The 57,671-nt window shown below is 72.1% G+C and carries 41 protein-coding genes and 1 pseudogene; 12 read left to right on the top strand and 30 right to left on the bottom strand.

The window, feature by feature from the left end; translation table 11 throughout:
- Nucleotides 1-41: 41 nt before the first annotated feature.
- The 4 genes from AC07AB_RS20095 to AC07AB_RS20080 form a co-directional block, all read right to left on the bottom strand.
- Nucleotides 42-1,262, bottom strand: coding sequence for a S8 family serine peptidase (locus AC07AB_RS20095; protein WP_478568503.1), 1,221 nt, complete (start codon nt 1,260-1,262; stop codon nt 42-44).
- A gap of 1,456 nt (nt 1,263-2,718) precedes the next feature.
- Nucleotides 2,719-3,171, bottom strand: coding sequence for a hypothetical protein (locus tag AC07AB_RS20090; RefSeq protein ID WP_478568500.1), 453 nt, complete (start codon nt 3,169-3,171; stop codon nt 2,719-2,721).
- A 289-nt stretch (nt 3,172-3,460) separates the two neighbouring features.
- Nucleotides 3,461-3,985: a hypothetical protein gene (locus AC07AB_RS20085; RefSeq protein ID WP_478568497.1), complete on the bottom strand. Its 525-nt coding sequence runs from the start codon at nt 3,983-3,985 to the stop codon at nt 3,461-3,463.
- A gap of 326 nt (nt 3,986-4,311) precedes the next feature.
- Nucleotides 4,312-4,737 (bottom strand): hypothetical protein, encoded by a 426-nt coding sequence (locus AC07AB_RS20080; RefSeq protein ID WP_478568494.1) that lies wholly within the window; start codon nt 4,735-4,737, stop codon nt 4,312-4,314.
- A gap of 437 nt (nt 4,738-5,174) precedes the next feature.
- Between AC07AB_RS20080 and AC07AB_RS20075 the strand changes: the two genes are divergently transcribed.
- The gene (locus tag AC07AB_RS20075) at nt 5,175-6,392 is read left to right on the top strand and encodes an IS110 family RNA-guided transposase (protein ID WP_478568491.1); all 1,218 of its coding nucleotides are present in this window, start codon (nt 5,175-5,177) and stop codon (nt 6,390-6,392) included.
- On the opposite strand, the gene AC07AB_RS20070 is transcribed toward AC07AB_RS20075, so the two are convergent.
- The 5 genes from AC07AB_RS20070 to eccB form a co-directional block, all read right to left on the bottom strand.
- Nucleotides 6,376-7,503 carry an outer membrane protein assembly factor BamB family protein gene (locus tag AC07AB_RS20070; RefSeq protein WP_478568488.1) on the bottom strand — a complete coding sequence of 376 codons (1,128 nt, stop codon included), beginning with the start codon at nt 7,501-7,503 and terminating at the stop codon, nt 6,376-6,378. The genes AC07AB_RS20075 and AC07AB_RS20070 overlap by 17 nt on opposite strands.
- Before the next feature lie 537 nt (nt 7,504-8,040).
- Complete coding sequence (locus AC07AB_RS20065) at nt 8,041-9,414, bottom strand: outer membrane protein assembly factor BamB family protein (protein ID WP_478568485.1); 1,374 nt, start codon at nt 9,412-9,414, stop codon at nt 8,041-8,043.
- Nucleotides 9,415-9,458: 44 nt separating this feature from the next.
- Nucleotides 9,459-10,925: an outer membrane protein assembly factor BamB family protein gene (locus tag AC07AB_RS20060; RefSeq protein ID WP_478568482.1), complete on the bottom strand. Its 1,467-nt coding sequence runs from the start codon at nt 10,923-10,925 to the stop codon at nt 9,459-9,461.
- A gap of 26 nt (nt 10,926-10,951) precedes the next feature.
- A complete protein-coding gene (gene mycP / locus AC07AB_RS20055; protein ID WP_478568479.1) occupies nt 10,952-12,226 on the bottom strand; it encodes a type VII secretion-associated serine protease mycosin in 1,275 nt (424 codons plus the stop codon).
- Nucleotides 12,227-12,235: 9 nt separating this feature from the next.
- A complete protein-coding gene (eccB, locus tag AC07AB_RS20050) occupies nt 12,236-13,822 on the bottom strand; it encodes a type VII secretion protein EccB (protein ID WP_478568476.1) in 1,587 nt (528 codons plus the stop codon).
- A 182-nt stretch (nt 13,823-14,004) separates the two neighbouring features.
- On the opposite strand from eccB, the gene eccE reads away from it, so the two are divergent.
- The 3 genes from eccE (at nt 14,005) to AC07AB_RS20035 (ending at nt 19,973) form a co-directional block, all read left to right on the top strand.
- Nucleotides 14,005-15,381, top strand: coding sequence for a type VII secretion protein EccE (eccE, locus tag AC07AB_RS20045; RefSeq protein ID WP_478568473.1), 1,377 nt, complete (start codon nt 14,005-14,007; stop codon nt 15,379-15,381).
- Complete coding sequence (locus AC07AB_RS20040) at nt 15,381-16,205, top strand: hypothetical protein (RefSeq protein ID WP_478568470.1); 825 nt, start codon at nt 15,381-15,383, stop codon at nt 16,203-16,205. The genes eccE and AC07AB_RS20040 overlap by 1 nt, the downstream gene beginning before the upstream one ends.
- Nucleotides 16,206-16,772: 567 nt before the next feature.
- Nucleotides 16,773-19,973, top strand: a complete 3,201-nt coding sequence (locus AC07AB_RS20035) for an SCO5717 family growth-regulating ATPase (protein ID WP_478568467.1) — start codon at nt 16,773-16,775, stop codon at nt 19,971-19,973.
- Between the two features lie 93 nt (nt 19,974-20,066).
- Here the strand turns inward: AC07AB_RS20035 and AC07AB_RS20030 are convergent, their stop codons facing one another.
- From AC07AB_RS20030 to rimP, 9 genes are all read right to left on the bottom strand, one after another.
- The gene (locus AC07AB_RS20030) at nt 20,067-21,038 is read right to left on the bottom strand and encodes a bifunctional riboflavin kinase/FAD synthetase (RefSeq protein ID WP_478568464.1); all 972 of its coding nucleotides are present in this window, start codon (nt 21,036-21,038) and stop codon (nt 20,067-20,069) included.
- A 45-nt stretch (nt 21,039-21,083) separates the two neighbouring features.
- A complete protein-coding gene (locus tag AC07AB_RS20025) occupies nt 21,084-25,178 on the bottom strand; it encodes a serine protease (protein WP_478568461.1) in 4,095 nt (1,364 codons plus the stop codon).
- A 420-nt stretch (nt 25,179-25,598) separates the two neighbouring features.
- The gene (gene truB / locus AC07AB_RS20020) at nt 25,599-26,504 is read right to left on the bottom strand and encodes a tRNA pseudouridine(55) synthase TruB (protein ID WP_478568458.1); all 906 of its coding nucleotides are present in this window, start codon (nt 26,502-26,504) and stop codon (nt 25,599-25,601) included.
- Complete coding sequence (gene rbfA / locus AC07AB_RS20015; protein WP_478568456.1) at nt 26,501-26,992, bottom strand: 30S ribosome-binding factor RbfA; 492 nt, start codon at nt 26,990-26,992, stop codon at nt 26,501-26,503. The genes truB and rbfA overlap by 4 nt, the downstream gene beginning before the upstream one ends.
- A gap of 31 nt (nt 26,993-27,023) precedes the next feature.
- Nucleotides 27,024-27,326, bottom strand: coding sequence for a DUF503 domain-containing protein (locus AC07AB_RS20010; protein ID WP_478568453.1), 303 nt, complete (start codon nt 27,324-27,326; stop codon nt 27,024-27,026).
- A gap of 138 nt (nt 27,327-27,464) precedes the next feature.
- A complete protein-coding gene (gene infB / locus AC07AB_RS20005) occupies nt 27,465-30,650 on the bottom strand; it encodes a translation initiation factor IF-2 (RefSeq protein ID WP_478568450.1) in 3,186 nt (1,061 codons plus the stop codon).
- Nucleotides 30,651-30,798: 148 nt separating this feature from the next.
- A complete protein-coding gene (locus AC07AB_RS20000) occupies nt 30,799-31,086 on the bottom strand; it encodes a YlxR family protein (protein WP_478568447.1) in 288 nt (95 codons plus the stop codon).
- 102 nt (nt 31,087-31,188) lie between these two features.
- Nucleotides 31,189-32,244, bottom strand: a complete 1,056-nt coding sequence (nusA, locus tag AC07AB_RS19995; protein ID WP_478568444.1) for a transcription termination factor NusA — start codon at nt 32,242-32,244, stop codon at nt 31,189-31,191.
- 2 nt (nt 32,245-32,246) lie between these two features.
- Nucleotides 32,247-32,834 carry a ribosome maturation factor RimP gene (gene rimP / locus AC07AB_RS19990; protein ID WP_478568441.1) on the bottom strand — a complete coding sequence of 196 codons (588 nt, stop codon included), beginning with the start codon at nt 32,832-32,834 and terminating at the stop codon, nt 32,247-32,249.
- Between the two features lie 170 nt (nt 32,835-33,004).
- Here rimP and AC07AB_RS19985 point away from each other — a divergent pair, with 170 nt between their 5' ends.
- The 3 genes from AC07AB_RS19985 to AC07AB_RS19975 all read left to right on the top strand — a co-directional run bounded on the left by AC07AB_RS19985 (nt 33,005) and on the right by AC07AB_RS19975 (nt 35,114).
- A complete protein-coding gene (locus AC07AB_RS19985; RefSeq protein WP_478568438.1) occupies nt 33,005-33,568 on the top strand; it encodes a hypothetical protein in 564 nt (187 codons plus the stop codon).
- Between the two features lies 1 nt (nt 33,569).
- The gene (locus tag AC07AB_RS19980; RefSeq protein ID WP_478568435.1) at nt 33,570-34,109 is read left to right on the top strand and encodes a ferritin-like domain-containing protein; all 540 of its coding nucleotides are present in this window, start codon (nt 33,570-33,572) and stop codon (nt 34,107-34,109) included.
- A gap of 72 nt (nt 34,110-34,181) precedes the next feature.
- Nucleotides 34,182-35,114 (top strand): aminoglycoside phosphotransferase family protein, encoded by a 933-nt coding sequence (locus AC07AB_RS19975; protein WP_478568432.1) that lies wholly within the window; start codon nt 34,182-34,184, stop codon nt 35,112-35,114.
- A 270-nt stretch (nt 35,115-35,384) separates the two neighbouring features.
- Here AC07AB_RS19975 and AC07AB_RS19970 read toward each other — a convergent pair whose 3' ends face one another.
- From AC07AB_RS19970 to AC07AB_RS19925, 10 genes are all read right to left on the bottom strand, one after another.
- Nucleotides 35,385-37,085, bottom strand: coding sequence for a proline--tRNA ligase (locus tag AC07AB_RS19970; RefSeq protein ID WP_478568429.1), 1,701 nt, complete (start codon nt 37,083-37,085; stop codon nt 35,385-35,387).
- 99 nt (nt 37,086-37,184) lie between these two features.
- Nucleotides 37,185-37,718: a GNAT family N-acetyltransferase gene (locus AC07AB_RS19965; protein WP_478568426.1), complete on the bottom strand. Its 534-nt coding sequence runs from the start codon at nt 37,716-37,718 to the stop codon at nt 37,185-37,187.
- A 107-nt stretch (nt 37,719-37,825) separates the two neighbouring features.
- Nucleotides 37,826-38,671 (bottom strand): GNAT family N-acetyltransferase, encoded by an 846-nt coding sequence (locus AC07AB_RS19960; protein ID WP_478568423.1) that lies wholly within the window; start codon nt 38,669-38,671, stop codon nt 37,826-37,828.
- 280 nt (nt 38,672-38,951) lie between these two features.
- Nucleotides 38,952-40,106 carry a flavodoxin-dependent (E)-4-hydroxy-3-methylbut-2-enyl-diphosphate synthase gene (gene ispG, locus AC07AB_RS19955; RefSeq protein WP_478568420.1) on the bottom strand — a complete coding sequence of 385 codons (1,155 nt, stop codon included), beginning with the start codon at nt 40,104-40,106 and terminating at the stop codon, nt 38,952-38,954.
- Between the two features lie 216 nt (nt 40,107-40,322).
- Nucleotides 40,323-41,624, bottom strand: coding sequence for a M50 family metallopeptidase (locus AC07AB_RS19950; protein WP_478568417.1), 1,302 nt, complete (start codon nt 41,622-41,624; stop codon nt 40,323-40,325).
- Complete coding sequence (gene dxr / locus AC07AB_RS19945) at nt 41,621-42,901, bottom strand: 1-deoxy-D-xylulose-5-phosphate reductoisomerase (RefSeq protein ID WP_478568414.1); 1,281 nt, start codon at nt 42,899-42,901, stop codon at nt 41,621-41,623. Before dxr ends, AC07AB_RS19950 begins: the two co-directional genes overlap by 4 nt.
- Nucleotides 42,902-43,055: 154 nt before the next feature.
- The gene (locus AC07AB_RS19940) at nt 43,056-44,990 is read right to left on the bottom strand and encodes an acyl-CoA dehydrogenase family protein (protein WP_478568411.1); all 1,935 of its coding nucleotides are present in this window, start codon (nt 44,988-44,990) and stop codon (nt 43,056-43,058) included.
- Nucleotides 44,991-45,357: 367 nt separating this feature from the next.
- Nucleotides 45,358-46,827, bottom strand: coding sequence for an aldehyde dehydrogenase family protein (locus tag AC07AB_RS19935; RefSeq protein WP_478568408.1), 1,470 nt, complete (start codon nt 46,825-46,827; stop codon nt 45,358-45,360).
- Nucleotides 46,828-47,007: 180 nt separating this feature from the next.
- On the bottom strand, nt 47,008-48,708 hold the full coding sequence (locus tag AC07AB_RS19930) for a PucR family transcriptional regulator (RefSeq protein WP_478568405.1): 1,701 nt from the start codon (nt 48,706-48,708) through the stop codon (nt 47,008-47,010).
- Between the two features lie 108 nt (nt 48,709-48,816).
- The gene (locus AC07AB_RS19925) at nt 48,817-51,096 is read right to left on the bottom strand and encodes a type IV secretory system conjugative DNA transfer family protein (RefSeq protein ID WP_478568402.1); all 2,280 of its coding nucleotides are present in this window, start codon (nt 51,094-51,096) and stop codon (nt 48,817-48,819) included.
- A gap of 298 nt (nt 51,097-51,394) precedes the next feature.
- Here AC07AB_RS19925 and gabT point away from each other — a divergent pair, with 298 nt between their 5' ends.
- The gene (gabT, locus tag AC07AB_RS19920) at nt 51,395-52,744 is read left to right on the top strand and encodes a 4-aminobutyrate--2-oxoglutarate transaminase (protein WP_478568399.1); all 1,350 of its coding nucleotides are present in this window, start codon (nt 51,395-51,397) and stop codon (nt 52,742-52,744) included.
- 544 nt (nt 52,745-53,288) lie between these two features.
- Nucleotides 53,289-53,975, top strand: a complete 687-nt coding sequence (locus AC07AB_RS19915) for a phosphatase PAP2 family protein (protein ID WP_478568396.1) — start codon at nt 53,289-53,291, stop codon at nt 53,973-53,975.
- Here the strand turns inward: AC07AB_RS19915 and AC07AB_RS19910 are convergent.
- Nucleotides 53,902-54,363 (bottom strand): hypothetical protein, encoded by a 462-nt coding sequence (locus AC07AB_RS19910; RefSeq protein ID WP_478568394.1) that lies wholly within the window; start codon nt 54,361-54,363, stop codon nt 53,902-53,904. The genes AC07AB_RS19915 and AC07AB_RS19910 overlap by 74 nt on opposite strands.
- Before the next feature lie 241 nt (nt 54,364-54,604).
- Here AC07AB_RS19910 and AC07AB_RS19905 point away from each other — a divergent pair.
- Nucleotides 54,605-54,832, top strand: a pseudogene (locus tag AC07AB_RS19905) (NADAR domain-containing protein); the annotation flags it as partial.
- Here the strand turns inward: AC07AB_RS19905 and AC07AB_RS19900 are convergent.
- The gene (locus AC07AB_RS19900) at nt 54,775-55,629 is read right to left on the bottom strand and encodes a DUF4190 domain-containing protein (RefSeq protein WP_478568392.1); all 855 of its coding nucleotides are present in this window, start codon (nt 55,627-55,629) and stop codon (nt 54,775-54,777) included. The pseudogene AC07AB_RS19905 and the gene AC07AB_RS19900 overlap by 58 nt on opposite strands.
- A gap of 121 nt (nt 55,630-55,750) precedes the next feature.
- On the opposite strand from AC07AB_RS19900, the gene AC07AB_RS19895 reads away from it, so the two are divergent.
- Both AC07AB_RS19895 and AC07AB_RS19890 read left to right on the top strand, forming a co-directional pair.
- Nucleotides 55,751-56,773 (top strand): adenosine deaminase, encoded by a 1,023-nt coding sequence (locus tag AC07AB_RS19895; RefSeq protein WP_478568389.1) that lies wholly within the window; start codon nt 55,751-55,753, stop codon nt 56,771-56,773.
- 21 nt (nt 56,774-56,794) lie between these two features.
- Nucleotides 56,795-57,517: a glycerophosphodiester phosphodiesterase gene (locus AC07AB_RS19890; protein ID WP_478568386.1), complete on the top strand. Its 723-nt coding sequence runs from the start codon at nt 56,795-56,797 to the stop codon at nt 57,515-57,517.
- Nucleotides 57,518-57,671: the final 154 nt, after the last annotated feature.

The raw sequence follows: 57,671 nt of genomic DNA, 5'->3' as shown, positions 1-57,671 counted from the left end.
TGCAGCCGATCGCATCACCCTGCTCATCATTCACAGTTGCTTCACCGTTGTCCACGCCGGCGTACGACGATGAAGCCGGTCGCGACCACGGCGAGGCCGATCACGACCGCCCCCGCAACCAACCACAACGTGGTGCTGTTGCCGTCACTTGAGGTGGAGTCAGCGGTTGAAGCGGATGCATTGCCGGATGCGGACGCGGCCTCCCCGTCTTTCGAAGCCGGGGGAGCCGACTTGGCCGACGCCGATTCATTGGCTGCGAGAAGCGGGTTCACGTCGGCTGGACCTGGGTCGCCCTCGTCGTCGACAAGTACCTTGCGGGGACGGACGCTCCCATACCCCAGGTACTTGCTGGGCATTTTGGTCTTCGCAGGCTTGCCTGCGGTCTCCATCATCACCCGAAGTACCTGATTGTTGGTCCAATCCGGGTGTTTGGACCAGATCAGGGCCGCGGAGGCGGAGGCAATGGCAGTGGCTTGGCTGGTACCCCTCGCCGTACAGATTCCCTCAGTCTTCGTGCAGTGCTCGGGAAGCTCGTCACCGAATGCGACAAGCCCTACTTGGTCGCCGTGGTTCGACCACTTGGCAACCGAACCCTGACGGTCCATGGCCCCGACCCCTATAACGCCTCGGAGTGCCGACGGGTACACAGGAGCGTTGCCCTTATCGCCGTTGTTCCCAACGCCAGCGAAGATCAAACTGCCCCTCTTGAGCGCGTAATCCACGGCTGCCTGAGACTTGGCATACTGCGTCGGAAACCCTCCCGGCCCTAGCGAGACATTGATGACGCGGGCATTGTGGTCGGCCGCATAGCGAATAGCCCTGGCCAGCATCGGATCGACTGCATCCGTTTTCTGATTGACCACCGCTTTTACCGGCAGGATCTTGGCTTCGGGCGCGAGTCCTTGAAGACCCTCGTCGGATCCCGTACCAGCAATGATGCCGGCCATATTGGACCCATGGCCGTCTTGGTCCTTATGAGGATCCGTCGGGGAGTTGGATGAATCGGCCCCCGCGAGCACCTGGCCCCGTAGCTCAGGAAGGGCGGCATTGACCCCCGTGTCGATGACGGCGACCGTAACCCCCTTACCTTTGCTCGCCTTCCACATTTTGTCCGCCTGCATGTCCTGCAAGTACCACTGCTGGGAACGGATGTCCGCTGCCGCAGCCGCAGGGGCGAGGCTCCCCAGAGAGACGAGCCCGGCACTGCACAACGCCGCAGCCGACAAGACGCGTTGCCGCAGCTTCCGAATCTGAAATTGCATGTGTCGGCGCTCTCCTCGGCGTGGCACAGCTGGCAGATGCGTCAGTCGATGACCGGCGGAACAATGTCGCGCCGTCCACTCGTCCATGTCTCTTCGTCTTCTGCCAGATAGTCGGGCCTGGTACCAGCCCGTCGTCTGTCCTTGCCTGGGTGCGTGGTCCCGGAACGGGGGACCGCCCCCGGAGCCTGATTGCCGCGTACGAGTCCTGCCCCTCCCTGGGTGAACTCGGAGCGACCCTCACGCGGGGTACGAGGACTACCCGTGGAGCCGCCCAGTTCCGAGGTCAGCCGACGGCCGGGGGCATTGGCTGCCGCCCCTGACTGCCCGGCTCCCGCACCATAGCCCCCCGCGCCCATGGGCGCACGCCCCATAGGCGGTCGGCTCACAGGGGCCCTCTCCTCACCGGCGACGGTTCCTCGTGGGAGGCGCGGGCCGGTGGACTGGGAGGATCTGCCCGCAGGTGTGCCGCCGACCACGCCGTCGTTCGCTCCGACGCGTGGGACAGCCGCCGCCCGAGGCAGGTTCACGCTTCCCCCAGGGAACTCGCTGACGCGCCCTGGGGGGAACTTTCCGGTCCCCCTGATGTTGGACGGCATGCCAGGAAGAACCGGTCCCGGTACCACGGGGCCAGCGGCCCCTGCGGGGCCGTGCACCTGCCCCGCAGGGTCGGGAACGACGTGCTTCGTGGTGTCCGACGACGGTGCCACGGCCGTGGTGTCGATGATCGTGCCAGTCGCCTCGTCCCCTCGCCGGCCCACCTCGACCAGGTGGCGGACGCCATCCGCTTTCCCGTAGTGCGCGGGGTCCGAGGGTGCGGTGTCGGCTCCCCCGGATCGGCCGACCACGATGGGCAGCGACGTAGCACGCGGAGCACTACCGCCCGCAGCGGCGGCACCCTTCGTGGCCGGGGGTGCTCCTTGTGGGCGTTCGCTGTCGCTGATAGGCGGCATGAGGTCAAGTGGCAGAAGGGGAAACCTTGGCTCCTTCAGCTTCCTCAGGTCTTCGTTCACGGCGTTCGCGTAGGACTCCGCTTTCTTCATTGCTTGCACGGCTTCTCCGTGCTTGCTTTCCGAAGATTTCTTCGACTTCTCTTCCTTCTCTGGATCCACATAGCAGAGTTCAGCTACGGGCGGCATTTCTTTCTTCGCTGACGCCAGTCCCGTACCGACCTGACTCATCCCCCCGCTGACCCCTTGGACATATTCGGCCAGCAAAAGCGTCTGCTTCGCCATTTCGGTGCCCCACACACGGAAGGAGTCGCCTCCCTCTCCCTCCCACTTCACTCGCTCAACATGCGTCTTGAACTCCTCACCGATCGCATTGATATCGGTGTAGGCCTTCTCCAGTGCATCCGAAGCGTGACTGAACCTGTCCGGTTCGGCACCAGAAATCATGTCGTAGAGCTGCTCGTGGGTTCTGGCCGGGAAATCCTCCGTGGCCATCTTCGCCTCCCCCGTCACGCCTTCTCGTCCCCGAGATCCTTGGCGTCGCTGCGATCCTGCGCTTGTTCGCCCGTCGTCTCCGGCGCACGGTGGGCCTTGCTCGTACGCGCCTCGATCTCCCTCAGCCGCGCAGCCTGCTCCGCGTCTATGCCCGCGTAACCCCGCTCGGCCATCAAGGCCGCCAAGCCCATTGCTTCGATCTGGTCCCCGAAGGTCTTGGAAAGCTCGGTGAGACGCGCGTGAACTCCGACGTACGTGGTGAACAAGCGCTTGGCCGCCTTGAAATCACCATAGGCCGCTGCGGGAATCGTCTGACGATCCAGGCTCTCGTGCGATGCGGGAGACTTCTCGAGGTCGGCCAGCACCTTGTCGACGCGGCTCTTGAACTTGGTCAGCGTCTCAGCTTCCTTGACCAAGTTCTTGCCGAACGGAGTGTGCACCGACGCACTCAGTGCTCTCAGCTCCACCTTGTCCCTCCCCCTGTTACCGGCGACGCTGCTGGAACACTCTAGCCATCCGTCCCCCCGGCCCCAACTTCAAAATGGTCAAAGCATGTTGTCAGATCTGTAACAGGTTCCTACACCCACCCCCTCCCCGACATGCATGCTGACCTGCGCTTCGCAGGGGCGAAGACGCGACGGAGTGAATCGTTCCCCGCTTCGTAGGGGCCCGGAGCCCGGAACTTCCCGGTGCGTCATCCGATCCGGTTGCCACCGGGTTCGCTCAGCCGGCGCCTCGCGGCATCTCCACGGACCGTCACTTCTGCACGATGGCCAGGATCACATCGCTGTCTTCGGATCGGAGCAGCCTGTTGATCACCAACAGGAACCGCCCGCCTTGCAGGTAGGCGGCAGCAGATCGAATCGGCTCCATAGCGAACTCGCGTTTGCGGACGCTCATCGCGAGTTCCTGAGTCCGGTCCGTCTCCCCGGTATCGGTTGCTACGTAGGAGAGTCGGCCCGGCCGCTCCGCGGTGGCCTGGACGTACGTCACGAGGTCGTGCCCTTGCACGGCGATCGGTTTGGCTACCCGGTTCGCGTCGTCTTTGTGGACCCATCGCTCCTTGCCTGTCGTCAGCGAGTAGGCCGACGTCATCCCCTTGCCCGCGACGTAGAAGTCATCGCCCGACACGAGTCCCCCAGCACATCCGTCTCCTCCCTGGAGGTATGACTCCAGGGCCCAGTCATTGCCGTAGGGGATACGCCGTACCTCGTGGCCATTGTCGTCTCCCAGAACCGTGAGCACGCGGCTCCCGTCCGTGTCCTCGTCGGTCTGGAGCACGGTTGGGCTGGTGGAGAGGATCCCTCTCACCCAGACGCCCTTCGGGGCGGTCCAGGTCCACTTCGGCCGTCCTGGGGATGCAGGGTTCAATTACCGCACCACGCCTCGCGCGTCGCACGAGGTCGCTGAGAGGAGTTCCTTACCGCCGGCGGCGGCGATCACGTCACACGCCTTTCGCTGCACCGACGCCATCCTCCTGCCGTCGCTGACCTGACGGTCTGCTCGCCCGTCGCCCAGGTGAGGAGCGCGTACCCGTCGCTGACAGCGATGCGGAGCCGCGCCATCGCCGACCACTCTTTCGGCTTGAGATCAGTTCCGGCGTGTTCTCAGCCTGCAAGCAGGTCTTTCGTCCAGGCGCGTTTACCATTGCGGAGGTCGAAGGCAGTGAGCTGCGTGCACACATTATTGAACTCGGTGACGACGACAGCGGTGTTCGCGTCCGCATTACCGGAAGCAGCGCACAGTGGTCCGTTCAGGATGAATGACCACTGCTTCTTGCCGGAGGCCAATTCATAGGCGGTCACCACGTTCGGTTCGGCCTTCACGACGGTGTCAGGGGTGAACCACGTGCCCAACGCCATGTCCGCGCCCTCGGTCGGCACTGTGCGGGGGGGGGCCGCAGCCCAGCTCAGTTCACCGGCGGCCAGGCCCTTCGGTGCCTTGTCGGCGGCGCCCCGGTCCGATCCCCCATCAGCCATGAGGCCATAGGCCACGCCACCGGCTGCCAACAGAGCGACGAGCACAAAGCTCAAGACGGCCGCCTTACCCCACGGCCGTCGCGTTACTGGCGGCAGTGGGGGGCCAGAGGGAGGTTGGGGCCGCCCCTGTCCGGTCGGCGGGACTCCGTAGTGTGGTGGTTCCGACACCTGTTGCGCTCCCCATCACTCTGCCGTCATTAAAATGCGAGCACGTAAGGTTCGCCGCCCCCCGTTATGTTTTTCGCGGTTCCGCAACGGAGCCGCTGGCCTCCGGGCCCGGCATGGCTGTGTCCCCCTGTCGAAGGCATGACCTGGGGGGTGGTGTCACCGGGCCCGGGAGGTGTTCGTCGGAGACGCTGATCAGAGGTCCGGCCACCGTCCGGTCCGGCGCAATGCCGGACAGCTTGCGGGCGGCAGGTCTGCATAACGTGGATGCGCGCGTACGACACCCGAGCCGAGGCCAGCACGCACAACACCCCGGAAAGGGCACGATGTTCGAGATCGAAGACGTGGGCGTGTTCCTGGGCCTGGACGTCGGCAAGTCCGCTCACCACGGCCACGGACTCACCCCGGCGGGGAAGAAGGTCTTCGACAAGCCGCTGCCGAACAGCGAGCCGAAGCTGCGGGCCGTGTTCGACAAGCTGACCGCGAAGTTCACCACCGTCCTGGTGATCGTGGACCAGCCTGCATCCATCGGCGCCCTGCCCCTGACCGTCGCCCGCGACGCCGGCTGCCGCATTGCCTACCTGCCCGGCCTGGCCATGCGCCGCATCGCCGACCTCTACCCGGGCGAGGCGAAGACCGACGCCAAGGACGCGGCCGTCATCGCCGATGCCGCGCGGACGATGCCCCACACCCTGCGCTCCCTGGAACTGACCGACGAGATCACAGCCGAACTGACCGTCCTGACCGGCTTCGACCAGGACCTGGCGGCCGAGGCCACCCGCACCTCCAACCGGATACGCGGCCTGCTCACCCAGTTCCACCCCAGCCTCGAACGCGTCCTCGGGCCACGACTCGACCACCAGGCCGTCACCTGGCTGCTGGAGCGCCACGGCTCCCCGGCCGCCCTGCGCAAGGCCGGCCGCCGCAGGCTCGTCGAGCTGATCCGACCGAAGGCCCCGCGCATGGCCGCCCGGCTGATCGACGACGTCTTCGACGCACTCGACGAGCAGACCGTCGTCGTCCCGGGCACCGGCACCCTGGACATCGTCATCCCCTCCCTGGCAGCGTCCCTGGCCGCCGTCCACACCCAGCGCCGAGCGATGGAAGCCCAGATCAATGCCCTGCTGGAGGCCCACCCTCTTTCCCCGGTCCTGACGTCGATGCCCGGCGTCGGCGTCAGGACCGCCGCCGTTCTGCTGACCACGGTCGGCGACGGCACCAGTTTCCCCACCGCCGCCCACCTGGCCTCCTACGCCGGCCTCGCCCCGACCACGAAGTCGTCGGGCACCTCCATCCACGGCGAACACGCACCCCGCGGCGGAAACCGGCAGCTCAAACGGGCGATGTTCCTCTCCGCCTTCGCCTGCATGAACGCAGATCCGGCCTCCCGCGCCTACTACGACAAGCAACGAGCCCGCGGCAAAACCCACACCCAAGCCCTCCTCCGCCTCGCCCGCCAACGCATCAGCGTCCTGTTCGCCATGCTCCGCGACGGCACCTTCTACGAACCCCGCGAACCGAAAACCATCAGTCTCGCCGCATAACCAAATCACCCCAACCCAACGGGGCACCTTGACGAAGGACATAGAGGCACCCCCCCGCGGGCTGACCGGTGATGATGACCTTGTCGTCCCGGAAATAGACGGCCCCCAGGTTCGCGATCCGCCCCTCCTCAACAGCGCTCTCGTTCGGGAGTCGCATGTACAGCTTCGCGTGCCCCTGTTCCAAGTCGAGGGAGACGAGTTTGCCCGCCTCTCCCTCAATGGCCTCCTGATAGACCAGAAGCCGACCGCCGTGAAGGGCTACGGGGCGGTTCACCCGGCCACCGCCGGCCTTGGTGCTCCACAACTTCTTCCCTGACCGTAAGTCGAACGCCGAGATCTCGTTTTCCCGCACGCCGTCCTTGCGTTCCGCCCTCTTGGTCGGCACGTACAAGATCCCGTTTGCGACGAGCACCCTGTTGCAACTGTCCAACTTCACTGATGTGCAACCTGGATCGTACGGGCCTGCGGTGAGGGAAATCCTGGTCCTCATCCTGCCCTTGTCGTCGATGACCGCGATGTCGCCGAAGCTCTCGCGTGCGGACAGGGCCAGAATGACGGCGGCCGGGTCCGTCGAGATGACCTGCTGAATCTCGGTCCCCTCAGGGGCCTTCCAAATCCACCGCTCCTTGCCGGTCGCCGGGTCGACACGTACCAGGAAGTTCTGCGCCGACTTGCATTCGATACGCGTGAGCATCGCCCGGCCCTTCACGGAGCCCGCTTCGGAGCAGCCATCCGCGACGAGGCTCGTTCGTTCCATCTGCCGCCCATCCTTCGCTGCGTAGCCGACCCGAATGCTCCCGCTCGACATGCTGACGACGCCATTGCTCATCGAGATCGTGGACAGGCCCCAGGAGCCGCTCTCAGGCAGGGGATGTGCCCAGCGCTTCCCGCCTTCCTTGAGGTCGACAGCCATAACCTGATCGCATTGAAAACTCCCTGCTGCGCCGTACAGAACAATCGCCGTGTCGGCGTCGTACTGCTTCAAGGTGCCGCACACAACGCCCGGAACCGGAACGCTCCAACGCTTCTTGCCGCTGTTCACGTCATAGGCGACGACGGTCTCCGCGTCGGCTTGAACCAGATTGCCGTGAGCGAACCACGCCGTCGGCAAGCGCTCAACGCTGCTGACCACAGCCTTCGGAGCGGGGACGAGCCAGTCGAGAATCGCGTTGACGCGGTGGGGCTGCTGCGTCTTCTGAGCCGATGGGTGGTTGTCACCGCTCCTGCTCCACAGCAGCCATCCCCCGTTCCCATACCCGCGATGAGCAGCAGGGCGAGGGCGATCACCAGGCCGGTACGACGCTTGCCCCGCCCACCGTTCGACGGGCCACCGCCCAGCGCCGAAGCCGTGAACGGCGACAGCTGCGGCCGGCCGAAGCCCGGAGCGGTCGGGCGCTGGTCGAAGGGCTGCTCGACAGCGGGCCCGCCGGGCTGGTCGAATCGGGTGTCCCAGATCTGGGGCGGGCGATGAGGGCCGCTCGGCGGCGGGATCGGCGGCGGCTGGGGCATGGGAGAAGGCGGGATTCCTGTTCTGCGATAAGAGGGGCTGGAAGGGGCAGCACGGCTGTTTGCGTAGCAGAGGGCTCAGCGCCTCTCTTCACATCACCCCAACCGCGTTCGAGCAGTTCTGACCGCTCTGCTGCTTCAGCTATTCGGCAAAGGCGAGGATCATGTCCGCCGTCTCGGAAGGGATGTCGTTGGCGTCCGCCAGCAGGAGCCGGCCGTCGGCGAGGTGGAGGACGGCGCCCCCGTGCGTCTGCATGCCCGATTCCCGCTCGCGTGTGGCGGTGGCGTGCGTGATCGTGCGTGCCTCGCCGCCTGTTTTCGTGGATGCATAGGACAGCCGACCGGGACGTTCGCTGGACGGGACGGTGTAGAAGGCGACCTGGCCTCCGGTTGCAGCCACGGGGAGTGTGACGCGGTTCTCGTCGGCCTTGTAGGTCCAGCGGGGCTTCCCGTCGGTCAGGTTGTAGGCCATTCCCATGCCTTTTCCTCCGACGTAGAGGGTGTCCTTGTCGACCAGGGCTCCTGTGCACCCGGTGGATGTCAGGAAACAACTGCCCAGCTGCCAGAAGCGGTTGGCGGGGATATCCGCTTGTTGGTGGCCGTTGGCGGAGTGGAGGGCGGTGAGGGCGGAGATTCCGCCTGTGGCAGGGCCGGTCATCACGACGACTGGGCGGGTGGAGATGATCGAGTAGACGATGGAGCCCTTGGCCGCCTTTTTGGACCACTTGGGCTTGCGGAGGTTCCTGGGGTCGAGAGAGCGGACCGTGGACGTGCTGCCGCAGTAGGTGGTGGAAATGAGTTCGGCGCCGCCGGCGGCGTTGACCATCTCGCATGCCTTGTGATTCCGCTGGGATGTGCGCTTGCCGTCGGCGAGGGCACGGGTCTCCTCACCGGTGGCCCAGGAGAGATAGGCGTAGCCGTCGTGCAGGGCGATCGTGAGCGAGGCCTTGTCCCATTTCGTGGGCGTGAGCGCAGGTCCCGCCTTGTCCTCCGAAGCGATGTACTGCTCCCAGGTCCGATCACCCGTGCGGAGGTCGACGGCGACCACGTCGGTGCAGACCTCGCCGAACTGGACTGCTATGACCGCCAGATTCCCGTCGGCTTCCCGCGAGGCCGCGCAGAGCGTGCCTGACAGGACGAACGACCACTTCTTCTCCCCGGTTTTGACGTCGTACGCCGTCACCATGTCCGGTTCGGCCTTGACGACCAGTGAATCGGTGAACCAGGTGCCAAGTGCTGTGTCCGCGCCTCGCGACGGTTTCACACGGGCTTGCGCGGTCCAGGCGATCGTGCCCGCCTTCGGGGCGTGAGCCTTTCCGGTGTCGTGATCGGCATGAGATCGGTCATCCAGAAACCGGACCGCGCAGCCGACGGCAACGAGGAGAGCGACGAGCGCCACGGTGATGAGGAGTGCCCTGCGTCGTCGGAAGCGCGGCGGAGGGGGCGGAGCCATTGCGGGCGGGGCGCCCCAGGACTGCGCCGCGGGCGTGTTGCCGTACTGCGGCGGGTGCGACACCGGTTCAACTCCTCGGTCGGTCATCAGTAGTCAGCAGGGGGCGGTCAGCGGAAGGACATGAGGAGTGAACTGCCGCTCGTGCCGTCGCGGGCGGCCAGGTAGAGGCGTTCGTCTCGGAAGTACACGAATCCGTTGTGGGCGATGGCCGCCTCGGCCTCCGCCGACTGCGTCGGCAGCTTCGTATAGAGCTTGGAGCGGCCGTTGGACGGGTCCAGGGAAAGCACCTTCCCGCCCTCGTCCTTCGTGGCTTCCTGGTAGACCAGCAGGTGCCCGTCATGCACGGCCACCGGCCTGCTCTCACGTTCGCCCGCGAGCCGGACGGACCAGCGCCTGTCGCCCGTCTTGAGATCGAAGGCGGCGACGGTATCGGCGCGGACACCCTCGTCGTTGCCTGTCGCGACGTAGAGGCTGTCGTCGTCGACGAGCGCCAAGCGACAGGAATCCAGCCTCATATGGTTGCAGCCCAGAGCGTACGGCCCAGACGTGAGAGAGGTCAGCTTCTTGAGGCGGCCCTGGTCGTCGAGGAACGCGACGTCCGAGACGTCACTCTCGCCTTCACGACCGATGGTCACTACGGCCGGATCGACGGACAGGATGTTGTGCACCGTGACACCATCGAGCACCTTCCAAGTCCACTTCTCGACGCCCGTCTTCGGATCCACTCGCATGAGGAACTGTCGCCCGGACGCGTCGCACCGGACCAAGGAAAGCTCCCGGGCCCCGACGGCGACGTCACCCCGCGGAACGCAGCCGTTGTCCCGACGCTTGACCGGCCTTCCCTTGTCGGCCGTGAAGGCGACTGTGCGGGTGTTGCCCGACATGGTGATGACTCCATGGGAAACGGAGACATTGGCGTTCTGATAGAGCTGATCGTCACCACGGGGATCGGCGAGGTTCCGGTTCCAAAGGCTGCGTCCATGCGTCAAGTCCACAGCCATCAAATGGTCACAGTGGTACTTCTGCTCTCCGTAGACGACCGCGGCGACGCCGCCATCGGGCCTGGGCGAAGAGCCGCACGCAAACCCGGGAACCGGCACCGACCAACTCGGCTTGCCGCCGTCTTCACGGTAGGCCGTGACCGCTCGCGCCGTGCTCTGGATGACGTTGTCCTTCGCGAACCAAGTGGTGGCGGTCGCGTCCATGCTGCCCTTGTCCGCGTCCGGAACGGGGACCAACCACTCAAGTTGGGCGTCCGCGCGGCGCTTCGCCCTCGGCTCGGTCGCGGAGCCCTTGCCCCACAGCACCCAGCCGCCCGTGCCCAACCCCGCGATGAGAAGTAAGGCCAGGGAAAGGACGAGGATCGTGCGGTGTCTTTTGTGGGCGGCTCGGTCCGGGACTGCTTTCAGGGCCGAGGCCGTGAAGGGGGAGAGCGGGGGCGGGCCGAAGCCCGGTGGGGCGGTGGGGCGTTGGTCGAAGGGGCGCTCCGGAGGGAGCGATTCGGGCCGGTCCAGGCGGGTGTCCCAGATCTGGGGCGGGCGGTGGGGATCGTCCCGAGGTGGCGGCTGCGTCATGGGCGGGTGGCCTCCTGGGTCCCCTCTCAGGCTCTGCGGCGGCGTTTGCGGTCGCGTACGACGATGGCCGCGCCGCCGATCACCGCGACGATGACGGCCGCGCCGCCCAGTGCGTACGTCGCCAGTCGCTCCTCGCGCTGCTGCGGGGTCTCCCCCACGGCGAGTGCGGCGGGCTGCGGGGCGTCGACGTTGTGGGCGGAGCCTTGGTCGAGGGTGACGTGGTTGATGGGGTGGGCGTCCTCGGTGAGGGCTCGGACGGGGTCTACTACGCCCCAGCCGATGTAGCGGTCGTGGGCGTTGACGGCGCGTTCGGCGGTCTGCTCGATCTGGGCGACGACCTGCTTGGGCGTCCAGTCGTGGTGCTTGGCGCGGATGAGGGCGGCGACCCCGGCCACGTACGGGGCGGAGAAGCTGGTGCCGTTGTCGACGCACTGGCCGCCCTTGGGGACCGTGGAGACCATTTCCACGCCGGGGGCGGCCACCCCTACGAAGTCGCCGGACTGGGAGAAGGCGGCGCGTTCGTTGTTGCGGTCGGAGGCGCCGACGGCGAGGACGCCCGAGTAGGCGGCCGGGTAGGTCTGCTTCACCTTGCCGTCGAGGCCGTCGTTGCCGGCCGAGGCCACGACGACGACGCCGTGGTCGATGGCGTTCTCGACGGCCTGTTCCAGGGCGCTGTCGGCCTTGAGCGGTGTGACGGTGTCCTGGGAGATGTTGATGACGTCCGCGTGGGCGGCCACGGCCTTGTCGATGCCCGTGGCCATGGTCGTCGTGTTGCCGGTGCCCTTTTCGTCGTTCTGCCGGATCGGAATGATCGTCGCCTCGGGGGCGATGCCGACGAAGCCGGTGCCCGGCGCCTTGCGGGCCGCGATGATGCCGGCGACCTTGGTGCCGTGCCCGACGACATCGGTCGTGGCGCCGCCGGGGGGGCTCTCCTTGTTCTTGTCCTTCGGCTTGGGGAGCAGGTCGGCGCCGGCCTTGGCGTCGACCGCGTCCTTCAGCTGCGGGTTCTTGATGTCCACGCCGGTGTCGATGACGGCCACCCGTACCGGCTTGCCGTTGTCGGCCCTCTTGCCCTTGGTGTCCTGCCAGAGCTGGTCCAGCAGGACGCGCTGCAGGGACCAGGGCGTGCCCTTGATCTGTTTGGCGGGGTAGGTGCACTCGCCGCTGCCGTCGAGCCGGGCCGCGGGCGCGGGCTCGACGGCGGTGGCGGTTCCTGCCGTCAGGGTGGTCAGGGCCGCGGCCACCGTCAGGAGTGCGGCGATGCGGGTACGGGTGGGCGTCGTCACGTTGGCTGTCCTCATGCCCATCCCCTACGAGCCCTGCGGCTGCTTGGCGCTGTTGGTGTCCAGCCGTGGACCGGTCGGCAGGAACTCCGACCAGTTGGCCGGTACGGGGATCGGGTTCACGTTCTGATAGCCGAGCCGGGTCTGGGCCTGGTTGGCCGCCGGCTGCTCGGGGGCCGCGGACTCCCCGGACTCCTGGCCGGCGTTCTTGGCGTCGTCGTCGTTGCCGATCTTCGACTTGCCGGCGCCGCTGTCGTTGTTGGACTGGACGGCGTAGCGCAGGCCGGTGTCGGTGACGAGGAAGACGGAGCCGCTCTTGGTCTGCCGGCCCGTCACCTGGCGGTAGAGGACGCCGGCGCCGGGGGTGACGTACGCGCTGGTGGCGCCGTCGGGGAGGGTGGCAGGGTAGTCGGTGCCGGCCCAGGCGGCGAGCTGCGGGGTGCCCTTGCCGTCGACGCCGTTGAAGATGCTGCACACGGTGTTCTTGGCGCCGCTGCCGGCGGCTGGGTCGATGGAGTTGGCCTTGTCGGGGATCTCGGCGGGCCAGTGGTACTGGCCGTAGTACTCGTCACCGTCCGGCGTGAAGTCCGCGGCGCCCACCCGCTCGGCCGTGCCCGCCTGTCCCAGCTTGCTGAGGCCGCGGCTGCTGAGCAGCAGGTTGGCGGTGAAGTCGGAGACCCGTTGGACCTTGCCCGGGAGCACGACGTACTTCTGGGTGCCGGTGCCCGTGGGCGCCTCCAGCACCATCCCCACGTGGTTGGCCTTGGCGCTGAGGGTCGGCACGCCGGCCTTGGCGCCGATCTGGCCGGGGATCTCGGGGAAGGCGATGGGCGCGCCGTCGTGGAAGGTGGCCAGCCAGTCCTTGGTGACGGACTGCGGCTGGGTGCCGTCCCGGAAGATCGAGCGGAGCAGCAGGTTGTAGTCGGCACCCTCCATGGACTTCCAGCTGGGGCCGCCTAGCAGGTACTTGGTGCCGCTCGGGTCGACCAGATAGCGGGAGTGGTCCTGCCCCTCCACGTACAGGGCCTGATTGCCGTGCAGACGGCGGGAGTTGAGCTGCTGCGCCTTGGGGTCGCGGTCGGCGAAGAGGAAAACAGCCTTTTGAGTGGTTTTCCCATTTCCGCCGGGCTGCTCGCAGACCGCCCACTGCTTTTTCTTGCCCGCTTCGTCGGCATTGGGCATACGGTCCGGCGCGTACGGAATGCCGAGCGTGGGGCCGCGGGAAATCTTGCCGCTGTCGAGCTCGGACTCCTTCACCTTGATCACGCTCGACTTGTCGGGGGTGAGGAGGAGCTTGGCGGAGGCGAGGTTGAGGACGGGGTGGAGCTGCTTCTTCTTGTCCGTCTTCAGCACGACATAGCGCGTGGTCGAGTCGGAGCCGACGATGACGTGCGCCCCGACATCGTCCCAGCCCTTGGGGGCGGTGGGTTTGAACATGCCCCAGGCGCCGAAACCGGCGAGGATCAGCGCTCCGACGACGACGCTCGGCAGGACCGTGCGCAGCGGGCGCGGGGCTCCTTCCTCGGTGCCGGTGGGCGAGGGTTGCAGAAATGCGGCGACTGTCCGCTTCTTCGCAAAGGTATAGGCATTGAGCTCGTCCCGCCGTGATGCCATGTCTAGCCGTTTCTCCCCGTTGTTCGGCCTCGGTTGACGGGTGCCGCCCTCGGTCCCCCTGTCATACGGACCCTCTACTATGCCCGTAGACGATTGACGCATGGTGCCGGGGGACCGTCTCGATACGGATAACGACCGATCCGGGCTGGTGCGTTTCGGACATTGAGGGGGCATTGGCGGGGATGACTGCCGGAACGCGCGTACGGACTTCGCGGAATACGGGGAGCGCGGGAGGCCCCCCGGGGCGGCGGTCGGGCCGTCGGGGCTCGTCGCGGACGGCCGCTCCGGCCGCCGCCGCGACCGCTGCCATGGGCCCCGCCTCGACGGGCGCGGTCGTACCGCGGACCTCCTCCCGGCCGGGGAGCATGGGGCCGCTGCGGTTGCAGCAGCTCGTGCTGATCGAGGTGGCGGCCGCGGTCGTCCTCGTGGGCTGGGCCATCGACAAGATGGCGCTGATCCCGGCCTCGGTGGTGGCCGTGGTGCTGGTGCTGCTCGCGCTCGTACGCCGCGGGCGCCGGCCGATCGCGGAGTGGCTGGCGACGGCGCTCGCGCTGCGCCGGCGGAAGCGGCAGGCGGCGCAGCCGCTCGACGCGGGCACGGACCCGAGCTTCGCGCCCGCGGTGGAGTGCGAGCCCGCGTTGGTGACGAGCTCGTTCACGGACCGGGAGCGGCGGCCGGTCGGCATGGTCGGGGACGGGACGTTCCTGACGGCGGTGCTCCAGATCGAGGCCGTGGACTCCCCCTTGCGTCCGCAGCGCACGCAGCGGCCCTTGCCGCTGGCGCTGCTGCGGGACGCGATGGAGGTGGACGGCATCCGGCTGGAGTCGGTGCAGATCGTGCAGAGCGCGCTGCCCGCGCCCGCGCCGCATCTGCCGGAGCAGGCGGTGGCCGCGCGCAATTACGTGCCGTTGCAGGCCCAGACCGGGGCCCCCGCGGTGCGGCTGACCTGGGTGGCGCTGAAGCTCGACCCCGAGCTCTGCCCGGAGGCCGTCGAGGCCAGGGGCGGCGGGCTGGAGGGCGCGCGGCGGTGTGTGCTGCGAGCCGCTGATCAGTTGGCGAGCCGGTTGCAGGGGGCCGGTTTCGGGGTGACGGTGCTCACGGAGGAGGGGCTGACGGCGGCGATAGCGACCGCCGCGAGCGCGAACCCGATGGCCACGGCACAGGCCGGGCGGACGAACGCGCCCACGCGGCGGACCGTGGAGAGCTCGCGGACCTGGCGCTGCGACGACCGGTGGCACACCACGTACTGGGTCGGCCGCTGGCCGCAGTTGGGGCCGTCGGCGACGCCGCTGCCGCAGCTCGCGGCGCTGCTGACCTCGTTGCCCGCGCTGTCGACGACGCTGAGCCTCACCCTGGGCCGGGGCGGCACGCAGAGCGGGCGGCACGCCCCGACGGTGACCGGCCATGTGCGGATCACGGGTCGCAGCGCGGATGAACTGGTCGCCGTGCGGCGGGAGATGGAGCGCACGGCGCGCGGGGTGAAGGTCGGGCTCGTACGGCTGGATCGCGAACAGGTTCCCGGCGTTCTCGCCACACTGCCCCTCGGAGGTACCCGCTGATGGCCACGCCGACGAACGCTCCGGCCGCCGCTCAGCCCGCCGGCGGCCCCCAGGGCTTCCCGGGCGCGGGCCGCACCGACGCGCCCAGCCCCGCACCGGTGCCGCCCGCCCCGCGGATACGCACGTCCCGCTTCGGTTTCGGGCTGATCGGGCCGCGCCGCCAGCGGCACGAGCTGTCCCCGGAGCAGTTCGAGTCGCTGGCGCTGCCCGTGGGCGACGACGGCGTGGTCATCGGTCAGGACGCGCGGGGCCAGGCGTCCGTACTGGGCCTGAGCCGGCCGACGCCCTTCGAGATGCTGCTGATCGGCGGCGTGTGGACGTCGCAGGTGATCGCCTTGCGTACGGTCGGCACGGGCGCCCGGGTGACGGTGGAGACGGGCCGTCAGCAGATGTGGACGGCGCTCGCGCAGGCGGCCAACAGCGGCCAGCAGTGCGTCACGCTGCACGATGTGGGGCGGGTGCCGCCGCAGGGCCCCTCGGTGCACAGTCCGGTGCTGGTCGTCCGCGACTGCGGCATGCGGCCGCCGCGCGGCCGGGTGAGCGCGGCGCCCTGGCAGTCGGTGCTGACGCTGCTGCCCTATCTCAGCCCCGCCGCTCCCCGGCTGATGGAGAGCGCGGGTCTGGTCGGCGTCCAGCGGGTCTCCCCGGACGAGGCGCGCCAGATCGGCCGGGCCATGGCCTTGCCGCAGGCCGATGTCGAGGCGCTGTCCACGCTCCAGGACGGGGTCACCCTCTGGTGTACGCGCCGCTCGCGGGTGTACGTGGCCACGCAGCCGACCGATCCCGAGACGGGTCTGCTGGGCGGGGCACGCCGGATGGATTGAGGGACCCCTGCACAGGGGCGGAGTCGAGAGGTACGGGGGTACGGGGTGAGGGTTCGGGACGGGCGGCTGCCCGTTGGACGCGGGGGCGGGGCGGACGCCGTGGGTCGGCCGCCCTTGAGTCGCGATGCGCGGCGCCGGGGTGCCGTGCGGGGCGGACCGGTCGGGTTCGGTCAGGGGCGTCCGCGGTGCGCTGCCCGGTTGACCGTGGTCGGCGACAGCGTTCGGGATAAACCAGCGGAAATGCCTGAATCGGGCATGAATACCGTCCACTTACGGAAGTGAAGCGTCGATTCCGTACATCGACGTGCACCAATTGCCACTGTCTGCCCCTGGGCCGCGCTGGAGCGGCCGCACTCGGGCAGGTGACTCATCGGACACCGGTAAGGGCGGGGGCGGGCCTGCCATAGCACCGCTGATGATGATTAGTCTTGGTGTACGTACGCGCAGGAGGGTCCGAGTACAGGGCTCCTGCGTCACATACGGGGGAAACCCGGGCAGTCGGACGACGGGAACGGTCGGCCCCGACAAGAAATTCAAGGGCGCTAGGCCACACCAGCAGGAGGCATTGTGAGCAGCGATCGGGACGAGAGCCGCGCTGGAGGGAAGACGGCCGGCGAGGATCGGTCCGACGCCGAGCACGAGCACACGGGCGAGTTCACCATCGACTACACGCCGCCTGCCTGGTACACGCAGAACGCGTCGGGCGATCAGGGCGGGGCTTCGACGCCTCCCCCGCCTTCGGGCATGCCGCTGCCGGGTCCCGGGACGCCGCCCGGTGGCGGGTTCCAGCAGACATGGACGCCGCCGCAGGCCGCCGAGCCGCCCGCGGCGCAGCAGCCTCCCGCCGCTCAGCCCCCTGCCGCACCGCCGCCTGCCGCTCAGCCCCGCGTCGCACAGTCTCCCTTCATGCAGCAGCCCGCGCCGCAGGCCCAGGCCGGGGAGGCTCCGGGCGGGCGGGCTCCGGCCGCCGCCCCTCCGGCGAGCCCCGCGCCGGCGCCTCCGGTCTCGCCGCCGCCCGCCCCGGCCGCGCCCCCCGCGCCCGCACCGGATGCGGAGGCCGAGAAGCTGCCGAGCTTCGCCGAGTTGCACGCGGCGGTGGCGGCCGCGAACGGGGATACGGGCAACCCGGAGCCCACCGCCGGCACCCCCGGTGACACGTCCGCCGGCGATCGGCGGGACGAGGAGACTCCCGCGGCCGACGCGGGCAGCGCGCACGAGCCGGGCACGACGGCCGACAACGCCGACCCCGGTGCAGGCGACGCCGACGCCGATCGCGGTGCAGACGACGCCGCTGGCGGTGGCGTGCCGCTCGGCGGGCCCATCGCGCGATTCGCCGACACCGGCCTCCACGGTGAGGCCGCGGAACCCACGGGCGACGGGGAGGGCAACACCCCGGCCGATGCCTCCCCTTCGCAGGCGAGCGACAGCGGCGAGGATGAGCACGACGGCGGTGGCGTGCGCAGCGAGGGGACGATCAAGTTCTCGGCCGCCGCGCTGCGCCGCGAGGAGCCGGCCGCCGAGCCCGCGGATGCCGCCCCGGCCGCGCCCGCGGACGCGGTCGCCGACCCCGTACCGGCGGACGCCCCCGCCGCGCCCGCTCCCCCGCAGGCCTGGGCCCCGCCGCCCGCGGCGCCGGGCGGGCTGCCGCCCCTGCCGCCGGACTTCCAGCCCGCGGCCCCGCAGACCCCGCAGACCCCTCCGGCCGCCTCCGCTCCGACCGGCGGCACCCCTTGGACGCCGCCCGGCCCTGAGCAGCAGCCCGCGCCGGGCCCGTACGCGCCGACGAGCGGCCCCGGCGCCGGGCCCGTACAGCAGGGCTCGGCCTGGCCGCCGCCGCCCGCCGACGGCTCCGCTCCGGCGGCGGCTCCCACGCCCAACCCGCCTGCCGCGCAAGCTGGTTACGGATATCCGGGACCGGCCGGTCAGCCCTCGGCGCAGGGCGGCTACGGCTTCCCGTACCCCGGCGCGCCCGCCGCGCCCCAGCCCGGTCCGTACGCGCCCCAGCAGCCCCCGGCCGCGCCGCCCGCGGCTCCGGCTCCGGTGGCGCAGGACGGTTACGGCTACCCCGGCCCGGGTGCGCAGCAGCCCCCGGCGGCCTCGGCCAACGCCCCTGCCGCACCGGACGGTTACGGCTACCCTCGACCGCAGCCCGGGGCCATGCCTCCGGCCGCCGACCCGGCGCAGCCCGCGCCCGGCTACGGGGCCGGTGCCGACGGCGCGCAACAAGGGCCCGTCGATCCGCGTACCGGGGGCTGGCCCAGCGTCACCCCCGAGCAGCGGCAGCGTTCCGTGCACGGTGCGCCGCTCGGCTACACCGCGGCGGTGGAGCTCTCCTCCGACCGGCTGATCAGGGGCAAGCAGAAGCCCAAGAAGCAGGGCGGCAACGCGGCTTCGCGGTTCAAGTTCGGCGGAAAGAAGGAGGAGGCCGAGCGGCAGCGCAAGCTGGAGCTGATCCGTACGCCGGTCCTCTCCTGCTACCGCATCGCCGTCATCAGCCTCAAGGGCGGCGTCGGCAAGACGACGACCACCACCGCCCTGGGTTCGACGCTGGCGAGCGAGCGGCAGGACAAGATCCTCGCGATCGACGCCAACCCGGACGCGGGCACGCTCGGCCGCCGGGTGCGCCGCGAGACCGGTGCGACCATCCGTGATCTGGTGCACTCGATCCCGCACCTGAACAGCTATATGGACATCCGCCGCTTCACCTCGCAGGCGCCCTCCGGACTGGAGATCATCGCCAACGACGTGGACCCGGCGGTCTCCACGACCTTCAACGACGAGGACTACCGCCGCGCGATCGACGTGCTGGGCAAGCAGTACCCGATCATCCTCACCGACTCGGGCACCGGCCTGCTCTACAGCGCGATGCGCGGGGTCCTGGACCTCGCCCACCAGTTGATCATCATCTCGACGCCGTCGGTCGACGGCGCGTCCAGCGCCAGCACGACGCTGGACTGGCTCTCCGCGCACGGCTACGCCGATCTCGTCTCGCGCAGCATCACGGTGATCTCCGGGGTCCGCGAGACCGGAAAGATGATCAAGGTCGATGACATCGTGTCGCACTTCGAGACCCGCTGCCGCGGCGTCGTCGTCGTGCCGTTCGACGAGCACCTGGCGGCGGGCGCGGAGGTCGACCTCGACATGATGCGGCCGAAGACGCGCGAGTCGTACTTCAACCTCTCCGCCATGGTCGCCGAGGACTTCGTCCGGGCCCAGCAGCAGCAAGGACTGTGGGCCGGGGACCCCAACAACGCGCCGGGGTACATGGGTTCGCCCGCGCCGGGCGGTTACGCGCCCGGCCCCGGTCAGGGACAGTTCCCGGGCCAGGGCCAGGCACCCGGCCAGGCGCCGGGTGCGCCCGGCGGACCATACGGCGGTGGCCCCTACGGCGGCGATCCGTACGGCGGGCAGCCGCAGCAGCCCCAGCCGTACCCGCAGCCGGGGCAGCCCGGCGGCTGGCAGCAGGCCGCGCCCGGCGGGCCCGCGCCCGTACCGGGTCAGCAGCCCGTACCCGGTCAGCCGGGGCCCGTACCGCCCAACTGGCAGCAGCCTCAGGCCCACCCCCCGTATCCGCCGCAGCAGGGCCAGGGGCAGTTGCCGGGGTGGCCGCAGCAGGCACAGCAGCCGCAGCAGCCCCCGGCCTACCCCGGCGCGCAGCCGGGGCAGCAACCGGCTCAGGCGGGCGCACCCGGTGAAGCCCAGCAGCCCCAGCCGGAGCAGCAGCCCGGCTACGGCTACCCGCCGCCCCCGGCACCACCGCAGCAGTAGCAGTAGCAGTACGAGCGACACGACTGGGCGGGGCCGCACTTCACGTGCGTGCCCCGCCCAGTCGTGTCGCTCCGCTTTCCGCCCTCGCGCCGCCTACCGCTCGTCGTCGGCCGGCTTGGCGGCCTCGGCCTCGACCAGTTCCCGGGCCCGCTTCACATCGCCCGCCATGCGCTCCAGGAGCATGTCGATGGAGTCGAACTTCTCCATCCCCCGCAGGTAGGCGAGGAAGTCGACGGCCACGTGCAGTCCGTACAGGTCGAGGTCGACGCGGTCGATGGCGTAGGCCTCGACCGTGCGTTCCGTGGCGTCGAACTGCACGTTCGTGCCGACCGAGATCGCCGCGGGCATCGTCTCGCCGTCGGCGGTCAGCCACCCGGCGTAGACGCCGTCGGCGGGGATGGCGGTGTGCGGCAGGGTCTCCACGTTGGCGGTGGGGTACCCCAGTTCACGGCCGCGCTGCGCGCCGCGCACGACGACGCCCTCGACGCGGTGCGGCCGCCCGAGGATCTCCATCGCGCCCGCGACGTCGCCCTCGGCGACCAGCCGCCGGGTCAGGGTCGAGGAGAACGGCTGCCCGCCGCCCGCCTCGCCGCTGACGAACAGGTCGATGACCTCGACCTCGTAGTCATAGGTGGAGCCGAGCTCCACCAGGAAGGCGACGTTGCCCGCCGCCTTGTGCCCGAAGCGGAAGTTGGGGCCCTCGACGACGAGGCGCGCGTGCAACTTGTCGACCAGCACCTTGACGACGAAGTCGGCGGGCGACAGCTTCGAGAACTCGGTGGTGAAGGGCAGGATCAGCAGCGCGTCCACGCCCAGCTCCGCCATCAGCTCCGCACGCCGGTGGTGCGGGGCCAGCAGGGGCGGGTGGCTGCCCGGCCGCACGACCTCGCTGGGGTGCGGATCGAAGGTGACCACCACCGACGGCACGCCGAGCTCGCGCGCCCGCTCCACCGCCCGGCCGATGATCAGCTGGTGTCCGCGGTGCACCCCGTCGTAGGAGCCGATGGTGACGACGCTGCGTCCCCAGTCCTCGGGGATGTCCTCCAAGCCACGCCAGCGTTGCACTGTGCCCGCTCCTCGCCCGAACCTTTGTCTGTCCAATACGCAGGTCTAAGAGTGCCATGCCGGGTCCTCGCTCCACGCATCGGGCATTGCGCCCGCCAGTTGGACGCGGGCCCGCGGGCCCACCACCGCCGCCCATTCGGCGGGGGCCGATTCCAGCCAGCCGCGCACCAGCGCGGCGAAACCGGGCACGTCGCGGGCCAGCTGGAGCAGCCGCCGGTCGAAACAGGCCGCGCCCTGCGCCGTACGGGCCAGCAGCAGTCCGGTGCGGTGGACGAGGTCGCGGGTACGGGCCGGGCCGCGGCGGGCCGCGCCCTCGGCGGCCGCGCGGAGCAGCGCGTCGAGGACGGCGGCGTCGGGCACGTACTGCCCGTACCGGCCGTACTGCCCGTGCCCCTCGTGTTCCAGCAGCACCTCCAGCAATTCGTGTCGCAGTGGGCGCGAGAGGCGGGTGCCGGGGGCGGCCAGCACGGGGGCGAGGGCGCGGCGCGCACACGGCGACCTGGCGCGGAGCATGTCGGAGACGAGCGGGAAGAGCAGCGCTCGGGCGGGCGGGCCGTGTTCGAGCCTGCGGTCCACGAAGGCCGCGGCGTGTTCGGCGCCTTCGGTCCGGTGCTCGACGTGTTCGCGTACGAGCTCGGCGGCGCGGCGGACGAGCGCGGGGGCCGTCACGTCGGCGAGCGTACGCATGGTCTCCACCGTGCTGTCCGAGCCGCCACCCGGTGCGCGCAGTCGGGCCCGGAGGGCTCGGAGCACCGGCTCGGGGTGGGTGGGCAGGGCGGCGGCGAGGTCGTCCGGCGACAGATGCGGGTCGCCCTCGGCGAACCGCGCGAGGGCCTGCCTCAGATGTCCGGCGCGGGTCTCCGGGTCCCGTACGAGCAGGGCGAGGGCCGCTCCGTGCAGGGAGCCGTCGGCGGGGCGGGCGAGGAGGGCGAGGGCGGCGTAGCGCAGCAGTTCGCGGTCGGCGCCGGTGGTGACGTGCGGGGCGGCCCGGAGTCCGTAGGCGGCCGCGGCCGCGTGGCGCTCGGCGCGGCGGTCGTGCGCCCAGCGGTCGACGGCCCGGCAGACGGCGGACGGCTCGTCCTCGGCGAGTGCGGCCAGCAGCTCGTCGGCGAGCGGGTGGACGGCGTCGACGAGCGCCTCGGCGAGATCGTCGAGGGCGAGCCGCCGGTGCGTGTGGAGCAGGGCCTGGGCCGCGACCGCGACGGTGGGCCGGAGGGTGCCGCCGTCCGGCGCGGCGGCGGCTTGGAGCGGCCGGTCGTCGGTGAACCAGCGGCACAGCAGGACCTGCGCGGCTCGGGGGTCCTCGGCCAGCAGGGTCGCGGCGGCGGGCAGGAACCGTTCCGGCGCCCCGGCCGGGTCCTTGGCGGGCGGCGCGTCGGCGGGCAGCAGCAGCCGCAGCAGTTCGAGCCGGTCGGGCAGGGGGAGCCCGAGGCGCAGCCAGAACCACGGGCCGAACTCGCCGAGGCCGCCGTGGCGTAGGGAGCGCGCGGCCACCCGGCCGGCGAGGAGGCGCAGCACCCCGAGGTAGGGGGCGGCGTCGGGCACGCGGAGCAGTGTCTCGCCGAGGAGGTGGGCGGCCCACCAGGAGGCGTTGGAGAACCGTTCAGCCGACGCGGTCCAGTCGGGGGGCTCATCGGCGGGTACGGGCCGGCCGCCGGCCGCGGGCGGGCCGGAGCACCCCGCCGGCGCGCCCGCGCCGTCCGTGGGGAGAGCCGCTCCCCAGCCCTGGCCCGGGACGGCCGGTGCCTCCGCCTCGCCTTGTGGTTCACCGAGCGCGTCCACCGCGCGGATCAGCTCGGTGAGGTGGCGGGCGAGTTCGGCCGGGCCGGACCGGCGGCCGAGGAGGAGCAGGGCATGGAGCACGGGGCCGATGCGGTGCCGGGGTACGGGCAGGGGGCACGGCTGCTCGGGCGGCACGGCGGGGGCGGGCCGCCGGCGGGCGGCGCGCCTGCCCCATTTCCGTACGGGCGGGGGCGCGGCCTCCCCCGGGTGCGCGGGGGAGACTCCCGGCCGGGAGGGCAGGCGGACGGCGGTCTCCGGTTCCGGGGCCCACGTCTCGCCCCAACGGACACGCGTCTCGTCCCCACGCGCCGTCGCCTCGCCCCAACAGACACGCGGCTCGTCCCCACGCGCCGTCGCCTCGCCCCAGCAGGCCCGTGTCTCACTCCACCGGTGCACCAGGGCGTTCAGCGCCATGTCGAGGTCGAGGTGCTGCCCTTGCAGCCAGTCGGCGAACTCCTCGTGCGCGAAGCGGTAGCCCGGGCCGGCCGGGACGAGGAGGCCCTCCGTAAGAACGGCGGAGGCCCAGCCCGTGCGCCACGGGAAGAGTTCCTCGAACGACGCGCGGTCCAGCTCGCCCTGGCCCGGCCCGAGGCAGAGCCGGGCGGCCTCGTGCACCTGCCCGGCCACGCGGGCGGCGAGCCGGCGCACGGCCGAACCGCGCCTCGGGGGCCGTTCGGCGGCGAGCCGGACCGCGATGCGCAGGCAGAGGAGGTCGAGGTGGGCCGAGAAGACCTCCCAGCGGTCGGGGGCGCGCACCTCCGGCTCACGCCCGCTGCGGCCTTCGGGACCGTGCGCCCCCTGCGCCGGCGCACGCCCCGCGCCGCCGCCCTCGCCATCGCCACACGGTTCCCTCCCGAGCTGCCCGCCGCCACGCCCGTCAGCTCCGTCGCCCGCACCAGGTGCGTACGCCTCCGCCCCCGGATCCCCTCCGCACCCGGCGTCCCGCAGCGCCGCCCGTACCTCCGCCAAGAGCCTCAGCGTCAACGGGTGGCCGCCGTCCGCCGGGGCCACGGCGTCGGCGGGCAGGCCGTACCGGACGTGGGCCAGGTCTCGCTGGTGCGGGGTGAGGTCGGTGAGCCGGGCGCAGGGTGGAAGGGCGCGCGAGGTGGAGCGGGCGGAGCGTGCGGGGTGCTGGAGGGCGCCCGGCGGGAAGAGCGCGCCGAGCTGTTCCCAGTGTTCGGGGCGGCAAGCGACGATCAGGCGGGCCCCCGAGGCACGCAGCCACGCGGCGGTGGCGGCCGCCCAGCCGGACAGCTCCCGGGCGAGCGCGGGCGGCATCTCCTCCGGCCCGTCGAGGAGGACGAGCAGGGGGCGCCCGGCGGCGCGCGTGAGCCGTGCGACGGACTCGGGGGTCACGGCCGCCGTGTCGCCGATCGTCCCGGCCGCTCCCGCCGCCGCCGTGGCGATGCGGCCGGCGGCCGTCAGCGCACGGGCGACGGCGGCCCGTACGCTCGCGTCGCCCGCGCGCAGGTCCGCGCCGCGCAGCCACACCGTGGGGGTGGGCGCGGCGCCTCGGGCCCGGCGCGCCGCGAGGGCGGCCAGCTCGGTCGTACGGCCCGTGCCGGGGTCCCCGACGAAGCCGAGCACCGGGGCGCCGCCGGAGAGGAAGGCGGTGAACTCCTCGGCGGTGTCCGGGCGTTCGGCCGGTTCGCCCCAAGGGCGCGGGCCGTCCGCCGTGCCGAGGGAGAGGGCGGTGAGCTGGAGTGCGCCGGCGAGGTTGAGGTCCGGCCCGTACGCGGGCACGGTCGCGCCGTTGCGCGCCAGCACCGCGGCGAGCGGGCCTCCGGGGTCCGCTTCGGCGGTGGCGCGCAGGGGGATCGCGAAGCCGCCCGCCCGGCGGGCGGTGTGCAGGGCGGTACCGAGGACGGCGACGACCGCTCCGGTCCGCGCGTCGAGGACGGGCCCGCCCGCGGCCCGCTCGCCGAGCCGCACCGCCTCCCGGTCCCCCACGGCCAGCTCCAGCGCCGAGCCGAGCAGGTGGAAGCGGTCGGTGGCGGTGTAGGTGACGGCCGCGCCGCCGACCACCCGGGCGTCGAGCCAGCGCCGCGTCCGCAGCCGCACGCCCGCGCCCGGCTCGATCGCGGTGGACGCGGAGACGGCGAGCGGCGGTGCGCTCAGCCCTTCGGTCCGTACGAGCGCGAGGTCGGCCTCCGGGAGGGCGACGACGGCGTCGGCGCCGACCAGGCAGGTCTGTTCGCCGGAGGCGTGCAGCACGACCCGCGCGAGGCCGTCGACCGCCTCATGGCTCGTGATCAGGGTGCCATGGTCGTCCAGGAGGAAGCCGGTGCCGCGCGGCCGTCCGGCCAGATCCCGGATGCGCACCAGCGCCTCATTCGGATCGGTACGCCGCCACGCCATCCGCCGTGCCTCCCCGCGCCCCGCCGCCCCGTACTCAGACGGTATGCGGCGAGTGATCACCGGAAACACCTCGCACCGCGAACGCGCCCCCTCGCACCCCCGTGGTTCACTCCGAGCGCCTGCTCGATGGGGTGAATGCGGGCCCTGGACTGGATAGAGGACCGGTGAGGGGGATCGTGGGGCGGGAAGCGGGCGAACCGCGTCTCCCGCCCCACGACGGGCCCGTGTCCGCCCCGGTCCGCGTCCTCTCGCTGATGAGGACCCGTGATCCGTCCCGAAGAGGGTCCGCATCCGTTCCCCGACAAGAACCCGTGATCCGTCCCTCGAAGAGAGCCCGTACCCGTCCTCGGAGAGGGCCCGTGCCCGTCCTCGGAGAGGGCCCGTATCCGCCGTAGCGGTGCGCGCGCCGAGCGGCTCGCGTCAGGTGAAGACAGCCAGGCTCTTGGCCTTGCCGCCCTGGTTCTCGACGAGCACGAGGAACCGTCCGTCGGGCCCGAAGACGGCGACCGGGCCGGGCCCGTCCGCCGCGGGCATCCGCAGCCGCACGCCGTTGGCCAGCAGCCGGGCCTGCTCCTCGTCCACATCCCAGCGGGCGAACGCCGCCGCGGCCGCCTCGGCGACGGGCATGACCGTCAGCTCCTCCTGGAGCTGTTCCAGCGTGCGGGCCGCGTCCAGCCCGTACGGGCCGACGCGGGTGCGCCGCAGCGCCGTGAGGTGGCCGCCGACGCCCAGGCCCGCGCCCAGGTCGCGGGCGAGCGCGCGGATGTACGTACCGGACGAGCAGACCACGGAGACCAGCAGGTCCTTCACGGGCGTGCCGTCGTCCGCGACCCCGTCGTGCACCGCGTGCACGGCGAAGGAGGAGACCGTCACGGGCCTCGCCGGGATCTCGAACTCCTCGCCCGCCCGCGCCCGCGCGTACGACCGCTTGCCGTCGATCTTGATGGCGCTGACCTTCGACGGCACCTGCATGATGTCGCCGCTGAGCTCGGCGACCCCGGCGTCGATGGCCTCGCGGGCGATGCCGGAGGCGTCGGCGGACGCGGTGAGCTCGCCCTCCGCGTCGTCCGTCACCGTCGTCTGGCCGAGCCGGACCGTGCCGACGTACTCCTTCTCGGTCAGCGCCAGATGGCCGAGCAGTTTCGTGGCCCGCTCGACGCCGAGCACGAGCACGCCCGTCGCCATCGGGTCGAGCGTGCCCGCGTGCCCGACCTTGCGGGTCCGGGCTATGCCGCGCATCTTGGCCACGACGTCGTGCGAGGTGAAGCCGGCCGGCTTGTCGACGATGACCAGGCCGTCCGGACAGGTGGATGCTGCGTGCTTCATTCGGCGGCGGTCCCCTTGCCCTTCTCGCCGTCGTCGCCGTCGGCCTCCCCGTCGCCCTCGGCGCCTTCCTCACCCGGCTTGCGGTAAGGGTCGGCGTCGCCGGCGTACGTCTTGCCGGAGGACACCTCGCGGACCTCCGCGTCCTTGGCCTTGGCCTTGGCGAGCAGGTCCTCGATGGTGCGGGCGTTGTCGGGCAGCGCGTCGGGGACGAACGTCAGGGTCGGGGTGAAGCGCACCCCGGTCTCCCTGCCGACCGTGGAGCGCAGCACGCCCTTGGCGCTCTCCAGCGCGGCCGCGGAGGCCGCGCGCTCCTCGTCGTCGCCGTAGACCGTGTAGAACACGGTCGCCTCCCGCAGGTCGCCCGTGACCCGGGTGTCCGTGATGGTCACATAGCCGAGCCGCGGGTCCTTGATCCGGCGCTGCAGGGTCTCCGCGACGATCTCCCGGATGCGGTCGGCCAGTTTGCGCGCCCGCGCGTTGTCGGTCATGCGCCTACTTCTTTCTTCTTCGGTTCATTCATCAGTCGTCACCGTCGCCGTCGCCGTGGATCCGCCGTCGCACGGACAGCAGCTCCACCTCGGGACGGGCGGCGGCCCAGCGTTCGCAGCGGTCCAGCACATCCACGAGATGTCCGGTGTCCCCGGAGACCACCGCGAGGCCGATCTCGGCTCTGCGGTAAAGATCCTGGTCACCGACCTCCGCCACGCTGACCGCGTACGTGCGGCGCAGCTCGGCGAGGATCGGACGCACGATGGAGCGTTTCTCCTTCAGCGACCGTACGTCGCCCAGGAGGAGGTCGAACGAGAGTGTCCCCACATACATGCGGTACGGGTGAAGCCCACCCGGCGGGCCTGAGGCATTGGTGTACAAGCTCTTCGAACCGTACACGCAACGGCCGGGGCCGATCGACGGAATAACGCTCCGCCGACCGGCCCCGGGTCGCAACTTTGCGATCAGCGATCAGCCGCGGGGCTTCTCGCGCATCTCGTACGTCGCGATGACGTCGTCGATCTTGATGTCGTTGAAGTTGCCGAGGTTGATACCGCCCTCGAACCCTTCCCGAATCTCGGTGACGTCGTCCTTGAAGCGGCGCAGACCCTGGATGTTGAGGTCCTCCGCGACGACCTTCCCGTCGCGGACGAGGCGCGCCTTGGTGTTGCGCTTGACCTCGCCGGAGCGGATGAGGACACCGGCGATGTTGCCCAGCTTGGACGAGCGGAAGACCTCGCGGATCTCCGCCGTGCCCAGCTCGACCTCTTCGTACTCCGGCTTGAGCATGCCCTTGAGGGCTGCCTCGATCTCCTCGATCGCCTGGTAGATGACCGAGTAGTACCGGACGTCGACGCCCTCGCGCTCGGCCATCTGAGTGGCACGGCCCTCGGCGCGGACGTTGAAGCCGATGACGATCGCGTCGGAGCCGGACGCCAGGTTGATGTCGGACTCGGTGACCGCACCCACGCCGCGGTGCAGCACGCGGATGTCGACCTCCTCGCCCACATCGAGCTGGAGCAGCGAGGACTCCAGGGCCTCGACCGAACCGGACGCGTCGCCCTTGATGATGAGGTTGAGCTGCTGGATCTCGCCGGCCTTGAGCACCTTGTCGAGGTCCTCAAGGGACACCCGGCGGGTGCGCTTGGCGAAGGCGGCGTTGCGCTCACGCGCAGCGCGCTTCTCGGCGATCTGCCGGGCCGTACGGTCCTCGTCGACGACGAGGAAGTTGTCGCCGGCGCCGGGGACGTTGGTGAGACCCAGGACCAGGACGGGGGTCGAGGGACCCGCTTCCTCGACGTTGTTGCCCTTGTCGTCGAGCATCGCCCGGACGCGGCCGTAGGCATCGCCCGCGACCATCGTCTCGCCGACCCGCAGCGTGCCGCGCTGGACCAGCACGGTGGCCACGGCGCCGCGGCCGCGGTCGAGGTGGGCCTCGATCGCGATGCCCTGCGCCGCCTGCTCCGCGTTGGCGCGCAGGTCGAGCGAGGCGTCGGCGGTGAGCACGACGGCCTCCAGGAGGCTGTCGATGTTCTCGCCCTTGCGAGCGGAGATGTCGACGAACATCGTGTCGCCGCCGTACTCCTCGGCCACCAGACCGAACTCGGTGAGCTGACCGCGCACCTTGGTCGGGTCGGCGCCCTCGACGTCGATCTTGTTGACCGCGACCACGATCGGCACGTCGGCCGCCTTGGCGTGGTTCAGCGCCTCGATCGTCTGGGGCATCACACCGTCGTTGGCCGCCACCACGAGGATCGCGATGTCGGTCGACTTCGCACCGCGGGCACGCATGGCGGTGAACGCCTCGTGGCCCGGGGTGTCGATGAAGGTGATCGCGCGGTCCTCGCCGTTGACCTGGGTGGCGACCTGGTACGCACCGATGTGCTGCGTGATGCCGCCGGCCTCGCCCGCGACGACGTTCGTCTTGCGGATCGCGTCCAGCAGTCGGGTCTTGCCGTGGTCGACGTGGCCCATGACGGTCACGACCGGCGGGCGGGAGACGAGCATCTCCTCGCCGCCCTCGTTCTCGCCGAACTCGATGGAGAAGGACTCCAGGAGCTCGCGGTCCTCTTCCTCCGGGCTGACGACCTCAAGGACGTAGTTCATCTCGTCGGCGAGCAGCTGGAGCGTCTCGTCGGTGACCGACTGGGTCGCGGTGACCATCTCGCCGAGGTTGAGCATCACGGCGACGAGCGACGCCGGGTTGGCGTTGATCTTCTCCGCGAAGTCGGTGAGGGAGGCACCACGCGACAGGCGGACGGTCTGTCCGTTGCCGCGCGGCAGCATCACGCCGCCGACCGACGGGGCCTGCATGGCCTCGTACTCCTGGCGCCTCTGCCGCTTCGACTTACGGCCGCGACGCGCCGGACCGCCGGGGCGGCCGAAGGCGCCCTGCGTTCCGCCACGGGCGCCGGGACCACCCGGACGACCACCGAAGCCGGGACGGCCGCCGAAGCCGCCGCCGGGACCGCCGCCACCGGGACGACCGGCGAAACCGCCGCCGCCACCGGGACGACCGGCACCGCCGCCGCCACCCGGACGACCGGCGAAACCGCCGCCGCCACCGGGACGACCGGCACCGCCGCCGCCACCCGGACGACCGGCACCGCCGGCGCCGGGACCACGACCGCCACCGGGACCGCCACCAGGACGGGGACCGGCAGCCGGACGCTGCGGCATCATGCCAGGGTTCGGGCGGTTACCGGCGGGAGCGCCGGAACCGGGGCCGGGACGCGCGCCGCCCTGCGGACGGGGCATGCCGCCCGGAGTCGGACGGGCGCCGCCCTGACCGCCCTGGGGACGCGGAGCGCCACCGGGGCCGCCCTGCGGACGCGGGGCGCCGCCGGGGCCACCCTGACCACCGGGGCGCGGAGCGCCGCCGGGACGGGGGGCCTGCGGACGGGCCATGCCGGTGGAACCACCGGACGTGAAGGGGTTGTTGCCCGGACGCGGTCCGGACGGACGGGCGCCGCCGGGGCGCGGGCCGCCCTGGTTCTGGCCGCCGGGGCGGGGGCTCCGCTCGGGACGGCCGCCGTCGCGCTGCTGGCCGCCGTCGCGCTGGCCGCCGCCCTGCTGACCACCGGGGGCCGGACGCGCGGGGCGCGGGCCGGGGGTGGCGCCGGGGCGCGGGGCGGACGAGGTGGGGCGCTCCTGCTGAGCGGGGCGCTCCTGCTGGGCCGGCTGCTCGACCTGAGCCGGCTGCTCGACCTGGGCAGGCCGCTCGGGCTGGGCCGGGGCCGGCGCGGAGAACTCCGCGGCGGGCACCGGGGTGACCGGCGCGGGCTTGGCCGGTGCCGGCTTCGGACCCGGACGCGGGCCGGGCGTCGGCGCGGAGCCGGTGCCCTGGGTCGCGGCGGGCTTGGCGGGGGTCTCCGCGGCCGGCTCGGGCGCCGGGTCAGCGGGACGTGCCGACGGGCCCGGGGTGGGCGCGGCGGGCTTGGCGGGGGACGCCTTGCGGGGCGCCCCGGGCTTGGCAGCGGACTTGCCGGCGTTGCCGCCGGGCCCCTGCAGTGCGTCAGTCAACTTGCGAACAACCGGCGCCTCGATCGTCGAGGACGCCGAACGTACGAATTCACCGAGTTCTTGGAGCTTGGCCATGACGACCTTGCTCTCTACTCCGAACTCCTTGGCGAGTTCATATACCCGGACCTTAGCCACTTCGCTCCTTTTAGGTCCGGGTTCACGCCGGACCGTCGCTACTTCATGGGCGTACTCATCGCGTACTCATCGAGTGCTCATCGCAATCTCGACCTACTTCCGACTCGCGAGGTACCTGACCGCACGGCTTTCCCGTGCCGTTCTCTTCTTACGGTGTTGCCTGCTCGACAGCGTCACGCACTCGCGCGGTGTCGAGCGGTCCCTGGCCCCCTTGATAGCGGAGGGCCCGGGGAAACGCCCGGCGGCGGACCGCCAGGTCGTAACAGACCACTGTGGGGTGCAGATAGGCACCCCGGCCGGGCAGCGTACCGCGAGGATCGGGGGTGCAAGCCCCCTCGACCGCCACGATGCGCAGCAGTTCGCTCTTGGCCGTTCGCTCCCGGCAACCCACACAGGTTCGCTCTGGGCGTGCTCGGGCGTGCGTCCGACCAGACACTGCTTAAGTCTACCTCCCCGCGACGACATAACCCCTTCGGGTTACTGATCGCGCACTTATTCGTTCGGGGCCGTTCCCGGCCCCGGCCGCTCAGGCCCGTTCTCAGTCCCGGTCGTGATCACGGTCACGGTCGCGGTCCCGGTCCTGATCGCGGTCACGGTCCCGGTCGCCGGGCTGCTCCGTGTCCGGCCGGATGTCGATGCGCCATCCGGTGAGGCGGGCGGCGAGGCGGGCGTTCTGCCCCTCCTTGCCGATGGCGAGCGAGAGCTGGTAGTCGGGGACCGTGACCCGCGCGGAGCGCGCGCCCAGGTCCACGACCTCGACCTTGGAGACCCGGGCCGGGGACAGCGCGTGCGCCACCAGCTCGGCCGGGTCGTCCGACCAGTCCACGATGTCGATCTTCTCGCCGTGCAGTTCGGCCATGACGGCCCGCACCCGGCCGCCCATCGGGCCGATGCAGGCGCCCTTGGCGTTGAGCCCCGACCGGGTGGACCGGACGGCGATCTTCGTGCGGTGGCCGGCCTCGCGGGCGATGGCCGCGATCTCCACGGAGCCGTCCGCGATCTCCGGGACCTCCATGGCGAAGAGCTTGCGCACCAGGTTGGGGTGGGTGCGCGACAGCGTCACGGACGGGCCGCGCACGCCCTTGACCACCCGTACGACGTAGGTGCGCAGCCGCGTGCCGTGCTTGTACTCCTCGCCCGGCACCTGCTCCTGCACCGGCAGGATGGCCTCCAGCCGGCCGATGTCGACCAGCACGTTCTTCGGGTCCCTGCCCTGCTGCACGACGCCCGCGACGACATCGCCCTCGCGCCCCGCGTACTCGCCGAACGTGATCTCTTCCTCGGCGTCGCGCAGCCGCTGGAGGATGACCTGCTTCGCGGTCGACGCCGCGATCCGGCCGAAGCCGGAGGGGGTGTCGTCGAACTCCTGGGGCTCCTGCCCCTCCTCCAGGTCCGTGAGGTCCTCGGCGCTCTCCTTCGCCCACACCGTCACATGGCCGGTGCTGCGGTCCAGCTCCACCCGCGCCCGGCGGCGGCTTCCCTCGGTGCGGTGGTACGCGATGAGGAGGGCCGACTCGATCGCCCCGACCAGCAGGTCGAACGAGATCTCCTTCTCCCGCACCAGACCCCGCAGGGCACTCATGTCGATGTCCACGGCTACGCCTCCTCTTGGCTCTCGTCGTTCGCGTCGTCGTCGCCCGCGTCGACGGTGTCGTTCGCGTCGTCCGTGTCGTTGGCGTCGCTGTTGTCGCTGTCGTTGGTCTTGCTGTTCTTGCGGTTGAACTCGATCTCGACCCGGGCCTTGGCGATCTCGGAGAACTCCAGGCGGCGGGCGGTGGGCTTGCGGCCCTTCACGCCCGGGACCTCCACGTCGAGACCCTCGTCATCGACGGAGATGATGCGCGCGATCAGTTCGCCGCCCCCGGTCAGCTGCGCCTTGACGAGGCGGCCGACGGCGCGCCGGTAGTGGCGCAGCTCGGTCAGCGGCCGGTCGGCGCCGGGCGAGGTGACTTCCAGGGAGTACGGGGCCCCGCCCATCGCGTCCGCCTCGTCGAGCAGCTCGGAGGCCGCCCGGCTCAACTCCGCACACGTGTCCAGCAGCACGCCCTCGTCGGAATCCACCACAATACGGAGAACGCGCCGCTTCCCGGCCGGCGTCACCTCGACCTCTTCCAGATCCAGCTCTCGCGCGCTGACGAGAGGTGCCAGCAATTCGCGCAGCCTCTCGCTCTGGGTGGTGCTCATCCGGGTGACTCCTCGGCCGCGTGTGCTGTTGTGGGAAAGTCGCGTGTCAGGTCAAAGCCTAGCTGTTCCGGCAGCCGACTGACGATTCGGTGGCCGCTCCCGGGGCCCCCGCCACCGCGCCGGTACTCTCACGTGCGGTGATCATTCCCGAACCAGGCGGAAAGAGGAACGTGCCGCTCACGACGATGAGGCGGGGCCCGGCCGACCCGCACAGACGCACCGTGCTGACCGGGGCCGCGGCCCTCGGGGCGGCGGCGCTGCTCGCCGGCTGCTCCGAGCGCCGGGAGACCGACGGCGACAAGCGCGCCGCCGCCGGCGAACGGCTGCGGGCCCGCGCCGCCCGGGACTCCGCCGCGCTGCTGGACCGCTACGAGGCGACGCTGGCCGCACACACCGGTCTCGCGGGACGGCTGACGCCGCTGCGCGCCGAAGTCGCGCTCCACGCCAGGGCGTTCGGGGCGCGCGAGAACCGCGCGTCGGCATCGTCCGCGCCATCCGCGCCCGCCTCCTCCACTTCATCGAGTCCGTCAAGTCCCTCGAATTCGCCGACGGCCCGTACGGACGTGCCCAAGGACGAGAAGGAGGCTCTCGGCGCGCTCGCCGACGCCGAGCGCCGCACCGCCGACGCCCGGCTGGCGGCCCTCGCGGACGCACCCCCGGAACTGGCCCGCCTCCTCGCCTCCGTAGCCGCCGCGGGCGCGGCGCACGTCTATCTCCTCACGGAGGGCAGCTGACATGGCCGACGCGACGCCGCGCCCGAGCGGCGGCTCCAGTGGCTCCGGAGGGCCCGGCGGCCCCGGCGGCGAGGCCCTCTCCGCGGCCCAGGCCGCCCTCGCCGCCGAACACGCCGCCGTGTACGGCTACGGCGTCGTCGGCGGGCGCGTGGACAGCGCGCGAGTCGCCGACGCACGTCAGGGGTACGACGCGCACCGCGCCCGGCGGGACGCGATGCGGCGCACCGTACGCGACCTCGGCGGCACGCCCGAGCCGGCGGCCGCCGCGTACGCGCTGCCCTTCCCGGTCCCCGACGCGCAGGCCGCGGTGCGGCTCGCGGCCGAGCTGGAGAAGCGGGTGACGGGGGTCTACGCCGACCTCGTACGGGCCGCCACCGGCGGACTGCGCCGTACGGCCGCCGACGCGATGCGCGAGGCGACGGTGCGTGCGGTGCGGTGGCGGGGCGGGAGCGTAGCCTTCCCAGGGCTCGCCGAGCGGGCCGACCCGGCCGGGACACCGGAGGCACCGGGGGCCGCGAGTGGCAGCGCCGACGCCATGTGAGCCCGCCCCCGCCCGACCGCACCGCGACCGGCCATTGTCGCGACCGACCCGTCTGAAAGGGACAGCCCAGGGATGACCGACGCGAACGACCGCTTCCAACCGCCGGAGCGGCTGGTACGCACCCTGAGCGCCCGCCAGGGCCCGTCCGGCGACGCGGCGCGGGACTGGCTCGCCGCCCTGCCCGGCCGGGCCCGGCACTACCTGGAACGCTGGGAGCTGACGCCCGAGCGGGTCCAGCGGCCCGGCGGCCGGGCCAGCATGGTCGTACTGGTGCGGCAGTCCGACGCCACGCCGGCCGCGCTCAAGCTCGGCCTGGTCGACGGGGAGACCGCCCTGGAGCACGCGGCGCTCACCCAGTGGAACGGCTGGGGCGCGGCGCGGCTGCTGCGCGCCGATCCGGAGGGCGGCGCGCTGCTCCTGGAGCGGCTGCACGGGGACGTCAGCCTGCGTTCGCTGCCGGACCCGAAGGCCATGCTGGAGGCCGCCGCGACGTTGCAGCGGCTGTGGGTGAACCCGGAGGAGGGGCACCGCTTCGTCTCCGTCGCCGACCGTACGGCCGCGCTGGCCGACGCGGTGCGCGAGCACCGCGCGGAACCCTGGGCCGCGGAGGCCGAGGCCGTCATCGACGAGGCGCTGGAACTGCGCGACACGCTGGTCGTGGACGCGCCCGCCGACGCGCTGCTGCACGGCGACTACCACCAGGGGAACGTGCTGGCGGGCGACCGCGTCCCGTGGCTGGCGATCGACCCGAAGCCGCTGGTGGGCGAGCGCGCGTACGACCTGGCCCGGCTCGTACGGGACCGCTCGGACACCCTCCTGGCCTCCTCCGGCGCCGCCTCCGCCGTCCGCCGCCGCATCTCCAAGCTGGCCGACTCCCTGGACGTCGACCGCGACCGCGTCCGCGGCTGGTCCCACTTCCGCACCACAGAAGCGGCCCTGCGAAGACTGTCCTCGGGCCACCGCCGGCAGGGCGAACTCCTCCTGGAATTCGCCGGCCTCCTGTAACCCGAACACCCCGGGCAGCCCCCAAGCCCGTCCGGCGATTCAGGCCCGGGGGCCCGGGCGGAGCCCACACCCGAAGACCACCGGCCGCCCCCCTCACCCCGCACCCGACGACCACCGGCCGCCCTCAAGCCCGTCCGGCGATTGAGGACCGGGGCTCCGGGGCAGAGCCCCGAATTCAGCCCGTCCGGCGATTGAGGACCCGGGCCCGGGCAAGGCGAACCAGGGCAGGGCACCGAACCCCAGCCCCAGCCCGCACCCGCCACAACACCGTCAGCCCGTCACACGGGCAATGGCCTCCGCCACCGAAAGCTCCTCCCGCTCCCCCGTCCGCCGGTCCTTGAGCTCCACGATGCCCTCGGCCGCCCGACGCCCGACGACCACTATCGTCGGGACGCCGATCAGCTCGGCGTCGGTGAACTTCACGCCCGGCGAGACCCCCGCCCGGTCGTCGACCAGGACGCGCGTCCCGGCCGCGTTCAGCCGCTCCGCGATGTCGAGCGCCAGCTCCGTCTGCTGGGCCTTGCCCGCCGCGACGATGTGCACGTCGGCCGGGGCGATCTCGCGCGGCCAGCAGAGCCCGGAGCCGTCGTGGGTCTGCTCGGCGAGCGCGGCGACGGCGCGGGAGACGCCGATGCCGTACGAGCCCATGGTGACGCGGACCGGCTTGCCCTGCTGCCCGAGCACGTCGAGCCCGAAGGTCTCGGCGTACTTGCGGCCGAGCTGGAAGATGTGGCCGATCTCGATCGCCCGGTCGAGCTTGAGGCCCGCGCCGCACCGGGGGCACGGGTCGCCCTCCTCGACGACGACCGCGTCGAGGTACTCGTCCACCTCGAAGTCCCGGCCGCACACCACATTGCGGGCGTGCGCGTCCGCCTTGTTGGCGCCGGTGATCCAGGCGGTGCCGGGCGCCACGCGAGGGTCGGCGAGGTAGCGGAACGCCTTGCCGGCCAGCCCCTGCGGGCCGACGTAGCCGCGCACGAGGTCGGGGCGGCCGACGAAGTCCTCGGCCGTCACCAGCTCCACGACGGCGGGTGCGAGGTGCTCGCCCAGCTTGCCGAGGTCCACCTCCCGGTCGCCGGGCACGCCGACGGCCGTGATCTCGCCGTCGACCTTGACGAGGAGGTTCTTGAGAGTCGCCGAGGCCGGCACGCCGAGGTGCTCGGCGAGGGTCTCGATGGTCGGGGTCTCGGGGGTGTCCAGCTCCTCGACCGGGCCGTGCTCGGTCTCGTCCACGGGCGGTACGACCGCGGTGACCGCCTCCGTGTTGGCGGAGTAGTCGCAGGCGGGGCAGTCCGCGAAGGTGTCCTCGCCGGCCGCGGCGGGGGCCAGGAACTCCTCGGACGCCGAGCCGCCCATCGCGCCGGAGACGGCGGAGACGATGCGGTAGTCGAGGCCGATCCGGGCGAAGATGCGGGTGTACGCCTCGCGGTGCAGGCGGTACGCCTCGGCCAGCCCCTCGTCCGTCGTGTCGAACGAGTAGGAGTCCTTCATCTGGAACTCGCGCCCGCGCAGCACGCCGGAGCGGGGGCGCGCCTCGTCGCGGTACTTCGTCTGGATCTGGTAGAGGATCACGGGCAGGTCCTTGTAGGACGTGCACTGGTCCTTGACCGTGAGGGTGAAGATCTCCTCATGGGTGGGGCCGAGCAGGTATTCGGCGCCCTTGCGGTCCTGGAGGCGGAAGAGCAGGTCGCCGTACTCCTCGTAGCGGCCGCTCGTCTCGTACGGCTCCTTGGGCAGCAGTGCGGGCAGCAGCACCTCCTGGCCGCCGATGGCGTCCATCTCCTCGCGCACCACCCGCGAGACGTTCTCCAGCACCTTCTTGCCGAGCGGCAGCCAGGTCCAGATCCCCGCGGAGGTGCGGCGGACGTAACCGGCGCGGACCAGCAGCTTGTGGCTGGCGGTCTCCGCGTCGGCCGGGTCGTCGCGCAATGTCTTCAGCATCATCGTGGACATGCGCTGGACGTGGGCCATGGTGATCTCCTGCGTGCGAAGTGGGATTCCCAGGAGATTAGCCGCCGCCACCGACAGCCGGGAAATGGGTTCCCCCCGGCCCCCTGTCCGGACCGCCGTTCACCTCGGCAGCGGCAGCAGCGCGCCCATCACCGCGTAGGCGCTGGGCGCGGACGGGAAGTGCACCGGCCGCGCCAGGTCGCGGTAGCCGAGCTTGCGGTAGAGGGCGCGGGCCGGGCTCTCGGTGTCGATGGCGGAGAGGATCGAGCGCGGTTCGTCGGCGCTGTCCGTGATGGTGGTGATCAGCGTCCGGCCGATCCGCCGCTTCTGGTAGGAGGGGAGTACGTGCAGCTCGGTGATGACGAAGGCGTCGTCCAGCCAGGCGTCGTTGCCCTCCCCGCGCAGATACGGTTCGACGACCGTCGCCCACCAGTGGTGGCGGTCGTTGGGCATGCCGTAGACGAAGCCGACGAGCCGCCCGTTCTCCGTGGTCGCGCCGAGCGCGCGGGCCCCGGGGTTCAGCAGGTGCCGCAGCACGATCTGGCGGCGTACGCCGATCTCGTCGTCGGTGAGCCCGAAGGCGAGCGCCTGCACGGCGAGCGCGTCGTCCACGCGCGCGGCGAGGTCGAGTGGACCGACCACGATGTCATCCATGCGGGGAGGCTACCGGTGCGGCGCCGTGCGCGTCCCGCCCCGCAGCCCCGTCGTCCCCGGCGATCCCGTCGGTCGTCGGCCGGTCGGGGCCGGTCATGGCCGGCGGCTCAGAACAGCACGCTCATGAACGCGCCGACTTCCCTGAAGCCGACGCTGCGGTACGTGGCGCGGGCCGCGGTGTTGAAGTCGTTGACGTAGAGGCTGACCACCGGGGAGACGTCGCGCAGGGCGTAGCGCAGTACGGCCGCCATGCCGCCCTTGGACAGGCCGCGGCCGCGGAATTCGGGGGCGACCCAGACGCCCTGGATCTGGCAGGCGCGCGGGGTGGCCGCGCCGATCTCGGCCTTGAAGACGACACGGCCGTCCTCGACGCGGGCGAAGGACCGGCCGGCGCTGACCAGTTCGGCGACGCGCGCCTGGTAGAGGAGTCCGCCGTCGCCCGCCAGCGGGGAGATGCCGACCTCCTCGGTGAACATCGACACGCAGGCCGGCATGATCACGTCCATCTCGTCCTTGCGGACGCGGCGGACGAGCGGGTCGGGGGCGACGTCCGGCGGCATGGCCTCGGCGGCCATGAGCGGCTGGTGGGCGCGGACCTCCCGGGCCGGTCCCCAGCTGGGCTCCAGCAGGGACCACAGCTCCGCGGCGGCCTCGGTGGGGCCCACGATGGAGGAGCAGCGGCGGCCGCTGCGGCGGGCGCGGTCGGCGAAGGCCCGTACGGCGGCGGGGCCGGCGCAGATGGGCACCAGGTTGGCGCCCGCGTAGCACAGGGACTCCAGCCTGCCGTCCATGTACCAGCCCCACATCTCGCCGCCCAGCCGCCAGGGGTCGAGCCCGGCGACCTGGACGCGTGCGGCGACGAAGGCGTTGGCGACCGGGTCGCGGTCCAGTACGGCGAGCGCCGCGTCGAGCTCTGCGGGCTCCAGGACCCTGGTGGTGGTCGTCGTCAACACGTGTCGGTTTGCCTCACCGGTTCGGGCCGCGGGCCATGGGGGATCAGGTCTTGGCACTGTACCTCGCGCGTCCGGCGCGGCATCGAGCGCGCGGCCGGACGCGACAGTGCCCCGCGCGGCGGGCGCGGGGCACGTGGGGCATGGGAGGCCGTACGGGCGCCCGTACGGCCGTGTGGCCGGTCCTGGGACGTACGGTGCGGCCCGTACCGGCGTGCAGAGCGGGCTGCCGGGCCACGCGGCCGGAAGCGGCCGCAGGGCCCCGGTGCGGGCCCCAGCGGTCTCAGCCGACGCTGACCGCGGGCTCGCCGGACATGACGCCGTCCTTCTCCATCTGCTCGGCGATCTTCATCGCCTCGTCGATGAGGGTCTCGACGATCTTCGATTCGGGGACGGTCTTGATGACCTCGCCCTTCACGAAGATCTGCCCCTTGCCGTTGCCGGAGGCCACCCCCAGATCCGCCTCACGCGCCTCACCCGGACCATTGACGACACAGCCCATCACCGCCACCCGCAACGGCACCTCCATGCCCTCCAACCCCGCCGTGACCTCCTCGGCGAGCTTGTAGACATCCACCTGCGCCCGGCCGCACGACGGACACGACACGATCTCCAGACCCCGCTCACGCAGCCCCAAGGACTCCAGGATCTGATTACCGACCTTGATCTCCTCCACCGGCGGCGCCGACAACGACACCCGGATCGTGTCCCCGATCCCCTCACTCAACAGCGCACCGAACGCCACCGCCGACTTGATCGTCCCCTGGAACGCCGGCCCCGCCTCCGTCACACCCAGATGCAGCGGATAGTCACACCGCGCCGCCAGCAACCGGTACGCGTTGACCATCACCACCGGATCGTTGTGCTTCACCGAGATCTTGATATCCCGGAAACCATGCTCCTCGAACAGCGAGCACTCCCACAGCGCCGACTCCACCAACGCCTCCGGCGTCGCCCGCCCGTACTTCTGCAGCAGCCGCCTGTCCAACGACCCCGCGTTCACCCCGATCCGAATCGGCGTCCCCGCATCAGAAGCCGCCCGCGCGATCTCCTTCACCTTGTCGTCGAACTGCCGGATGTTCCCCGGATTCACCCGCACCGCCGCACAGCCCGCGTCGATCGCCGCGAACACATACTTCGGCTGGAAGTGAATATCCGCGATCACCGGAATATTCGACTTCCGCGCGATCACCGGCAACGCATCCGCATCATCCTGCGACGGACACGCCACCCGCACAATCTGACAGCCCGACGCCGTCAACTCGGCGATCTGCTGCAACGTCGCACCGACATCCGCCGTCACCGTCGTCGTCATCGACTGCACCGAGACCGGCGCGTCGCCTCCGACGGCCACGGACCCGACCTGGATCTTGCGGCTGACCCGGCGGTCGGCGAGCTTGATCGGTACGGACGGCATTCCAAGTGAAATCGCAGTCATCTTGCGAGCAACCCCATGGTGTGGATCAAGGACCCGAGTTCGGCGGGCTCCGGTGTTCGAGATTACGGCACGGGATCAGTGGGAAGCACATCCCTCCCCGTTGTCCACTCGAACGTTGTCCACCCAAACGTAGACGGCCGGACACATAGCGCGTCCGGCCGCCGCAATCGGGTCTTTCGCCGCACTTTCGATCGGTGCGGCCGTACGGTCGACGCGCTAGGTGAGCCGCACCGGGTTGACGACGTCGGCGACGAGGACCAGCAGCGTGAAGCAGATGAAGACGCCCGCGACCACGTAGGCGACCGGCATCAGCTTCGCGACGTCGAAGGGGCCCGGGTCGGGGCGGCGGAAGACCCGGGCGAAGGCGCGGCGCACGGACTCCCACAGCGCGCCCGCGATGTGCCCGCCGTCCAGCGGGAGCAGCGGGAGCATGTTGAAGAGGAAGAGCGACAGGTTGAACCCGGCGACCAGGAAGAGCATCGTCGCGATCTGCTGGGACGGCGGAATGTTGAGGTTGAAGACCTCGCCGCCGACGCGGGCGGCGCCCACGACGCCCATCGGGGAGTCGGCCTTGCGCTGACCGCCGTCGAAGGCCGCGTCCCACAGGTCCGGGATCTTCCCGGGCAGGTTGATCAGCGATTCGACGCCGGAGGCGACCATGTCGCCCATCCGGTCCGCGGACTGTCCGAAGGACTGCTGGACGATGCCCGGCGCGGGGCTGAAGCCGAGGAAGCCGGCCGTGACGTACTGGCCGATGACGGGCTTGCCCTTGCCGTCGTACTTCTGCACCTGGTTGGGGATGAGGTCGGCGTGCAGCTCCTTGCGCTGCCCGTCGCGCTCGACGGTGATCGCCGCGGTGCCGGTGGTCTTGCGGATGTCGTTCTGGAGCGTCTCCCAGTCGTCGATCTTGTGCCCGTTGAAGGCGACGACCTTGTCCTGCGGCTGGAGACCGGCGGCCTTGGCCGGCGACGGCTTGGCTCCGGCCGGGCACTTGTCGGTCTTGGCCTTGGCCGTCACCACGCACTCGGAGACCGAGGAGACCTGGGTGGTCTGGGTGTTGATGCCGAACGTCATCATCACGCCGAGGAAGATCGCGACGGCCAGCACCAGGTTCATGAACGGCCCGGCGAACATCACGATCACGCGCTTCCACGGCTTGCGCGTGTAGAAGAGCCGCGACTCGTCGCCCGGCTCCAGCTCCTCGAAGGCCGCCGAACGGGCGTCCTCGATCATGCCGCGCCACGGGGAGGTGGAGCGCGCCGTGATCCTGCCGTCCTCGCCGGGCGGGAACATCCCGATCATGCGGATGTAGCCGCCGAGCGGGATCGCCTTCACCCCGTACTCGGTGTCGCCCTTCTTCCGCGAGAAGATCGTGGGCCCGAAGCCCACCATGTACTGCGGCACCCGGATCCCGAAGAGCTTCGCGGTCGAGAGGTGGCCCAGCTCGTGCCACGCGATCGAGAAGAGCAGGCCCACCACGAAGACGACTATCCCCAGGATGGTCATCAGTGTTGTCATGCGCGAGCCTCCGAGGTTGCGTGCGCTGTACGAGCGGTACGGGCGGCCAGTTCACGGGCCCGGGAGCGTGCCCAGGTCTCAGCCTGCAGGACGTCCGCGACCGAGAGGCGGGTTCCCGAAATGGGATTTCCGTGTTCCGAAACCACTTCGGCGACGGTATCGACAATCCCTGTGAACGGCAGCCGGCCGGCGAGGAAGGCGGCGACGCACTCCTCGTTGGCCGCGTTGAAGACGGCGGGCGCGGTGCCGCCCAGCGCGCCGACGTGGCAGGCCAGGCCGACGGAGGGGAACGCCTCGGTGTCGAGCGGGAGGAACTCCCAGGTGTGGGCCTTGGTCCAGTCCACCCCGGGCGCGGCGTCGGGGACCCGGTCCGGCCAGCCCATGCCCAGCGCGATGGGCATCCGCATGTCGGGCGGGCTGGCCTGGGCGAGCGTCGAGCCGTCCGTGAACTCCACCATCGAGTGGATGTAGGACTGCGGATGGACCACGACCTCGATGCGGTCGAAGGGGACGTCGAACAGCAGATGCGCCTCGATGACCTCCAGCCCCTTGTTGACGAGGGTCGCGGAGTTGATCGTGACGACGGGGCCCATGTCCCAGGTGGGGTGGGCGAGCGCCTGCTCCCGGGTGACGGCGGTGAGCTGGTCCTTCGTGCGGCCGCGGAAGGGGCCGCCGGAGGCGGTGACGACGAGCTTGCGGACCTCGCGGGGCGCGCCGCCGAGCAGCGCCTGGAAGAGCGCGGAGTGCTCGGAGTCGACGGGCACGATCTGGCCGGGCCGGGCGGCGGCCTTGACCAGCGGGCCGCCGGCGATCAGCGACTCCTTGTTGGCGAGAATGAGGATCCGGCCCGCTTCGAGGGCGGCCAGGGTGGGCGCGAGGCCGATGGAGCCGGTGATGCCGTTGAGGACGGAGTGGCACTCGGTGCGGGCCAGTTCGGTGGCCGCTTCCGGCCCCGCCAGGATCTCGGGCAGCGGCTCGCCGCCGTACCGCGCGGCGAGCGCCTCGCGCAGCTCGGCCGCCTTGTCCGCCTGGGCGACGGCCACGGCGCTCACCCGGAGCCGGTGCGCCTGCTCGGCGAGGAGCTCCACCCGGCCGCCGGCGGCCGACAGGGCGGTCACGCGGAAGCGGTCGGGGTTGCGGAGGACGACATCGATGGCCTGCGTGCCGATCGAACCGGTCGAGCCGAGGATGACGATGGAGCGGGGACCGCTCGGGCTTTCACACAGGGCGTCGGCCGGGGCGAATCGGAGATGCGGGTCAGCGAGGGAGTCCGTCATCCCCCCATTGTTGCCGCATCCGTTCCGGGGGTGGCACCGCGTCCCCCGGAACGGTGATCTCGCGTCCCCCCGGCACCGGCCGTGCGCGGGCGCGCGGCCGGTGCCGGTACTGGTGCCGGTACTGGTCCCGGTGCCGGTGCCGGTGCCCGGACCGTCAGCGGATCGGCCGGTGCAGGTTGTCGGTCCTGGCCGGGCCCGGGGTGGCGTCGGCGATCCAGGGGCCGTCGCCGCTCGGGTCGATGACACCGCTCTCCAGCCATGCGTACGTACCGGACATGACCCCCGAGACGACCTTGCGGTCGAGGTCGTCGGTGTTGGTCCACAGCCGGCCGAAGAGCTCGTCGACGCGGATCCGGGACTGGTGGCAGAAGGCGTCGGCGAGTTGGTACGCCTCGGCTCCGTGGTCGCCCTGGGTGCGCAGCATCTCGGCCCGTACGCACGCGGCGCTCATCGCGAAGAGTTCGGCGCCGATGTCGACGACGCGGCCGAGGAAGCCCTGTTTGGTCTCCATCCGGCCCTGCCAGCGGGACATGGCGTAGAAGGTGGAACGGGCGAGCCTGCGGGCCGCGCGCTCGGTGTAGCGCAGATGGCCGCTGAGGTCGCGGTGGCCGGGCGGGGCGAACTCGGCGTAGGAGTTCGGGAGCTGCCCGGGTCCGGCGACGAGTTTGGGCAGCCAGCGGGCGTAGAAGGCGCCGGCCTTGGCGGCGGCCCGGCCCTTGTCCGTCAGCGAGGTGTCGGGGTCGATGAGGTCGCCGGCGACCGAGAGGTGGGCGTCGACGGCCTCGCGGGCGATGAGCAGGTGCATGATCTCGGTGGAGCCCTCGAAGATCCGGTTGATGCGCAGGTCGCGCAGGATCTGTTCGGCGGGCACGGCGCGTTCGCCGCGGGCGGCGAGCGAGGCGGCGGTCTCGTAGCCGCGGCCGCCGCGGATCTGGACGAGTTCGTCGGCGATCAGGCAGCCCATCTCGGAGCCGTACAGCTTGGCCAGGGCGGCCTCGATCCGGATGTCGTTGCGGTTCTCGTCGGCCATCTGCGAGGAGAGGTCCACGACGGCTTCGAGGGCGAAGGTGGTGGCGGCGATGAAGGAGATCTTGGCGCCGACGGCCTCGTGCTCGGCGATCGGCTTGCCCCACTGCTCGCGCGCCACCGACCACTCGCGGGCGATCTTCAGGGCCCATTTGCCCGCGCCGACGCACATGGCGGGCAGCGAGAGGCGGCCGGTGTTGAGCGTGGTGAGCGCGATCTTCAGGCCGGCGCCCTCCGGTCCGATGCGGTGGGCGGCCGGGACCCGGACCCGGTGGAAGCGGGTCACGCCGTTCTCTATGCCGCGCAGCCCCATGAAGGCGTTGCGCCGCTCGACGGTGACGCCCTCGGCGGCGGCCTCGACGACGAAGGCGGTGATGCCGCCCTTGTGCCCCTCGGACTTGGGCACGCGGGCCATCACGACGAGGAGGTCGGCGACGACGCCGTTGGTCGTCCAGAGCTTGACGCCGTCGAGGATGTACGCGTCCCCGTCGGGCACGGCGGCCGTCGCGAGCCGGGCCGGGTCCGAGCCGACGTCCGGCTCGGTGAGCAGGAACGCGGAGATGTCCGTACGGGCGCAGCGGGGCAGGAAGGTGTCCTTCTGCTCCTGGGTGCCGAAGATCTTCAGCGGCTGGGGTACGCCGATGGACTGATGGGCGGAGAGCAGCGCGCCGAGGGCGGGGTTGGCGGAGCCGACCAGGGCCAGGGCCTTGTTGTAGTACACCTGGGTGAGGCCGAGTCCGCCGTACTTCGTATCGATCTTCATCCCGAGCGCGCCGAGCTCCTTGAGCCCGTCGATCGTCTCGTCCGGGATCTTCGCTTCGCGCTCGATGCGGGCGCCGTCGATCTCCGTCTCGCAGAAGGCGTGGAGCTTGGTGAGGAATTCCTCGCCGCGGTCCACGGCCTCCGGGTCGGGCATCGGGTGGGGGTGGATGAGGTCGAGCCGGAAGCGGCCGAGGAACAGCTCCTTGGCGAAGCTGGGCTTGCGCCAGTCCTGTTCGCGGGCGGCCTCGGCGACCTGTCGTGCCTCGCGTTCGCTCACGGGTCGTACGGATGGTGCGGTCATGAGGGCTCACCTCGCCGCGGCGTCGGGTTGTACCGATCGGCTACCGACCGGTGCTACTCGTCCGTATGTACCCGATCCGTACGGGCTCTACCAGTCCCCGCGCACAACGCGCGCGGGTCCGTGTCGAGCCGTGCCGGGCGCGCGGGCGATCCGGCCGGCCCGCGTGGGGGCCGGGGGCCGCGCGGGGCGTGGTCTCCGGCGCCCGGTGGCGGCGGACGCGGCCGGCGGGGCGGGGGAACGCGGCCGGCGCGATGGGTGCGGGGTTCGGAGCGCGCCGCGTTCGCACGACGGCCGGCGGGCGCCGCTCGTGCGGTGCCCGCCGGCCGTCCCGGCTTCGCGGAAGGGCCCAGAGGCCCGGGTCGAGGACTCAGAGGTCCAGATCGGTGAGGACCAGGACCCGCTCGTAGGTGTAGTCCTCCATCGCGTACCGCACGCCCTCGCGGCCCACGCCGGACTGCTTGGCGCCGCCGTAGGGCATCTGGTCGGCGCGGTAGGACGGCACGTCGCCGATGATCACGCCGCCGACCTCCAGCGCGCGGTGGGCGCGGAAGGCGGTCTGCACGTCGTGGGTGAAGACACCGGCCTGGAGGCCGTACGGCGAGTCGTTGACCGCGGCGAAGGCCGCCTCCTCGCCGTCGGTCTTCGTCAGGGTCAGGACCGGGCCGAAGATCTCCTCGCAGGCGGCCTTCACCCCGGCGGGCACGTCCGCGAGGACGGTCGGGGCGTACGAGGCGCCGTCCCGCTCGCCGCCCGCGAGGAGCTTCGCGCCCGCCGCTACGGCCTCGTCCACCCAGGACTCGACGCGCTTGGCGGCGTCCTCGCTGACCAGCGGGCCGACGTCGGTCGCATCGTCCGACGGGTCGCCGGTGACCTGCGCCTCGACGGCCGCGACGACCTTCGGCACGAGCCGGTCGTACACGCTCGCGTCCGCGATCACGCGCTGCACCGAGATGCAGGACTGGCCGCCCTGGTAGTTGGAGAACGTGGCGATGCGCTGCGCCGCCCGGTCCAGGTCGGCCTCCGAGGACCAGTCGGCGAGGACGACGGCCGCGCCGTTGCCGCCCAGCTCCAGAGTGGTGTGCTTGCGCGGCGCGGCGTCCAGCAGGGACCAGCCGACCGGGCCGGAGCCGGTGAAGGAGATGACCGGCAGCCGCTCGTCCGCCACCAGGCCGGGCATCCGGTCGTTGCCGACCGGCAGCACGCTCCACGAACCGGCCGGCAGGTCGGTCTCGGCCAGCAGCTCGCCGATGATCAGGCCGGACAGCGGGGTCGCCGGGGCGGGCTTGAGGATGATCGGCGTGCCGACGGCGAGCGCCGGGGCGACCTTGTGGGCGCACAGGTTCAGCGGGAAGTTGAACGGCGCGATGCCGAGCACCGGGCCGCGCGGGAAGCGGCGGGTGAGCGCGAGGCGGCCGACGCCGCCCGCGTCGGTGTCCAGCCGCTGCGCCTCTCCGCCGTTGAAGCGGCGGGCCTCCTCGGCGGCGAAGCGGAACACCGACACGGCGCGGCCGACCTCGCCGCGGGCCCACTTGACGGGCTTGCCGTTCTCGGCGGAGATCAGCCGCGCGATCTCCTCGGTCCGCTCGACGAGCCGCCGCGACACATGGTCGAGGGCCGCGGCCCGTACGTGCGCGGGGGTCGCGGTGAACGCGTCGCGCACGGCGTGCGCGGCGGCCACGGCCTCCTCGACCTGGGCCTCGGTGGGAACGCTCACCGTGCCTACGGTGCGCCCGTCCCAGGGGGAGGTGACGTCGAAGGTGTCCTCACCGGTCGCCTGCCGGCCTGCGAGCCAGAACGCGTGGATGGCGGCTGCTTGGGAGTCTTGGGGAGAAGGCACAGCGATCCCGGCCCTTCGGAAATGGTGCGGATGAATGACTTTCCCCACCGTAGGGGCCGTTCCGGCGGGCGGCGTTTGTCCAGCGCGTAGCAGTGGGCGTGCGGGGCGCGCCGCATTGTCGGATGCGGGCCGGTTGGTACCCGCCCGGGGCGGCGGCCCCCGCTCCGCGGGCGGGCCCGGTCAGCCCGAGGCCGGGACCGACGTCGCCTTGAGCGCCAGCCACAGCTCCATACGGACGTCCGGGTCGTCCAGGGAGCGGCCGAGGATCTCCTCGACCCGGCGCATCCGGTAGCGGAGCGTATGGCGGTGGACCCCGAGGTCGGCCGCGGCGGCGTCCCACTGGCCGTGCCGGGAGAGCCAGGCGCGCAGCGAGGCGACGAGGTCACCGCGGCCGGTGGCGTCGTGGTCGTGGAGGGCCCGGAGCATGCCGTCGGCGAAGGCCCGTACCGCGTCGTCGGCGAGGAGCGGCAGCACGGAGCCGGCGGCGACCTCCTCGTGCTCGACGAGGACCCGGCCGCGCCGCCGCGCCACCGACAGGGCCTGCTCGGCCTGGCGGTAGGCCCCCGCGGCGGCGATCGGGCCGGCCGGCGCGGAGAGCCCGACGACGAGGTCGTCGTCGGGGGCGGTGGCGGTGCGCCGGCGCGGCCGGGCCTTGGTGCCGCGGCGGGCCTCGATGGCCCGCGCGTGGGCGGCGCAGGCGGCGACGGCGGCGCCCCCGTCGGGGGCGAGCACGATGAGCCGCTCTCCGTCGGGGACGGCGAGCACCGATTCGCCGCTACGGGCCGCCGCGGACTCCACGGCGTCGGCGAGGACCCCGAGTGGGTCCGGGGCCGCCTCGGCCTCGGCGTGCTCCGCGGATTCGGCGCTCTCGGCGGCGGCTCCGGCGGCGGCCTCGGCCACCAGCATCCGGAACGGCGCGTCGAGCAGTTCGCCGTAGAGCCCGCCCGCCACGGCCCGGGCGTGGTCGGGCTCGCCCGCGAGGAGCATCCGCAGCACGGCCGCGCCCAGCCGCTGTTCGGCGTCCTGGAGGGCGCGGGAGCGCTCGGTGGAGAGGGTGAGCAGCGCGATGGCGGAGTGCACGGCGTACCGCTCGGCGGTGCCCAGCGGCGCGCCCGTGCCGACGGCGAGGACGCCCCGCGCGCGGCGGCCGGTGCCCAGGGACTGGAGCTCGACCCGGTCCGCGCCCTCGGCCGCGGCCCACCCGGCGTCGTCGGCGTCGCCGTCACCGGCTTCCTGCGGGTCGCCGCCGACGACCGCGCTGGCGGGTGCCGGGCGCTCCCGCAGCCGCTCGACGTCGCCGCCGAGCCGGGCCGCGCGGCGCGCGGCCCATTCGGGGGCGGCGGCCACCAGCGCCCCCGACGCGTCGTAGAGCGCGGCCCAGCCGTCGAGGTGGGCGGCGAGCCGGGCGAGCAGGGCGGCCGGGCCGTCGGCGCTGAGGGCCGCGCGGGTCAGCTCGCGCTGCACCTCGAAGCCCGCGGTCACGGCGCGGTAGGTCTCGGCGGCGATGGCCGCCGAGACGGCCTTGCTGATGGCGAGGAACGGGGTGCGGCGCGGCACCGCGAGCAGTGGCAGCCCCTCCTCCTTCGCGGCCTCGACGAGCGGTTTCGGCACCTGCTCGTAGTTGACGCCGACCGCGAAGCCGAGGCCGACGACGCCCGAGCCGACCAGCCGCTTCACATAGCGGCGCATGGCGGCCGGGTTCTCCGCGTCGATCTTCATCGCGGTGATGAGGAGCAGTTCGCCGCCCTCCATCCAGGGCACCGGGTCGGCCAGCTCGCTGACGTGCGCCCAGCGCACCGGGGTCTCCAGCTTGTCCGCTCCCGCGAGCACGGTGAGCTTGAGCGCGGAGTGGTGGACGAGTGAGGCGAGCGTGGGAGGCATGGCACCTTCGCGGAGCGTTGCTGCGATTGCGCCGTCCCGTATGAACGGCTCCCCTCGATTCTGCCTCAGCGGAGGATTGCCTGGGGAGGAGTCGGCCCCCCGGTCCTGTCAGCGCGGGCCGGACGGGCCCGGTGGCCGCAGGTCCACCAGGACCGGCGGCGCGCTCGCGCCCCGTACCGAGGTCACCGAGAGCACCGCGTGGCCGGCCGGGACGGAGTGCGCCAGCTCCGAGGCGGACCAGCGCTCGCGCTCGACCTTGCGGGTGGTCACCGACTGGGCCGTCACGGCCCGGCCCGTGACCAGGCGGCGCACGACGTGCGTGGCGCGGGTCAGCGGCTCGTGGGCGATGATCTGGCGGTCGGTGATGTCCCGGTCCTCCACCCACTCCTTGCCCCAGACCTCGGCGAACCGCGCGCCGTCCCAGGTCGTCACCCCGCTGAACGCCATCCGGCAGCCGACCGCGCCCAGCAGAGCGGAGCGCAGCGCGTCGGGGACGTCGTCGAGCGTACGGAGCGCGAGGACGGCCCCGGCGTTCGCGGACCGCAGCCGCTGGAGGCCGCGCAGCGCCTCGGCGGTGACGGTGCTGGTGGCGTCGTCGAGGACGAGGCAGGCGAACAGCGACCGGTCGCCGCGCCCCACCGCGCACTCCGTGAACTGGGCGAGTACGAGCCGCGCGAGCATCCGGGACGCCTCGGTGTGGCCGCGTTCGGGCAGGTCGACGCGGACCCGCAGGGGGTGTTCGAGGGCGCGCAGCGAGAACGGCGCGGTGCCGGCCGCGTGGTGGAAGGAGTGCGCGAAGGCGGGCCGGTCCAGGAGCGCGAGCCGGTCCGCGAGCGTCGCTCCGATGTCTCCGGGGCGGTTCGCCTGCCGCTCGCGGGCGTCGAGTTCGCGGGCGTGGGTGTGCTGCCCGGCGGCGAGCAGCCGCTCGCGCAGGGCGGCGCGCGCGGGGCCGGCGGTGCCGTTGGCGGCTGGTTCGTCCAGCAGTTCGCGGAGTTCGGGGACGGTCGGGTAGCGGTCGTGGGCGGCGCGGAACGGGCCGAGGAGCTGGGCGAGGGCGGTCGCCGCGCGGCGGCCGTCGCCGCCGGGGAGGGTGGCCGCGAGGTCGCCGACGAGCGCTTCGGCGAGGATGCCGGCCGCCTCGTCGGGGTCGTCGGCGCCGCCGTACAGGTCGAGGGCGTAGCCGGAGTCGGGGCTGCCGATCTTGATGACGACGTCGAAGGAGCCGTCCGGCGCGAGGCCCGCGCCGTACGCGCCCACCGCCACGACGGCGGCCCGCCCGGCGAGCGCCTCCAGGCACAGCGACTCCACCGCGGGCCGCACCAGCCGCCCGGTCTTCCCGCAGCCCGGCGGCCCGACGGCGAGCAGCGAGGTGCCGAGCAGCGCCGGTTCGAGTGCGTATCCGGCGCCCCGGTGGTCGTACGGGTTGCGGGGGTCCTCGACCGCGGTGCCGATGCGCACCTGGCGGGCGACGAGATCGTGGTGGCAGGTCCGTACGGGCAGGTCGCGCGCGCCGGAGGGGTGGGCGCAGGCGGCGGCGCCGTGGCGCAGCACGGTGTCGGTGAAGGCGGCGAGGCGGCCGGGCCGGGCCCGTACGGACTGCCAGGCGCGGTCGATACGGGCGTGGTCGACGTCCGTCATCGCCCCGGCGCGCGCCTCGGCCGCCAGCCGGTCGGCGGCGTCGGGGGCGCCCGCGGCCCGCAGTTCGGGCCACTGGGCCGGGTCGCTCTGCGGGGCGGGCGGGGCGGCCGGGGCGTCGGCGTCGTCCCACATGCGGCGCAGGGCGGGGGCCGCGTACCGGCGCCAGACCTGCGGCCAGCGGCCGAGGCGGCCGAAGATGACGGCGATCACGCAGATGACGAGGGCGAGGTAGACGCGCTGGGCCCACCAGCCCGCGCCGTACTCGCCGCCGCCGGCCTGGAACCAGGAGTCGGGGGTCAGCAGGGTCAGCGGCCAGTACCAGTATGCGCCCAGGTAGTTGTTCCACAGCAGGGACCAGAGCAGCCAGGCGCACAGCAGGGCCACGACGGCGCCGCTGATGAGCTGGCGGCCGGGGATGGCGTCGGGCTCCTCGGGGGGCTTCGGCCGGTAGCGGAAGGTCCAGATGCCGGGGCCGGCGGCGGGGCGCGGGGCGCGCAGCCAGGTGAGGAACGGCGGCTCGGCGGCGGGCTGAGCGGATGGCGGCGCGGGGGGCGGGGCGGTGGGAGCGGCAGGGACTGCTGGGACGGCAGCAGCGGCGGGAGCGGGAGGGACGGCGGGGGCGGCAGGAGCCTCGGTGGGCGGGGCGGGGACCGGCCGTGCCTGGTCGGGCACGTCGGCGGGCGGACCCGTCGGGCCGGGCCACGAGCCGCTCCGTGTGCCGCGTGAGTCGTATGTGCCTTCGGTGTCCATCCGCTGCCCCTCGCCCCCGACCGGAGGTCCTGTCCGTGTGCGCGCCGCCGTTCAATCTACTGTTCCCGCGAGGGGAGTTCACCGACCCTGGCGGAGCCGCACCGGCCCCGCGCCCATGATCACCCGCAGCGTACGCGGGGGAGGGCGCGGAGGAAACGGACAGTGGGGCCCCGGCGCCATAGCCGTCGCGGACAAGGCGACGCGCCCACTTCTCCCTAACGGAACATGCCTCCCCCGCCCCGTCGCCCCTAGCCTGCGACTAAACGCCCCCTTTCGCCCCTCTCCCTGGAGCCCAGCCATGACTGAACTGTCCGGAGGCCCGTCCCTCCCCCAGGAGCGCCGCATCGTCACCCCGATCCCCGGCCCCAAGTCCCAGGAGCTGCAGGCCCGCAGGGCGTCCGCGGTGGCGGCCGGCGTCGGCAGCACGCTGCCGGTGTTCGCCGCGCGCGCGGGCGGCGGGGTGATCGAGGACGTGGACGGCAACTCGCTCATCGACTTCGGCTCCGGCATCGCCGTGACCTCGGTCGGCTCCTCCGCCGAGGCCGTGGTGCGCCGGGCGTCCGCGCAGCTCGCCGACTTCACCCACACCTGTTTCATGGTCACGCCGTACGAGGGCTACGTGGCGGTCTGCGAGCAGCTCGCGGAGCTCACGCCCGGCGACCACGCCAAGAAGTCGGCGCTCTTCAACTCCGGCGCCGAGGCCGTCGAGAACGCGGTGAAGATCGCCCGCGCGTACACCAAGCGGCAGGCCGTCGTCGTCTTCGACCACGGCTACCACGGCCGTACGAACCTGACGATGGCGCTGACGTCGAAGAACATGCCGTACAAGAACGGCTTCGGCCCCTTCGCGCCCGAGGTGTACCGGGTGCCGGTGGCGTACGGCTACCGCTGGCCGACCGGCCCGGAGAACTGCGGCGCCGAGGCGTCCGCCCAGGCCATCGACCAGATCAGCAAGCAGATCGGCGCGGAGAACGTCGCGGCGATCATCATCGAGCCGGTGCTCGGCGAGGGCGGCTTCATCGAGCCGGCCAAGGGCTTCCTGCCCGCGCTCTCGAAGTTCGCCGCGGACCACGGCATCGTCTTCGTCGCGGACGAGATCCAGTCCGGCTTCTGCCGTACCGGCGAGTGGTTCGCGTGCGAGGACGAGGGGATCGTCCCGGACCTGATCACCACCGCCAAGGGCATCGCGGGCGGCCTGCCGCTCGCCGCCGTCACCGGCCGCGCCGAGATCATGGACGCGGCGCACGCGGGCGGTCTCGGCGGCACGTACGGCGGCAACCCGGTGGCGTGCGCGGCGGCGCTCGGTTCGATCGAGACGATGCGCGAGCTGGACCTCGTGGGCCGGGCCCGGCACATCGGGTCGGTCATGAAGGGCCGGCTGGCGGCCATGCAGGAGAAGTTCGACATCATCGGCGACGTGCGCGGCCGCGGCGCGATGATCGCCATCGAGCTGGTGAAGTCCGGCACCAAGGACCCCCACCCCGAGGCCACGGCGGCGCTCGCGAAGGCGTGCCACCAGGAGGGCCTGGTGGTGCTCACCTGCGGTACGTACGGGAACGTGCTGCGTTTCCTGCCGCCGCTGGTCATCGGCGATGAGCTGCTGAACGAGGGCCTGGACATCATCGAGAGCGCGCTCGGCGCGGTCTGAGGAGGCCCAGCGGCTTACGGGCCGCCCGGGCGGCCGGTGGGCCTGACGGGGTGCCACCGCAGCCCGAGCTGGTCGGCGGACCTGACGGGACATCATCGAAGCCCGGACGGTCGGCTCGTCACCGTGGCCCAGGCGGCTCACTGGACTGACAGATCGTCACCACCTCTGAGCGGTACGTGCTCCTGACCGATCGTCACCGCGGCCCGCGCCGCCGGCCGCGCGTGAAGAGAATGTGCGGGGCGGGTGGCGGACGGGTGACACGGCTGTCCGGCCCGCCCCGCCTGCCGTACGGTTTCTGCGGATGAGAGAAACACCTCGCCCGCAGGAGACTGTGGGCGGAGCCGAGCCGGCGCTTCCCCAGCCCCGACCCGGCCGTGCCTCGCGCACATAGGCGGAGTCCTGGACTCCGGATCTCCTCACCGATCGGATGGCCGCCCGTCCCACACCCCCCGGGGCGCGCGGCACCGGTCAGCACGGCGGCCCCGGGACTCTCCCCCCCTGTTCCGGGGCCGCCCCCCTCTCCTTCGCTCCGTACGCTTCTCGCGTGCTGCTCTCCCCGCTGATCCCGTCACTGTGCGCGCTGCTCCTCGCCCTGCTGTCCTGGCAGGTGGCGGCGGACGGGCCGGTGCGCTCGTTCGACGAGCGGCTCGGCCACTGGCTCGCGGACGGTTCTCTCCCCTCTCCCGCCGCGCAGTTCTTCGCCGACCTCGGCAACACGGCGGTGGCCCTGCCCGTACTGGTCCTCGCGCTGGCGTACGCGGCCTGGCGCGGGCGCCGCGCCCGCGCCCCTCGGTGGTGGCTGCCCCCGCTCGCCGCCGCCCTCGCGATGGCCGCGGTGCCCGCGCTCGTCGTGCCGCTCAAGGCATGGATCGCCCGCCCCGGACCGCCGCGGATGGCGGGCGGCGCGCACGAGGGCTTCTTCCCCTCGGGGCACGCGGCCACGGCGGCGGTCGCCTACGGTGCCGCGGCCCTGCTCCTGCTCCAGTACGCCCGTGAACACACCCGTACGCGCCGGCTGCCGCCGTTTATCGCGTACGGGCTGCTTAACGTGGCGGTCGGCGTGGGTCTCGTACGCCAGGGCTACCACTGGCCGCTGGACGTCGTGGGCGCCTGGTGTCCGGCCGTCGTGCTGCTGTGGTGCCTGCACCGGGCCCTCGTCACCTGCCGTCGTCCCGGGCCTGCCCGGCCGCTGCCTCGTGCATCGCGAGCTCCAGGACCACCGGGTCCGTGAGGGTCCCCTCGCCGTCGGGCACGACGATCCAGCGGACGCCGCCGGTGGCGCGCCCCGGGTAGGGGACGACGATCCAGGTGCCGCGCCCGGCCCCGCGCACTCCCGTGGCGAGCCATCGCGCCACCGTGCCCGGCGGCACGAAGAACCCGAGCCGGGAGTCGCCGAAGTCCGCGAGCACCGGGCCTGGCCGGTCGATGAAGCGGGAGAGGACGTCCAGGGTCGGGTAGCCGAGATCGCCGGGCAGGATCAGTACGTCCCAGAGCCGGCCGGCGGGCAGCAGCGCCACCCCCAAGGGGTTGCGTTCCCACTCCCACCGACAGGCGTCGGGGTCCGGTGCCACCGACGCCAGCCATTCCACCGCGTTCTTGGCACCCGCGCCGCCGTCCATGTCCAAGCCTCCATTCCGTTACCGCTTGTCGTGCGTTCACGGGTGAGAGGCCGAACGGAGAGGATCATTACGCGAGTTCGGGCTACCAGTTGGTAGTGACTTGGCGCACAGGACACGGACAGCCGTGCGCCCCCGGCGTGCCGAGGGCGCACAGGGCACGGGCCCGGGCACCCCACTGGACCTGTCCGGTGCGTTGTCAGTGGCGGCTGCCAGGATCTCCGTATGAACGACGAGGGCGGGACACCCGGAGCTGGGCGCGTATCCGCTGAACACGGGGCGCCGGGTGCGCGTCGAGGCCGGCCCGGTGGACCGGATATGGGGCATCGGGCCGGCGGCGGACGACGAGCGGGCGCGGGATCCGCAGCGCCGGCGCGGGCTGAACCTGCTGGGGTTCGCGCTGGTGGAGACGCGTCAGCGGTTGGCGTCCGGGCCCAGGACGTGCATGGGGGCGGACATATGGACGCCGTAGACGTCGTCAGGATCGTCGCGGGTGCTGTGGTGGGGACCGTCGTCGGCTGCCTGGACGTAGACGCAGACCAGTACCGCCGTGGCGGCGAGCGCGGCGGCGCCCAGGATGATGCCCGCGAGGGACTGGCCGGCGGTGTCCGACTCCCCTCGCTTCGCCTTGCCGCGGCCGATGATTCCGAAGATGAGGGCCAGCACGCCGAGTACGACCCCGAAGACGACGGTCGGCGACAGGACCAGGCCGACTATGCCGAGGACGAGGGCGGCGATGCCGAAGCCGTTGTCGGCCGCCGGGCGGGGGGCCTGCCAGCCGTAGCCGTAGGGCGGCTGGGCGGCGGGGTAGCCGTAGCCGGGGGCCGGTGCGCCCGGCTGCCCCGGGAACGCCTGGCCGTGGGGCGGCTGTCCGTACGGGCCCGCCCCGTACGCGCCCGTTCCGTACGGGACGGGCGCGCCGGGGCCGGTCGGCGCGATCGGCGGGGGCGGCACGGAGCCGGGCAGCCCCAGCGCGGGAGGGGGCGGTGCGAACGGCGCGCCGGGGTGCGGGACCGGTCCCGGGCCGCCGCCGCGCTCGAAGCTGTCGGGGGGCGGGGCCGTTGTCGGACCTGGGCCTCCGGCGTGCCCGGACCCGCCGAGCCCGGTGGCGCCCGTCGCCTGCCCGTACTCCGGCGACGCGGGCGTCAGCGGCGCGGAGGGCTTCTCCAGCCCCACACGCGGTGCTCCGCGCGGCTCCGGCGGCGCCCACGGGTCACGGTCCCGCGGCTCCGACGGCTGCTCACCGGCCTTGTCGGCGATGTCGGCCATGGCCCTCCCCTGTCGCTTTTCCGTCATGCTACGGCCTGAGCTCTATGGCCGCGCCCGCCCCGCATACGATGATCCGAACCTACTTTCCCACCTTTCACCAGCAGCTATCCGGAGGCTCCAGGTGTCCGATCTCGCTCCCTTCATCGCCGGGCTCCCCAAGGCTGAGCTACACGTGCACCATGTCGGCTCGGCGTCCCCGCGCATCGTCTCCGAACTCGCGGCCCGGCACCCCGACTCCCCGGTTCCCACCGACCCCGAGGCGCTCGCCGACTTCTTCACCTTCCGCGACTTCGCGCACTTCATCGAGGTCTACCTCTCCGTCGTCAGCCTGATCCGCGACGCCGAGGACGTCCGGCTGCTGACCTACGAGGTCGCGCGGGACATGGCCCGGCAGAACATCCGCTACGCCGAGCTGACGGTCACCCCGTACAGCTCGACCTCCCGCGGCATCCCGGACGCCGCCTTCGTGGAGGCGATAGAGGACGCCCGTACCGCCGCGGAGGCCGACCTCGGCGTGCGGCTGCGCTGGTGCTTCGACATCCCGGGCGAGGCGGGCCTCGCCGCCGCGGAGGAGACGGAGCGCATCGCCACGGCGCTGCGGCCGGAGGGGCTCGTCTCCTTCGGGCTCGGCGGTCCCGAGATCGGTGTGCCCCGCCCGCAGTTCGCTCCCTATTTCGAGCGGGCCATCGCGGCGGGCCTGCACTCGGTGCCGCACGCGGGCGAGACGACGGGCCCCGAGACCATCTGGGACTCCCTCACCGACCTGCGCGCCGAGCGCATCGGCCACGGCACCAGCGCCGTCCGGGACCCGAAGCTGCTGGCCCACCTGGCGGAGCACCGCATCCCGCTGGAGGTCTCCCCCACCTCCAACATCGCCACCCGCGCGGTCGCCACGCTGGACGAGCACCCGCTGCGGCAGATGGTCGACGCGGGCGTCCTGGTCACCATCAACAGTGACGACCCGCCCATGTTCGGCACCGACCTCAACTCGGAGTACGCCATCGCGGCCCGCCTCCTGGACCTCGACGCCCGGGGTGTCGCGGCCCTCGCGAAGAACGCGGTCGAGGTGTCCTTCATGGAAGCGGCGGACAAGACGAAGCTGGCCGCCGAGATCGACAGCTACACGGAGGCGGCGCTGCGGTAGCGCTCCACCGCGTTGGCCACAATGGGCACCATGATCTGCACCGCCGTCGCCCACCGGGGCGACCCCTACGTACGGCGTGAGAACACCCTCCCCTCCATCCGCTCCGCGCTGCGGGCGGGTGCCGGGGCCGTGGAGATCGACGTCCGCCTCACCCGCGACGGCGTGCCCGTGCTCCTCCACGACGCGACCCTCGGCCGCCTCTGGGGCCATGAGCGGCCGCTGGCCCAGCTCTCCGCGGCCGAGGTCCGGGGGCTGACGGGCGGCGGCGTCCCCACCCTGCGCGAGGCCCTGCACGAGATCGCGGAGACCCCGGCGGCCCGGGCGTTCATCGACTTCCCCGACCCGTCGGCCGTACCGGCCGCGGTCGCCGAGGTCCACGCCTGCGGCGCGGCCGAGCGGGCGTACTACTGCGGCGGGCCTGCCGCCATGCTCACCGTCCGCCGCGCCGACCCCGCCGCGGAGACGGCCCTGACCTGGACGACGCTGGCCCCGCCCCGGCCCGTGCTCCTCGCCGAGGTGCGCCCCCGCTGGCTCAACTACCGCTTCGGGCTCGTCTCGCCGGGCCTGGTCGAACGCAACCACGCCGACGGGCTCCTGGTCTCCGCCTGGACCCCCGACACCCGCCGCTCGATGGCGCGCCTGCTGCGCGCGGGCGTCGACTCCATCACCACGAACCGGGTGGACGCGCTCTGCGCGCTGCTCGGCCGGCGAAGCGCGCTGGCGCGCCGCGGCAGCGCGAAATAGCGGGCCGTCGCGGAGAAACGGGCTGTGGGGGGGGGGGGGGGGGAGAAAAGACCCCACCCAAACCCAACCCCCCCCCCCCCCCAACCCGCCCCCCCCCTCCTCCCACCTTTCCCCTCCCCCCCCCCACCCAGAAAACCCCCTCCCCCCCCCAACC

Source organism: Streptomyces sp. NPDC044033, assembly GCF_056434425.1.
Note: the sequence above shows the minus strand (reverse complement) of the source record. Positions and strands in the feature narration are given on the sequence as shown.

Bases quoted from the DNA above. Each gene is read 5' to 3' on its own strand.
- AC07AB_RS20095 (WP_478568503.1), bottom strand. From the start codon at position 1,262: ATGCAATTTCAGATTCGGAAGCTGCGGCAACGCGTCTTGTCGGCTGCG.
- AC07AB_RS20075 (WP_478568491.1), top strand. From the start codon at position 5,175: ATGTTCGAGATCGAAGACGTGGGCGTGTTCCTGGGCCTGGACGTCGGC.
- AC07AB_RS20060 (WP_478568482.1), bottom strand. From the start codon at position 10,925: ATGACGCAGCCGCCACCTCGGGACGATCCCCACCGCCCGCCCCAGATC.
- mycP (WP_478568479.1), bottom strand. From the start codon at position 12,226: ATGAGGACAGCCAACGTGACGACGCCCACCCGTACCCGCATCGCCGCA.
- eccB (WP_478568476.1), bottom strand. From the start codon at position 13,822: ATGGCATCACGGCGGGACGAGCTCAATGCCTATACCTTTGCGAAGAAG.
- eccE (WP_478568473.1), top strand. From the start codon at position 14,005: ATGACTGCCGGAACGCGCGTACGGACTTCGCGGAATACGGGGAGCGCG.
- AC07AB_RS20040 (WP_478568470.1), top strand. From the start codon at position 15,381: ATGGCCACGCCGACGAACGCTCCGGCCGCCGCTCAGCCCGCCGGCGGC.
- AC07AB_RS20025 (WP_478568461.1), bottom strand. From the start codon at position 25,178: ATGGCGTGGCGGCGTACCGATCCGAATGAGGCGCTGGTGCGCATCCGG.
- truB (WP_478568458.1), bottom strand. From the start codon at position 26,504: ATGAAGCACGCAGCATCCACCTGTCCGGACGGCCTGGTCATCGTCGAC.
- rbfA (WP_478568456.1), bottom strand. From the start codon at position 26,992: ATGACCGACAACGCGCGGGCGCGCAAACTGGCCGACCGCATCCGGGAG.
- AC07AB_RS20010 (WP_478568453.1), bottom strand. From the start codon at position 27,326: ATGTATGTGGGGACACTCTCGTTCGACCTCCTCCTGGGCGACGTACGG.
- rimP (WP_478568441.1), bottom strand. From the start codon at position 32,834: ATGAGCACCACCCAGAGCGAGAGGCTGCGCGAATTGCTGGCACCTCTC.
- AC07AB_RS19980 (WP_478568435.1), top strand. From the start codon at position 33,570: ATGGCCGACGCGACGCCGCGCCCGAGCGGCGGCTCCAGTGGCTCCGGA.
- AC07AB_RS19975 (WP_478568432.1), top strand. From the start codon at position 34,182: ATGACCGACGCGAACGACCGCTTCCAACCGCCGGAGCGGCTGGTACGC.
- AC07AB_RS19970 (WP_478568429.1), bottom strand. From the start codon at position 37,085: ATGGCCCACGTCCAGCGCATGTCCACGATGATGCTGAAGACATTGCGC.
- AC07AB_RS19965 (WP_478568426.1), bottom strand. From the start codon at position 37,718: ATGGATGACATCGTGGTCGGTCCACTCGACCTCGCCGCGCGCGTGGAC.
- ispG (WP_478568420.1), bottom strand. From the start codon at position 40,106: ATGACTGCGATTTCACTTGGAATGCCGTCCGTACCGATCAAGCTCGCC.
- AC07AB_RS19950 (WP_478568417.1), bottom strand. From the start codon at position 41,624: ATGACAACACTGATGACCATCCTGGGGATAGTCGTCTTCGTGGTGGGC.
- dxr (WP_478568414.1), bottom strand. From the start codon at position 42,901: ATGACGGACTCCCTCGCTGACCCGCATCTCCGATTCGCCCCGGCCGAC.
- AC07AB_RS19940 (WP_478568411.1), bottom strand. From the start codon at position 44,990: ATGACCGCACCATCCGTACGACCCGTGAGCGAACGCGAGGCACGACAG.
- AC07AB_RS19930 (WP_478568405.1), bottom strand. From the start codon at position 48,708: ATGCCTCCCACGCTCGCCTCACTCGTCCACCACTCCGCGCTCAAGCTC.
- AC07AB_RS19925 (WP_478568402.1), bottom strand. From the start codon at position 51,096: ATGGACACCGAAGGCACATACGACTCACGCGGCACACGGAGCGGCTCG.
- gabT (WP_478568399.1), top strand. From the start codon at position 51,395: ATGACTGAACTGTCCGGAGGCCCGTCCCTCCCCCAGGAGCGCCGCATC.
- AC07AB_RS19910 (WP_478568394.1), bottom strand. From the start codon at position 54,363: ATGGACGGCGGCGCGGGTGCCAAGAACGCGGTGGAATGGCTGGCGTCG.
- AC07AB_RS19900 (WP_478568392.1), bottom strand. From the start codon at position 55,629: ATGGCCGACATCGCCGACAAGGCCGGTGAGCAGCCGTCGGAGCCGCGG.
- AC07AB_RS19890 (WP_478568386.1), top strand. From the start codon at position 56,795: ATGGGCACCATGATCTGCACCGCCGTCGCCCACCGGGGCGACCCCTAC.